Below are 57,671 nucleotides of genomic sequence, written 5' to 3' on the forward strand. Positions count from 1 at the left end.
CTGATCCCGGAGCTGACGGCCCTGGACAACGTGGCGCTGCCGCTGATGCTGGCGGGCACCGGCCGGGCCGAGGCGCGGGCGCGGGCCGGTGAGTGGCTGGAGCGGTTCGGGGCGCGTGGGCAGGAGGGGCTGCGGCCGGGCGAGATGAGCGGGGGCCAGGCACAGCGGGCGGCGCTGGCACGCGCGCTGGTCACCGGGCCGAGGGTGGTCTTCGCGGACGAACCGACCGGGGCGCTGGACTCCCTGGCGAGCGAGCAGCTGATGGCGGCGCTGGCGCACACCGCCCGGGAATCGGGCACGGCGGTGCTGCTCGTCACGCACGACGCGCAGGTGGCGGCGTACGCGGACCGCGAGGTCCAGGTGCGGGACGGTGCCGTCACGGCGCTGGAGGTGACGGCGTGAGCACGGTGGTCTCGGACGCCCGGCTGGCCCGGCAACTGGTGCGCGGCTCGGACCGGCGGGAGTGGTGGCGGATCGCGCTCACGGCGGCGGGCGCGGCACTGGCCACGGGCTTCGCCCTGGCGGCGGTCGCGCTCGCGTCGGTGCCGGGCGGTTACTCCGTCTCCGTCCTCCACGGTCTGCTGAGCGGGCCCGGCACCCGGTCCGGGGCGATCGCCGGCCTGTTGCTGCTGCTCGTGCCGGTGCTGGCCTTCCTCGGCCAGTGCACCCGCATCGGCGCGGTGCACCGGGACCGGCGCCTGGCCGGGCTGCGGCTGGCCGGGGCGACGCCCTGGCAGGTGCGGCGGATCGCGGCGCTGGAGACCGGGCTCGCCTGTCTGCTGGGCTCGGCGGTGGCGACCGTCTTCTCGGCGCTGCTCCTGCTGCGCCTGTGGAGCGGGCCGACCGCGCTGACCTGGGCCGGCTTCGCGCTGGTCGCCCTCGGGGTGCCGGTGGCGGGCGCGGCGGCGGGCGCGCTGGCGCTGCGCCGTGTGGTGGCGTCGCCGCTGGGACGGGTGCGCCGGACGGGGCCGGGGACGGGGCGCGGTCCGGGGGCGCTGTTCCTGGGTGCGCTGGTGCTGCTGGTCGCGGTGGCCCCGCTCGCCATGAGCCGTGGTCACGTCGCGGGCAACCGGGTCCACTGGCACGCCCCGCTGACCGTCTTCTGCCTCGTCGTCGCGCTCGGCGCGGGCGCGGTGTGGCTGGCCGGGGCCACCGCCCGGCTCACCGGCCGGGTCCTGGCCGCGCGGGCCCGGACGGCGGCCCCGCTGCTCGCGGCGGAACGGCTGCGCGACGACCCGTGGGCCCCGGCCCGTACGCACGCCGCCGTCCTGGTGGTGACGGTCGCCGGGACCGCGTTCCTGTGCGTCCGGCACGCGATGCTCACCGAGCTGCGCTCCGGGGAGTACCTGGCCGCCGACCGGGAGTACTACACCACCGGCCTCGACCTGGCCGGCGCCGCCGTCCTCGTCGCCCTCGCGATCACCCTGTCCGGCCTCGCCGTGGGCACCGCCGAGTCCCTGACCACCCGCCGCCGCGTCCTCGCCGCCCAGGTCGCCGCCGGCGTCCCGCGCCCGGTCCTCGGCCGCGCCCTGCTGCTGGAGACCGCCCTCCCCCTGGCCCCGGCCCTGCTGCTGGCCGGCGCCGGCGGTATGGGGACCGGCGTCTGGTACTCCTCCCTCACCAGTGACGGCTCACTGCCGTGGACGGCCCTGCTGGTCGCACCCGCGGTGTACGCCCTGTGCCTGCTCGCGTCGGCAACGGCCCTGCCTCTGCTGGGCCGTTCGGTACGGCCGGGGGAGCTGCGGTACGTGTGACGGCTGCCCGGCGAGCCGAGGCGACCTCAAGTCCGCTATTGGCCAGGGAAGTTGGGAGGGGCTCCAGCACGCCCCCTCGCTAGGGTGACCGGTATGACCGAACAGCAGCGCACGGGCCCGCAGTCGCAGCGGATCCGCCAGGCGGCGCGCCGGTCCCTGCCCAGGCGGCTGGCGATCCTGGCGGGGGTGTGGACGAGCCTGCCACTGCTCGCCGCGCTGCTCGTCCACGGCATCGGCGCCTCCGGTGGTCTCCTCTGAGTGGTGGACCGGCACGAGGACGCGGTCGCGGTGCGAGACGTACGGACCCTCGTCCTGTCCGCACCGGGCGACTCGACCGAGCTGACGCTCCCGCGCCGCCACCTGCCGGCCGGAACCCGTCTGATCACGCTCCTGCGCAAACCGCCACCTGCCCCGCAGCCACCTCCGCAGCTTCCCGGTCCGGGACGAACTGACAGAGGATCCGTATGACGTCACTGCCGCATCGACTCCTCCGGGCGCTCGACCGGTTCAACGCCGCTCATCCCTGGGACCACAACGCCCACTACCACCGCTGGATCCTGCGGCAGCTCCCCCGCCGGTTCGGCAGCGCGCTGGACGTCGGTTCCGGCAGCGGTGACCTGGCCCGGCTCCTCGCCTCCCGCGCCGACGAGGTCCACGGCGTCGACTCCGACCCCGTGATCACCTCGCGGGCGCGGGCGCTGACCTCCGAGTCGGCGGCGGTGTCCTTCACCGTGGCGGACGCCCTGACGGGACTCCCCGCCGGCCCCCACGACGTCATCACCTGCGTCGCCACCATCCACCATCTGCCGTTCACGGAGGCTCTCGACACCTTCCGCAGGCACCTGGCCCCTGGCGGCACACTGGTCGTCGTCGGCCTCTTCCGGCCGCGGACCGCCACGGACCACCTGCTCGGCGCGGCCGCCGTCCCCCTGAACGCCGCCACCGGGTGGATCAGGAACAGGGGGCGGAGTGCCGCCCCGCCCGTCTCGATGACCGCGCGGACCCGCCCGGCCGACATGTCCTTCTCCGACATCGCCGAAGCGGCCCGCACGGCCCTGCCCGGCGCCCGGCTGCGCCGTCGGCTTTTCTGGCGCTACACACTCACGTGGAGCCGCCCCTGAGCGGCAGCCGCCCCGACTCCCCCACGAACCGCTCCCGTGCCTGCGGCGCGAGGCGAAGCACCGGCCCGTCGGCAAGACCGTGCACGCCGAGTGGGACACCCCGCCCGGCAGGCCGGATCTCCTCTACGCTGAGCGTACGGACCCCCTCAGATCCGGAGGAGCCCTGTGACCGTGACCGCCGACAGGCCCCAGATGCGCGTCACCGAGTTCGAGGAACTCGCCCGCCATGCCGACCGGAACATAGAAGGCGCGCGGCTCGAGTTCATCAACGGACATCTCGGGGGGAAGGCCGTGCCGGACGGCGACCACGGAAACATCATCGAGTGGCTCACGCGTGTCTGCATGCAGCAGCGCCCCGATCTGTTCCTCAACTCCCACCAAGGTCTGATCATCGAGACTTACCGGGAGGGGCGCGCCCGCCCCGACGGCTCCCTGGTTCCCAGTTATGCCTTCGCCGGTGCGGGCGAATGGGCCGACCCCTCCCCCGTCCTCATGGTCGTCGAGGTCACCTCGTACGACTCCGACACCGACCGGCGCGACCGGGTCGAGAAGCCCCGGGCGTACGCCGAGACCGGTATTCCGGTGTACCTGCTGATCGACCGGGACACCCGCGAGATCAAGGTGCACAGCCGGCCGGACGGCGGGCGGTACGAGACCGTGCAGACCCTGCCCTTCGGCAAGGAGGTCGTGCTGCCCGAGCCGGTCGGGATCGCTCTGGACACCGGGCCCCTGAAGAACTGGGTGCGCTGAGCGGGCCCGGCCGGCCCGGTCCGTCAGGCCGAGATGCCGTCGATGCGGGCCAGGGCGTCGTCCGCGCCGTAGGGCTGCAGGTACGGCAGCCAGCGCGGGTCGCGGTGGCCCGTGCCGATGATGCGCCAGGCCAGGCCCGTGGGCGGGGCGGGCTTGTGGCGCAGGCGCCAGCCCAGCTCGACCAGGTGCCGGTCGGCCTTGACGTGGTTGCAGCGGCGGCAGGAGGCGACGACGTTGTCCCACGCGTGCCGGCCGCCGCGGCTGCGGGGGACGACGTGGTCGACGCTGGTGGCCACGCCGCCGCAGTACATGCACCGGCCTCCGTCGCGCGCGAAGAGCGCACGCCTGGTGAGAGGAACGGGCCCCCGGTAGGGGACCCGCACGAAACGCTTGAGCCGGACCACGCTGGGTGCGGGGACGGTGACGGTCGCGCTGTGCAGGAAGGCGCCGGACTCCTCGAGGCAGACGGCCTTGTTCTCGAGGACGAGGACGAGCGCGCGGCGGAGCGGTACGACGCCGAGTGGCTCGTACGACGCGTTGAGAACCAGGACATGCGGCACGGATGCCTCCTTGTACGCCGGCGGCGCGTGGCTCGCGCCGGGACGATCCGTAGTCAGTCTCCCCTCATGTCCGGCGCACGCGCCACCATGTCCCGGTAACGGGCCGGGAGTGTTTTCGACCACATCCGATGCATCCCCCGGAGCCTGACCAGTTCAAGCGCGGGTGAGCGCCGTCTCTTCCGTGAACTTCACGCCGATCCGCGCACGGTGCCCCGTTAGTGTGGTTGTTCTGCCCGTCCGGTGACCTTCCCGTGACCTTGGACCAGACCCTTGGACCGTTGTCGCCCGGCCGCCCCGCGCCGCGGACGGGCGCCGCACCTGGAGGTATCCGCCGTGTCCCTGTCCGCCGTCCTGTCGGCCGCCGTGCTGCCGGCCGCCGCCCTGCCGGACTCCGGTTCGTCGCCGTCGCCCTCGCCGTCCCCGGCGGTCCCGGGGGTGCCCACGCTCCAGGACGCCCAGGAGGGCGCGACGAACGCCGCGAGCTGGGTCGAGCAGAACTGGTCCACGTGGCTCGCGATCGGGCTGCGGGTGCTGCTGATCCTGGTGATCGCGACCGTGCTGCGGGCGGTGGTGCGGCGGGGCATCACCAAGCTGATAGACCGGATGAACCGCACCGCCGGTGCCGTGGACGGCACCGCGCTGGGCGGGCTGCTCGTGAACGCCGAGCGGCGCCGGCAGCGGTCGCAGGCCATCGGCTCGGTGCTGCGGTCCGTGGCCAGCTTCCTCATCCTCGGCACCGCGGCCCTGATGGTCCTCGGCACGTTCCAGATCAATCTGGCCCCGCTGCTGGCGTCCGCCGGTGTCGCGGGCGTCGCGATCGGCTTCGGCGCCCGCAACCTGGTCACCGACTTCCTCTCCGGCGTCTTCATGATCCTGGAGGACCAGTACGGCGTCGGTGACACCATCGACGCGGGCGTGGCCTCCGGCGAGGTCATCGAGGTCGGGCTGCGCGTGACCAAGCTGCGCGGTGCCGACGGCGAGATCTGGTACGTGCGCAACGGCGAGGTCAAGCGGATCGGCAACCTCTCCCAGGGCTGGTCGACGGCCGGCGTGGACGTCACCGTCCGCTCCGACGAGGACCTGGACAGGGTGAAGGAGACCATCGACGCGGTCGCCGAGCGGATGAGCAAGGAGGAGCCCTGGAACGAGATGCTCTGGGGCCCGATCGAGGTGCTCGGCCTGGACAGCGTCCTGCTGGACTCGATGGTCGTGCGGGTCTCGGCGAAGACCATGCCCGGCAAGTCCCTCACCGTGGAGCGCGAGCTGCGCTGGCGCATCAAGCGGGCCTTCGACGAGGCCGGCATCGCGATCGTCGGCGGCGCCACGTTCCCGGTGGACGGCGCCGTGGCCCCGGCGCCCGACCCGGCCGCGGGCGTCGCACCGCCGTCGGCCTACGCGAGCACCGCCTCGCCGCAGTCGATGGCCGCGTCCCCGATCACACCGCCGAGCACCACGAAGTAGCCCGCCCGGCGCGCCTCTCCTTCCCGTCCGGCCACCTCTCTCCCCGCCCCCGGAGCGACCAGCGCGTCGCCTCGGGGGCGGTGTTCTGCGCGGTCCCGCCGGACGGTCCCCGGAACGCCCCTGCCGGACAGCCTCCAAAGCGTCCCCGTCGACGGGTCCTGAGGGCTCTCCCTCTTGACGGGTCTGCCCGGGCGGACCTACGTTCCCCGGAGGACAGGAAACTTTCCTGACAGTCACCGCAGGCCCAGCCCCACGGGAGGCCGAGCGGCCGAGAGGCAGGTGCGCACCCACATGGCAGGAAGCTCCGGTACGCAGGACGCGCCGGGCACGCCGGGCACCCCGCGCGTCCTGCGCGCCATGAACGACCGGGCCGCCCTGGACCTCCTGCTGGAGCACGGGCCGCTGTCCCGCACCCGGATCGGCGGGCTCACCGGCCTGTCCAAGCCGACCGCCTCCCAGCTCCTGGCCCGCCTGGAGGCGGCGGGGCTGGTCCTGGCCGGCGGCACCACGCAGGGCCGGCCGGGCCCCGGCGCCCGGCTCTACGAGATCAACCCGGCCGCCGGACACGCCGCCGGCCTCGACGTCACCCCGGCCCGTGTCCTCGCCGCGGTCGCCGACCTCACCGGCCGCACGGTCGGCCGGTACGAGCTGCCCTCCCCGCGCCGGGACACCGGTGTCCCCGTCGTCCGGCAGGTCACCGACGCCCTCGACGGCGCGGTGAAGGCCGCCGGACTCGCCCGGGACGACGTCCGCCGCCTCGTCATCGGCACCCCGGGCGCCTTCGACCCGAACACCGGCCGGCTGCGCTACGCCGCCCACCTGCCCGGCTGGCACTCCCCCGGCCTCCTGGAGGAGATCGCCGCCGCCCTGCCGATGCCGGTCGGGTACGAGAACGACGTGAACCTCGCCGCCCTGGCCGAGCAGCGGCTGGGCGCGGCCCGCGGCCACCGGGACTTCGTGCTGCTGTGGAACCAGGAGGGGCTGGGCGCCGCACTGGTCCTCGGCGGCCGGCTGCACCGCGGCTGGACCGGCGGCGCGGGCGAGGTCGGCTTCCTGCCGGTGCCGGGCGCGCCGCTGGTGCGCCGGGTCACCCGGGCCAACAGCGGCGGCTTCCAGGAGCTGGCCGGGGCGCAGGCGGTGCCGGGGCTCGCCCGCGAGCTGGGCATCGGCCCCCTGCCGTCCGGACCGCCCGCCGAGTCGGCGGCCGCGCTGCTCGCCTCGGCCGCCCTGCGCCCCGACGACGCCCCCCACCGTCGCCTGCTGCGGACCTACGCCACCCGCCTCGCCACCGGGCTGGCCTCCCTCGTCTCCGTCCTCGACCCCGAGCTGGTGGTACTCGGCGGTACGGTCCTCGCCGCCGGCGGTGAGCCGCTGCGCGCCGCGGTCCAGGACGAGCTGGCGGAGCTGGCCGCGGCCGCGCCCCGGCTCGTCCTCGGCACCGTGACCGAGCGTCCCGTGCTGCGCGGTGCCCTGGAGACCGCGCTCGCCGCCACGCGCGACGAGGTCTTCGACACCACCCGCTGAACACCCCCCTTGAACATCTCCCGCCGGCGCGCGCACCCCACCGCGCCCCGTCCATCGCGCCCCACCGCGCCCCACCCCCGTCCCGGCCGCGACCGCGCCGGTCACGGCCTCCTGATCCGAGTGAAGGGCTGACGTACATGAAACTCACCGTGGTCGGCGGCGGTTCGACCTACACGCCCGAACTCGTCGACGGCTTCGCCCGGCTGCGGCGGACGCTGCCGGTCGACGAGCTGGTCCTCGTCGACCCGGCCGCGGACCGGCTGGAGCGGGTCGGGGGCCTCGCCCGCCGCATCTTCGCCCGGCAGGGGCACGGCGGCCGGATCGTCACCACCTCCGACCTGGACGCGGCCGTGGACGGCGCGGACGCGGTCCTGCTGCAGCTGCGCGTCGGCGGCCAGGCGGCCCGCGAGCAGGACGAGACGTGGCCGCTGGAGTGCGGCTGCGTCGGCCAGGAGACGACCGGCGCCGGCGGCCTCGCCAAGGCGCTGCGCACGGTCCCGGTGGTACTGGACATCGCCGAGCGCGTGCGCCGTACCAGCCCCGACGCCTGGATCATCGACTTCACCAACCCGGTCGGCATCGTCACCCGCGCCCTCCTGCGGGCCGGGCACAAGGCGGTCGGCCTGTGCAACGTCGCGATCGGGCTGCAGCGGAAGTTCGCCGCGCTGCTCGGCACGGCACCCGCCGACGTGCACCTGGACCACGTCGGCCTCAACCACCTCACCTGGGAGACCGGCGTCCGCGTCGGCGGCCCCGAGGGCGAGGACGTCCTGCCCCGGCTGCTGGCCGAGCACGGCGACGCCGTCGCCGCCGACCTCCGCCTGCCCCGGCCGCTCCTGGACCGCCTCGGCGTCGTCCCGTCCTACTACCTGCGCTACTACTACGCCCACGACGAGGTGGTGGACGAGCTGCGCACCAGGCCCTCGCGGGCCGCCGAGGTCGCGGCCATGGAGCGGCGGCTGCTGGAGATGTACGCCGACCCCGCCCTGGACGAGAAGCCGGCGCTGCTCGCCGGACGCGGCGGCGCCTACTACTCGGAGGCCGCCGTGGACCTCGCGGCGGCGCTGCTCGGCGGCACCGGCTCCCCCCACCAGGTGGTGAACACCCTCAACCGCGGCACGCTGCCCTTCCTGCCCGACGACGCGGTGATCGAGGTGCCGGCCGCGGTGGGCCGCGAGGGCGCCGTACCACTGGCCGTACCGGCCGTGGACCCGCTGTACGCGGGGCTGATGGCGAGTGTGACGGCGTACGAGGACCTGGCCCTGGACGCGGCCCTGCGCGGCGGGCGGGACCGGGTGTTCCGGGCGCTGCTCGCCCACCCCCTCGTCGGGCAGTACGCCCACGCGGAACGGCTCACCGACCTGCTGGTCGCGCACAACCGGGAGCACCTGGCGTGGGCCTGAACGCGAGCGTGCTCGCCCTCGACGCGGGCAACAGCAAGACGGACGTGGCCGTCGTGGCGGCGGACGGGGAGGTCCTCGCCACCGCCCGCGGCGACGGGTTCCGTCCGCACGCCGTGGGTGTCGGACCGGCGGTGGACGTCCTCGCCGAGGCGGTGACGCGGGCGTTCGCCGCGGCCGGCGTCACCGGCGCCGGCCACGTCTCGGCGTGCCTGGCCAACGCCGACCTGCCCGTGGAGGAGGAGGAACTGTCCGCCGCGCTGCGGGCGCGCGGGTGGGGTACGGGCGTCGAGGTGCGCAACGACACCTTCGCCGTCCTGCGGGCCGGCGTCACCGAGCCGCGCGGGGTCGCCGTCGTGTGCGGCGCCGGCGTCAACTGCGTGGGCATGCGCCCCGACGGCCGTACCGCCCGCTTCCCGGCCGTCGGCAGGATCTCCGGCGACTGGGGCGGCGGCTGGGCACTGGCCGAGGAGGCCCTGTGGCACGCGGCGCGCGCGGAGGACGGGCGAGGGGAGCCCACGGCGCTCGCCCGGACCCTGCCGGCGCACTTCGGGCTGGACTCCGTGTACGCCCTCGTCGAGGCCCTGCACCTGCGGCGCATCGAGCCGGTACGGCGGCACGAGCTGACCCCCGTCCTGTTCGCCACGGCGGCCGGCGGCGACGCCGTGGCCCGCGCGGTCGTCGACCGGCAGGCGGACGAGATCGTCGCCATGGCCACGGTCGCCCTGACCCGGCTCGGCCTGCTGGACGAGCCGGCACCGGTACTCCTCGGCGGCAGCGTCCTGGCCGCCCGGCACCCGCAACTCGACAATCGGGTACGGGAGTTGCTGGCGGCCCGCGCGCCCAGGGCGGTGCCGCGGGTGGTGACGGCACCGCCGGTGCTGGGGGCGGTGCTGCTGGGACTGGACCGCACGGGCGCGCCCGCCGCGGCGCAGGCGCGGGCACGGGCCCACTTCGGCGCCTGAGGGGGCCCGCGGGGGAGGCCGCAGGGGAACCGCGCCGGTTCCCCGGGCGTATTCATGGGCAGAGCTGAGGGGGACTCACCGATGGGGCGCGTGCCGGCCGGACGCGCCGGGAGCGGGGGTGCGGAACACCGCGGTCCGACCAAGATCGGGTAAGAGCGGTGCGAATCCCGGTGCGGGGCGCGATACTTGCGGCGACGGATGACCACGGGGGAGGTCAGAGTGACTCGACCGCCGAAGGGCAGCGCGGCGCCGGTGCCGGGCGCCGGCCCGGCCTTGCCCGGCACCGTGCCTCCGCGGACCGTTCCGCCGCAGCGGCCGGGCAAGGCCACCGCGGCCGCCGCCCCGCCGCTGCCGCCCCGCCGCACCGCGTTCGCCGAGGGCGTGGAGCGCCTGCGCGCGGCGGCCACCACCGAGCCCGGCCGGCTGCGCGCCGTCGGCGCCCTGCTCGCCGTACTCCTGCTCGCCTTCGGCGCCGTCACCGCCTGGGAGGCGAACGCGCGATCCGCCGCCGCCGCCGACATGCTCCACCGCGGCCGGTCGCTCAGCTCCGCCGCCGGCATCTACCGCTCCCTCGCCGACGCCGACACGGCGGCCTCCAGCGGCTTCCTCGCCGGCGGGCAGGAGACCACGGCCTCCCGCGACCGGTACGAGGACGGCGTGAGCGCGGCCGCCGAGGGACTGGTGAAGGCCGCCGCCGGCTCCGACGCCGGCTCCCCCGCCGCGGCGACCATCGCCAGGCTCAACCGCCTCCTGCCCGAGTACAAAGGCCTGATCGAACGCGCCCGCACCTACAACCGGCAGGGCTACCCCGTCGGCGGCGCCTATCTGCGCTACGCCAACGAGAAGATGCAGAAGGAGATGCTCCCGGCCGCGGAGGACCTCTACACCCGGGAGAACCGGCGGCTGAGCGGTGACTACGCCGACGCCAGGCCGTACCCCTGGGCGGCGATCGCCCTCGGCGCCCTCGCCCTCGCGGCCCTCGGCTGGGCGCAGCACCGCACCTACCGGCGCACCAACCGGGTCCTGAACCACGGCCTGGTCGCCGCCACGGCCGCCGCGGTGACCGCCCTGCTCTGGCTGGTCGCCGGCCACGGCGTCGCGCGGTCGGACCTGGGCGACTCCCACGACCACGGCGTACGCTCCCTGAACGCGCTGTACGAGGCCCGTATCGCCTCCCTCAAGGCCCGGGGGAACGAGAACCTCACGCTGGTGTCGCGCGGCGCGAAGACACGGAAGGTGGGCGGGGAGTCGCGCGACGCCTACGACCTCGACCACGACAAGAACATGACCGCCCTCGGCGAGAGGCTGACCGAGGCGCGGCGCCTCGCCGACGACCAGGCGGGCGAGAAGCCGGTCGCGGCGGCGGCCGCCGGCATGACGGAGTGGAAGAAGCGCCATGCGGCCGCCCGTGAGCAGGACGAGAACGGCAACTACCAGCAGGCGCTGGACCTGGTGATCGGCGAGCAGGGTGCCACGGCCGAGTGCTTCGACGAGGTCGACACCGCGCTGGCCGACGCCATCGGGCACGAGGAGGCGGAGTTCGGGCAGGCCGCGCGCGCCGGGCTGGCGGCGACGGACCACCTGCCCCAGGGTGCCGCCGCCCTCGCCGTCCTGGGCGCGGCCGGCGCGGTGCTGGGCATCGGCCGCAGACTGTCGGAGTACCGGTGAAGCGGGACGAGGACCCGGTGAGCGGGTGGGAAGGGGTACCCGTGAAAGGGGGCGTGAGGGTGCGTGCGCGAGGGCTGCGGGCCGGCCTGAGGGGCTGGGGCGGGGTGGGTGCGATGGCGCTCGCCTGCGCGCTGGCGGTGCTCTTCGCGCTGCTGCTGCCGATGGTGCGGTCGCACAGTGAGGGCGGCGGCGCGGACGCGGGCGGTCAGGGCACCGTCCACGGCCGGCAGGCCCGCGCGGCCGGGGAGTGCACGGAGCCGGAGAAGCAGACCCTGTCCCCGAGCAGTGCGGACGGCCCCACCATCAAGGCGATCCAGGACCGCAAGGGCGCCAAGCGCAAGCTGGTCGTCGGCGTCGACCAGAACAGCTACCGCTGGGGCTACCGCGACCCGAACAGCGGCGGTGACGCGGAGCTGGAGGGCTTCGACATCGACCTGGCCCGCCGCATCGCCCAGGACATCCTCGGCAGTCCGAAGGACGTGCAGTTCAAGGCGATACCCACCGACCAGCGCGAGAAGGCGATCGCGGACCAGCGGGTCGACATGGTGGTCCGCACCATGACCATCAGCTGCGAGCGCATGGAGAAAGTCGACTTCTCCGCCCCCTACTTCAGGACGGGCCAGCAACTGCTCGCCCCCAGGTCGTCCCCCATCACCGGATACAACAGCACGCTGGCCGGCAAGCGGATCTGCACGGCGGCGAGCTCGACGGCGCTGAGCACGCTGGAGCAGGACCGGCTGGACGGCGGATGGGGCGCCCGCGCCGATCTGCGCACCGTCGTGCCCAACCAGCTGGACTGCCTGGTACGCCTCCAGCTCGGCGAGGTCGACGCCGTGGTCACCGACGGCGCGCTGGCCGCCAGCCAGGCGGCGCAGGACCCCACGGTCGCGCTCAAGGGCGACACCTTCACCACCGAGTACTACGGGGTGGCGATGCGCAAGGGCGCCGACGACCTGGTGCGCCGCGTCAACCAGATCCTCGTGGAGTGGCGGGCGGACACGACCGGGGGCTGGCAGCACTCGTACGACGAGTGGCTGTCGAAGACCATGGGCGCCGACTGGAGGGGGTCGGCACCGCCGAAGCCGGAGTACCTGCGCGAGAGCTGACCGGCCGCCACGCCCCGAAAGCGCAGAAGGCGCAGAAGAAGAGCACGCACGAGTCCGTGACAGTGAAGCGGAAACAGTGAAGTGAAAGGTGACCGATGGGCGACACGGGTCCCTCCGGGCCGGTGATGGACCGGGACGAGGTCGACCGTGCGCTGGCGCGGCTCGGCGCGGAGCACGAGGCGGTCGAGACCTCGCTCCTCGCCCTGCAGGACCACGCGGGCCGCAGACTCCTGGAGGGCGCGGAGCTCACGGGCGTCACCCGGGAGCGCTGGGCCGCCGCGGAGGCGTCGATCACACTGCTGTGGACCTATTTCGACGCGTACACCCGGGCGTTGCGCACCGCCCGGGAGATCCGCGCCCGGCGCCGCTGGTCCAGCCACGAGGACCTGGTGGCGCTGACGGAGCTGCTGCGCGGCGAGGCGGTCACGGTGGCCGGGAGCGCCGCGGCCGGCGCGCCGGACCCGCAGGGCGGACCGGGCCGGCTCAGCGAGCGGTACTCGCTGGAGTCGCTGGTGGAGCGGATGAACCAGCTCTACGCGGCCTCCCTCGATCTGGTGGTCGCCGCCGACGCCGTCTGGTCGGCCCTGCCCGCCCGGATCGATCTGCTCGCCGCCGAGCTCCAGCGCACCCGCCGGCTCGCGCACTCCGTGGGCGTGCGCCCCGGCGAGCACCCGGCCGGCGACGACCTGGAGCGCATCACGCGCACGCTGACCCGGCTGCGCGAGCAGGTGGTGTCGGACCCGCTGGCGTTCTGGGTGCCCGCCGAGGGCAGTTCGGCACCGGGCGGCGGCCGGCCGGACACCACGGTGTACGACAGGGAGGCGCGCGCCCTGGAGGACGTGCGCCGCGAGATCGACGCGGTGCTGGCCGTACGCCAGGACGCCGAGCAGCGGATCGTACGGCTGCGGGACGTGCTCTCCAGGGCGGACCGCACGCTCGCCGAAGCCCGTACCGCGCGCGGCGAGGTGCTGGCGAAGATCGCGGCGACGGAGGTGCCGGTGGTCAGCGGCCCGCCGACCGCGCTGCAGGAGCAGCTGGCGGCGGCCGCCGAGTACCGCAGACACGCCCAGTGGCACCGCCTGTCGCCCCTCCTGGAGTCGCTGGAGGAGAAGGCGGAGGACGAACTGCTGCGTGCCCGTGAGTCGTTGACGGCGGTCACCGCGCCGCTCGCGGTCCGCGCCGAGCTGCGCGGCCGGCTGGACGCGTACCGGGCGAAGGTCGCCCGGCTGGGTTTCGCGGAGGACCCGGAGCTGACCGAGAAGTACGAGAAGGCGCGCCGCATGCTGTGGAGCGCGCCCTGCGACCTGCGCGTCGCCGAGCAGGCCGTGCTGCGCTATCAGCGGGCCGCGGCCGAACTGCTGGAATCCGCCCCGCGCGTGCCCGGCCAGGGCGGACCGGCGGACCGGGCGGAGCCGGGGACGTGAACGGCACGGGCGGCGTGGGCGGCACGGGCGACGGGGAGGCGGCGGCATGAGCCAGGAACAGCGGGCGTGCCAGCGCCCCGGCTGCGACGGGTCCTACGAGGACGTGGGCGGCGGCGAACTGTACTGCGACACCTGCGGTCTCGCGCCCGTCGTCGCGCCCGACGGCATGGTGGGCTCGGCGCCGACCGGGATCACCGGCGGCGGGCGCGGGTCGCGCTCCGCCGGGCGCGGGTCGCGTTCCAGCGGCCGCAGCGCGCGGTCGTCGTCGCAGCCCTCGCAGTCGTCGAGGTCCCGGCGTTCGGTGTCGGGCCGGCTGTCGCGGTCCATGCCGGGCCGGGCCACGGGCCGTTCGGTGTCGGTGCGCAGCTCGGGAACGCCCGCCGGTTCCTCCGCCCGGGGGCGGCTCGGTGCCGGCCTGGTCGAGGTCCCGGCGATCCCGCGGCCCGACCCGCGCGCGATGGTCCTGGCGAACCCCGAGGTGCCCGAGCGCAAGCGGTTCTGCTCGCGCTCGGACTGCGGGGCGCCGGTCGGCCGGGCGCGCGGGGACCGGCCCGGCCGCACGGAGGGCTTCTGCACCAAGTGCGGCCACCCGTACTCGTTCGTGCCCAAGCTGAGGGCCGGGGACGTGGTGCACGGCCAGTACGAGGTGGCCGGCTGTCTGGCGCACGGCGGGCTGGGCTGGATCTACCTCGCCGTGGACCGGGCGGTCGCCGACCGCTGGGTGGTCCTCAAGGGCCTGCTGGACACCGGCGACCAGGACGCGATGGCGGCGGCCATCTCCGAGCGGCGCTTCCTCGCGGAGATCGAGCACGCCAACATCGTGCGGATCTACAACTTCGTCGAGCACCTCGACCAGCGCACCGGTTCCCTCGACGGCTACATCGTCATGGAGTACGTCGGCGGCAAGTCCCTCAAGGAGATCGCCAACGCCCGCCGCACGCCGGAGGGCCGGCGCGACCCGCTGCCGGTGGAGCAGGCGTGCGCCTACGGCATCGGGGCGCTGGAGGCCCTCGGCCACCTGCACAGCCGCAACCTGCTCTACTGCGACTTCAAGGTCGACAACGCGATCCAGACCGAGGACCAGCTCAAGCTGATCGACATGGGCGCGGTGCGCCACGTGGACGACGACGAGTCGGCGATCTACGGCACGATCGGCTATCAGGCTCCCGAGGTCGTCGACGTCGGCCCGTCGGTGGCGTCCGACCTGTACACGGTCGGCCGGACCCTCGCGGTGCTGACGTTCGACTTCCAGGGCTACACCACCGTGTACGCCGACTCGCTGCCGGACCCGGACGGCATCGACGTGTTCCGGCGGTACGAGTCGTTCTACCGGCTCCTGGTGCGGGCCACCGACCCCGATCCGGCCCGCCGTTTCGCCTCGGCGGAGGAGATGGCGGAGCAGCTGACGGGCGTGCTGCGCGAGGTGGTCTCGCTGCAGACGGGCCGGGCCCGGCCCGCGCTGTCCACCCTTTTCGGACCCGAACTGCGGGTGGTCGACACGGAGTTGTTCCCCCAGCTGGACGGCGAGGTGTCGCGGCTGGGGGCGCGGGCGGTCCGTACGAGGAGACGCGGCTCCGGCGCGGCGGCCAAAGCGGTGTCCGGGGCACCGGGCGAAGCGGCCGGAGCACCCGGCGGCAACACCGGCGCGGGCGCCGTGCCCGCGGCCGGGCCGGCCCCGGCCGTGGGGGCGCCCGGCGGAGTCGTCCCGGCCGGCGCGGCCCACGGCGGCGCGGGGGCCGGCCCCGGTGCCGTGCTGCCCGCGGGGACGGGCGCGAGCGCCGGACCGCCGGGTGCCGTGAGCACGGCCGGCGCCCTCGGCGGTGCCGTGTCCGGGCTGGTGAAGGCCGTCGACGCCCCCACCGCCGCCCTCGCCCTGCCGGCTCCCCGGGTCGATCCCGGCGACCCCTACGCCGGTTTCCTGACCGGCCTGACGGCGTCCGCTCCCGGGGAGCTGCTGACCGCGCTGGCCTCCGTGCCGGCGCCGTCGACGGAGACCCGGCTGCGGCAGGTCCGGGCCCGGCTGGAGCAGGGCGACACGCGGGCCGCGCTGGAGGACCTGGAGAGGCTGGAGGACGAACGGCCCGACGACTGGCGGGTGGTCTGGTACCGGGGCACGGCCGCGCTGGTGACCGGCGGCCACGAGGACGCCGCGCTCGCCTTCGACGCCGTCTACGACGCCTTCCCGGGGGAGATCGCGCCCAAGCTGGCGCTCGCCCTGTGCGCCGAGGTGCTGGGCCAGCTCGACAACGCGGCCGAGTACTACCGCCTGGTCTGGTCGGCCGACCCGAGCCATGTCAGCGCCGCGTTCGGACTGGCCCGGGTCCAGCTGGCCGTCGGCGACCGGGCCGGCGCCGTACGGACGCTGGAGTCGGTGCCGGAGTCGTCCGTCCACTGCGCGGCCGCGCGGGTGGCGGCCGTGCGGGCACGCCTGCGACGGCGCAGCGCCGCGCCCGGCGACGTGGCGTTCCTGGACGATCTGACCGCCGCCGCGCGGCAGGTGGAGGCCCTGGACGTGTACGGTCTGGACCCGGCGCGCCGCGAGCAGTTGTCGGCCGAGGTCCTCGGCTGCGCCCTGGACTGGGTACTCTCCGGGGGCCGGGGTTCCGTCTCCCCCGCCGCCGGGGGACGGAAGCTGCTCGGCAGCGGTCTGGACGAACGCGGCCTGCGTTTCGGCCTGGAGCGTTCGTACCGCACGCTGGCACGGCTGGCGCGGGGCGGCGAGGAGAGGATCGACCTGGTGGAACGTGCCAATCGTTACCGCCCCCGGACGTGGGTGTAGTTGATGTCGCAGATGCCCCAGCAGGCCGCTGTGCCGAAGTGTCCGAGCTGCGAGGAACCCCTCGAGTCGGACGACCGTTTCTGCGGCGCGTGCGGATACGACCTGTCCGCCGTGCCCCCGCGGCCCGAGGACAGCCCGACGCTCGCCATGAACGGCACGGTGCCCGCCCCTTCGTCGCCTCCGGACGGCGTCGGCCGGCCCGCGCCCGCGCACCCGCCGGCCGGCCCCCCGCCGCCACCGGCCGCCGCACCACCGGCACCGCCCGCCGCGCTGCCCCCTCCGCCGCCTCCCGCCCCGCCGGCCCACCCGGCCGCGTACGCACCGCCCGGCACCGGTCCCGGAGCCGGTCCGGCGGCCTCCGGCGTACGGTCCGACCGTCCGGCCGAGCCCGACGAGTACCCGCTCCAGGCACCGGACCCGCGGTCGGCCCCGGTGTCCGCGCACTCACCGGCGCCCGGACCCGCACCGGCCCCGGGTGCCGTCCCCGCGCCGCCCGCCGCCGGCAAGGTGTGCGTGGCCTGCCGCGCGGGCCGCGTCGACGACGACGGCTACTGCGAGAACTGCGGGCACGCCCAGCCCCGCGAACGCGACCACATGGAGCAGGAGTCGGGCCCCGTCGCCGCGGTCAGCGACCGCGGGCTGCGCCACCACCGCAACGAGGACGCGTTCTCCGTCGGCTGCACCGCGCTGCCCGACGGCGCCCCCGCGGCCGTGGCCATCGTCTGCGACGGCGTGTCCTCCGCGACGCGCCCCGACGACGCCTCGCTCGCCGCCTCCCGCGCCGCCGGTGAGTCGCTGCTCGCCGCCCTGCCGCGCGGGACGCACCCGCAGCAGGCCATGCACGAGGCGATCGTCGCCGCCTCGCGCGCCGTCAACGCGCTGGCGGACGAGCCCGCCACGGCCCTCGAGCAGGCCCCGCACCAGAACGCCCCCGCCTGCACCCTGGTCGGCGCCGTGGTGGCCTCGGGTCTGCTGGTCGTCGGCTGGGTCGGCGACAGCCGCGTCTACTGGGTGCCGGCGGACCGCAGCGCCCCGCCCGCCCGGCTCACCGAGGACGACTCGTGGGCCGCGCAGATGGTCGCCGCCGGCCTGATGAGCGAGGCCGAGGCGTACGCCGACGAGCGCGCCCACGCGATCACCGGCTGGCTCGGCGCCGACGCCTACGAACTGGAGCCGCACACCGCCTCGTACAAGCCGGACCGCGCGGGCGTGGTCGTGGTCTGCACGGACGGCCTGTGGAACTACGCCGAGACGGCCGAGGAGATGGCCGCGGCCGTCCCCCTCGACGCCGCCGAACGCCCCCTGCACAGCGCCCGGGTGCTGGTCGGCCACGCCCTGGACGGCGGGGGCCACGACAACGTAACAGTGGCCGTCGTGCCGTTCCCGGCCCCGCTCGCGGGGGCAGGATCGGTCTGAGGCCCACGCCGCCGCGCCGCGCGCCCCGGGTGCGCGGCGCGGCGGTCTCGCGGGCCGCAGGGGGCGGCCCGCGCCAGCAGCCGTCACCCCGCCGCGGTGGGGACGTAGAGGGGGATGCGAACCGGCATGGCCAATTTCTCGAAGTCGAACGTGCCGCAGTTCTCGGTGGACGTCTACCAGAACGAGTACCTCCCCGAGGGCGGCCGCGTGGTCGACGCGATCGTCACGGTCACCGCGACCGGCGGCGGCACCGTCGGGAACGCGGTCTCGGCGTCCCGGCTGTACGCGCCGGGCCAGGGGCCGTCCGCGGCCGTGGCGCTGATGGTCGACTGCTCGGGCTCGATGGACTACCCGCCGGCCAAGATGCGCAACGCCCGGGACGCGACGGCCGCCGCGATCGACACCCTGCGCGACGGCGTGCACTTCACGGTGATCGCCGGTACGCACGTGGCCGCCGAGGTCTACCCGGGCGGCGGCCGGCTCGCGGTCGCCGACGCCACCACCCGCGAGCAGGCCAGGCAGGCGCTGCGCCGGCTGAGCGCGGGCGGCGGCACCGCCATCGGCACCTGGCTGCGGCTGGCCGGCCGGCTGCTGTCCACCGCGGACGTCACCATCCGGCACGGCATCCTCCTCACCGACGGGCGCAACGAGCACGAGTCGCCCGAGGACCTGAGGGCGACGCTCGGCGCCTGCGCCGGACAGTTCACCTGCGACGCCCGCGGCGTGGGCACCGACTGGGAAGTGAAAGAAGTCACAGCGATCGCCTCCGCCCTGCTCGGCACCGCCGACATCGTCGCCGACCCGGCGGGACTGGCCGCCGACTTCACGCGGATGATGGAGACGGCCATGGGCAAGGAGGTCGCCGACGTCTCCCTGCGCCTGTGGACCCCGGTCGGCACCACCGTGAAGTTCGTCAAACAGGTCGCGCCCACGGTCGAGGACCTGACCGGCCGCCGCACCGAGGCCGGACCGCGCGCCGGGGACTACCCCACCGGCTCCTGGGGCGACGAGTCCCGCGACTACCACGTCTGCGTGGAGGTACCGGCCGCGGACATCGGCCAGGAGATGCTGGCGGCCCGCGTCTCCCTGGCCGTCCCCGGGCCGGACGGCGGCGTCCGGAACCTCGGCGCCCAGGGCCTCGTACGCGCCGTGTGGACGGACGACCTGGTCGCCTCCACCTCGATCAACCCCCAGGTCGCCCACTACACCGGGCAGGCCGAACTGGCACAGGTCATCCGACAGGGACTGGAAATGCGCAAAGCGGGCGATATCGACGGAGCAACGGCCAAACTGGGCCGGGCGGTCCAGCTCGCGGGAGCCTCCGGAAACGCGGATACGGCGAAACTGCTTGCGAAGGTGGTGGACGTGGTCGACGCGGCGGCAGGTACTGTGCGACTGAAAGCGAAGGTCGAGGAGGCCGACGAGATGACTCTCGAGACCCGGTCGACGAAGACCGTTCGTGTGAAGAAATGACGCAGTAACACAGTGCCGTACGACAACACAGCGACAAGCTCCGCAAGAGGGGGAAGCTCCGACATGCCGACCTGCCCGAACGGACACCAGTCGGGTTCCGACGACTGGTGCGAGGTCTGTGGTCACCGCATGGCCGGTGCCGTGCCGCCTCCTCCCCCGCCTCCGCCACCCGGCGGCGGCTACGGCTTCCCCCCGCCCGGCGGGCAGGGCGGGCAGGGCGGACCCGGCGGCCCCGCCGCGGGACAGCAGCTGTGCCCGCAGTGCCGCACGCCGCGCGAGGGCGCCGCGCCGTTCTGCGAGGAGTGCCGGTGGAACTTCCTCACCAACACCGCCACCTCGTACACCCCGGCGGCCCCGCGCCCGCCGGCGCCCGGCCCGGGTCCCCGGTTCCCGCAGTCGCCGGGCGGAGCGTCCTCCGGCGGCAACGACACGTACGACTACCAGGGGTCGCGCCCGTCCCAGATGAACCGGCCCGCCGAGCCGATCCCGCCGGGCCCGTCCTTCGGCGGCGCCCCGTCGGGCCCCGGCGGCCAGGACGGCCCTTCCGGCTTCCCCGGCCGTGACAACCAGGGCGGCCCCTCCGGCTTCCCGAACTCCGGCCAGGGCGGGCCCTCGCCCTTCCCGGCCCCCGGCGGCCAGGACGGCCCCTCCGGCTTCCCCGGCCGTGACAACCAGGGCGGCCCCTCCGGCTTCCCGGGCCGCGAAGAACAGAGTGGTCCTTCCGGCTTCCCGGGCCGCGGCGGCCAGAGCGGTCCTTCCGGCTTCTCGGGTCCCGGCGGCCAGGACGGTCGCGGCGGCCCGTCGGGGCCGCCCGCCCCGCCCTCGTTCGGTGGCGACCCGTCGCGGCCGGCCCCGCCGCCCGGCCCCGCCCCGCACGGTCCCGGCGGGCCCGGCGGCCCCGGTGGTCCCGGTGGTCCTCCGCGGGCGTTCCAGCAGTCCGGGCCGCCGGCTCCTCCCGCCTTCCCGCAGGAGACCGGCCGGCCGCAGCCGGGCGGACCGTCCTTCGGCGGCGGTGACGACGACTGGACGCTCCCTCCTCCGTCGTCCGGCCCCGGCGCCCCGGGCGGCCCCGCGCAGGGCGGCGGCTACGGCTACCCCCAGCCCGGCACGCCCCAGTCCCCGCCCGGACACGGCTTCCAGCAGCCCCAGCAGCCCCAGCGGCCGGCGACCTGGACGGCGACCATCGCTCCGGACCGCGAGTACTTCATGGCGATGATGCAGCGCTCCGGCCCCGAGGCCGCCGGCCTGAACATGCCCGCGTACTCGCCCGAGCAGCAGCGCACGCTCACCGGCAACCAGGTCAGCATCGGCCGCCGCCGGCACTCCACCGGCGACACCCCGGACATCGACCTGGCGGTGCCGCCGGAGGACCCGGGCGTCTCGCACCAGCACGCGGTGCTGGTCCAGCAGCCGGACGGCAGCTGGGCGGTCGTCGACCAGAACTCGACGAACGGCACGACGGTCAACGGCGGCGAGGAGCCGATCCAGCCGTTCGTGCCGGTGCCGCTGCAGGACGGCGACCGGGTGCACGTCGGCGCCTGGACGACGATCACGATCCGCCGCGGCTGAGACAGGTCCGGGCCGTCAGGCGAAGGGCCAGGCGTGGGGACCCTCCGGGTCGTCCAGCCAGGCCCAGGCCCGCTCGCCGCGGACGGTGACGCCGTAGCGCTCGCGCCGGGGGGCGTTCTCGCGCTCCCACAGCGCGTACGCCTCCCGCGGGGCGAGGGCGCCCCGGGACAGGGCGAGCAGGAACCGGAACAGGTCGTCGTCGCGGGCGCCGCGCGGCACCCCGCCGAGGCCCTGCGGCTCCGGCTCGGCCCGCGCGGCGCCGCGCAGCGGGACGAAGTAGGCGGGCGTGTGCAGGAAGTGTCCTTCGGCGTGCCCGGCGTCGTGGACGGTGAGCGCGGCCAGGCCGGTGGCGAGCGGCGTCAGGATCCGGCCGCCGGGCCGGCACTGGGCGAGCCAGGCGCGGGGGACCGTCGGCAGCTCACAGGTCGCGATGATCCTGTCGTAGGGGGCGCGTTCGGGTACGCCGCGCGCCCCGTCGCCGGTGACGACGGCCGGGTGGTGGCCGGCGGCGGCGAGGTGCCGGCGGGCCGACTCGGTGATCTCCGGGTCCAGGTCGACGGTGGTGACCAGGTCGTCGTCGCCGAGCCGGTGGGCGAGCAGGGCCGCGTTGTAGCCGGTGCCGGCGCCGATCTCCAGGACCCGGCTGCCGTCGGTCACGCCGAGCTCCACCAGCATCGTTGCCATCAGCGAGGGCTGGCTGCTGGAGGAGAGCAGCTCGCCGTCGCGCAGCCGGGTCGCCAGCGGGACGTCGGCGTAGGCGCCGCGCACCCAGCGTTCGCGGGCCGCGGGGTCGGGGTGCTCGCCCCACCGGCGCTCGTAGCCGCCGCGGACGCCGACGTAGTAGTACGGCACGAAGAGATGGCGCGGGACCGCGGCGAACGCCTCCCGCCAGACGGGGTCGGCCGCCCAGGCGCCGCTGAGCTCGATCTCGCGCACCAGCTCCGCCCGCGCGGAGGCGGCGAGGCTCTCCAGGTCCGGCTGCCCGCCCATGTCTCCACAGTAGGTCCCCGCGGACGCCCGCGGACACCGGGGCACCGGCGGAGGAGCACGGGTACGGGAGGGTGTGGGGAAGGACGGGTCCTAGGCCCACGGACCTATGTCCCGCCGTCTGAGACCATGGACGACGTGAATGAGATTCGGCGCGGCACGCTTCAGGAGCAGACGTTCTACGAGCAGGTCGGCGGGGAGGAGACCTTCCGCCGGCTCGTCCACCGTTTCTACGAGGGGGTCGCGCAGGATCCGCTGCTGCGGCCGATGTACCCCGAGGAGGACCTGGGCCCGGCCGAGGAGCGCTTCGCGCTCTTCCTGATGCAGTACTGGGGCGGCCCGACGACCTACAGCGAGCGGCGCGGCCATCCCCGCCTGCGGATGCGGCACGCCCCCTTCGCCGTGGACCGGGCGGCGCACGACGCGTGGCTGAAGCACATGCGGGTGGCGCTGGACGAGCTCGGGCTGTCCGAGGAGCACGAGCACACGCTGTGGAAGTACCTGACGTACGCGGCGGCCTCGATGGTCAACACCGAGGGCTGACCTCCCGCACCGCACCGCCCGGGTCCCGCCCGCGCCCCGTCGGCCGGGGCGCGGCGCCGGGAAGGTGCGCGGGTGCGGGCCTCAGCGCACGCTGAGGCCCAGCGCGCCGGTGCCCGCCCGGCGCAGGGCGACGGACCCGTACGGCGTGCGCAGCCGCAGCCACGCGCCGGAGGAGACCAGTGCGGGACCGTCCCCGGACGCGCCGGCGCCGGCGCCGGCGCCGGCGGGGCGCAGGAAACCCAGCGACTGGGCGGCGTGCACGGCCCGCACCGGAAGGCCGGTGTCGCCGACCGTCCGGGACCAGATGTCCCGCCCGATCCGGTCCAGCTCGGACCGGGTACGCCGCTCGGGGGCCAGCTCCCCGGTCCGGGACCGGAACTCGGCGACGGCCGCGGAGACCAGGGCGCGCAGGGCGTCCGGCGCGGGCAGACCCGGTTCGGGCCGCCAGCCGCCGCGCGGCGGCAGCACACCGGCCCACGGCGGACCGGTGACCGCGCCGGGCACGGCCGCGGTGGCCGCCCGTTCGTCCACCGACTCGAGCAGCTCACCGGCGGACACGGTCACGTCCAGCGTGGCGTCGAGCCCCTTCTCGTACGGCTTCGCCAGCCGCACCGCCCGCACCGCCAGCACCTCGAAGGAGGGCGGGCGTCCGAAGACGGCGAGCGCCGTACCGTGCGCCTGGAGGCGTACGGCGGCGCCGCGGTCGTAGTGGAGCAGGCGGGAGAGGAAGGCCGCGAGGTCGGCGGCCTCCCCCTCGTCGGCGAGATGGAGGACCGTCATGCGGCGACGGCCTCCTCCTCGTTCTCCGGGGACTTCGTGCTGGCGTCGTCCGTGTACTCCTGGAGGAACTCACGCTCCTCCGCGGTGATCCGGCGGGGCCGCTGCGTCTCGAAGTCGAACGGCACGATCACCGTGGACGCCCGGACGTAGATCCGGTCGCCGTCCTTCACCTCGTAGGCGATGGTGAAGGACGCCGCCCGTATCTCGGTGACCCACAGCTCGATGTCCACGGGCGCGTGCCGGTGGACGAGCTGCCGCTTGTAGTCGATCTCGTGGCGCGCCACCACCGACCCCTGCTTGAAGTCCTTGTCCGGACGGAACAGGAAGTCGATACGGGCCTCCTCCAGGTAGCGGAGGAAGACCACGTTGTTGACGTGGCCGTACGCGTCCATGTCCGCCCAGCGCAGCGGGCAGCGGTAGATGTGCCGCAAGGTCGATCAGCCCCGGGTCAGCTTCTTGTAGGTGGCACGGTGCGGACGCGCGGCGTCCGGGCCGAGCCGCTCCACCTTGTTCTTCTCGTACGACTCGAAGTTGCCCTCGAACCAGAACCACTTGGAGTCGCCCTCGTAGGCGAGGATGTGCGTGGCCACGCGGTCCAGGAACCACCGGTCGTGGGAGACGACCACGGCGCAGCCCGGGAACTCCAGCAGCGCGTTCTCCAGGCTGGAGAGGGTCTCGACGTCGAGGTCGTTGGTCGGCTCGTCGAGGAGCAGCAGGTTGCCGCCCTGCTTGAGGGTGAGCGCGAGGTTCAGCCGGTTGCGCTCACCGCCGGAGAGCACCCCGGCCGGCTTCTGCTGGTCCGGGCCCTTGAAGCCGAAGGCGGAGACGTACGCGCGGCTCGGCATCTCGACCTGGCCGACGTTGATGTAGTCCAGCTCGTCGGAGACGACGGCCCACAGCGTCTTCTTCGGGTCGATGTTCTCGCGGCTCTGGTCGACGTAGGAGATCTTGACGGTCTCGCCGACCTTGATGGAACCGGAGTCCGGCTCCTCGATGCCCTGGATCATCTTGAAGAGCGTCGTCTTGCCGGCACCGTTCGGGCCGATGACGCCGACGATGCCGTTGCGCGGCAGCGTGAAGCTCAGGTCGTCGATGAGGACCTTGTCGCCGAAGGCCTTGCTGAGGTTGTTGACCTCGACGACGACGTTGCCCAGGCGCGGGCCCGGCGGGATCTGGATCTCCTCGAAGTCCAGCTTCCGCATCTTGTCGGCCTCGGCGGCCATCTCCTCGTAGCGCGCCAGACGCGCCTTGGACTTGGCCTGCCGCCCCTTGGCGTTCGACCGCACCCACTCCAGCTCGTCCTTCAGACGCTTCTGCCGCTTGGCGTCCTTCTGGCCCTCGACCTTGAGGCGGGTGGCCTTGGTCTCGAGGTACTTGGAGTAGTTGCCCTCGTAGCCGTGCAGGCGGCCGCGGTCGACCTCGCAGATCCAGCCGGCGACGTTGTCCAGGAAGTACCGGTCGTGGGTCACGGCCACGACGGTGCCCTCGTACTTGGCGAGGTGCTGCTCCAGCCAGTTCACCGACTCGGCGTCGAGGTGGTTGGTGGGCTCGTCGAGGAGCAGCAGGTCGGGCGCCTCCAGCAGCAGCTTGCACAGCGCGACGCGGCGCTTCTCACCACCGGAGAGGTTCACCACGGGCCAGTCGCCGGGCGGGCAGCCCAGCGCGTCCATGGCCTGCTCCAGCTGGGCGTCCAGGTCCCAGGCGTTGGCGTGGTCCAGCTCCTCCTGGAGCTTGCCCATCTCCTCCAGCAGCGCGTCGGAGTAGTCGGTCGCCATCTGCTCGGCGATCTCGTTGAACCGGTCGAGCTTGCCCTTGACCTCGGCGACACCCTCCTGGACGTTCTCCAGGACGGTCTTCTCCTCGTTGAGCGGGGGCTCCTGCAGCAGGATGCCGACCGTGTATCCCGGGGACAGGAACGCGTCGCCGTTCGACGGCTGCTCCAGCCCCGCCATGATCTTCAGAACGGTCGACTTACCGGCGCCGTTCGGACCGACCACACCGATCTTCGCCCCAGGCAGGAAGCTCAGGGTGACGTCGTCGAGGATCACCTTGTCGCCGTGCGCTTTGCGCGCCTTGCGCATGGTGTAAATGAACTCAGCCAAGAGAAACCGTCCGGCAGCTTGATCAGGCAGTGGGCAGATACACCCCATCTTGCCTGACCGCCACCCCTGGGGGGAAACGCGTCCGGCACGGGGGCACCGAGCTGGGCTTTCGCCGGTGGCGGTTGCGGCTCACCCGCCACTGCCGCCCGTCACCGTCGGCCGGCCTCGGACACCCTCGCAGTCCCAGAGACGGCCCAGGGACGAGGGCACTGCGTTCCCCGGAGGCGGCCGGGTCCGCCCGCGGGGCGTCGGTTCCGGGCGATCAGCGTTCGCCGTGTTCGTTCCTCCCGCGGAGGTACAGCAGGACGGCGCCGCCGAGGACGACCAGGCCGATGGCCGTGCCGCCGATCAGGGGAGTCGCGTCGGAGCTGCCCGTCGCGGCGAGGTCGGTGTCAGGGGTGGGAGTGGGGTCGGCCACCGTGGTGGGGGCCGCTCCGGTCAGGGTGTGGACGGTGTCGTCGGCCGGGGTGCTCCGGGTGCGGCAGTCGAGGACGCCGGTGAAGCGCTGTTCGAAGCCGTCGGCGGAACGGGCGGTGAAGCCGTAGGGACGGTCCTCCGGCAACGGGAGGGTGACCGTCCGGGTCTCGCCCGCCGCGATCGTGTACTCGGCGTCCAGCAGCTCGAAGGTGAACGCCTTGTCACCCTTGTTGACCGCGGTGATGTCCAGGCCGCCCTCGGCACAGTTCTCCGCCGCGTACAGCGCGGGTATCGGCCCCTCGTCCGCCCAGGCCGCGCTCGCCGTGGCCGCGACCGTCGACTCGCTGGAGCCGGCCAGGACCTGGGTCTGGCTGCGGCTCTCGGAGACGAGGGCGCGGCCGACCGGCACGGTGGTCGAGGCCTGCACGGTCAGCCGGGCCGTGTCCCCGAGAGTGTCCGCCGGCACGTCGAAGAAGATCTGGGTGCCGTCGGTCACGGACGTGACGGTCCTGCCGTCCTTGTCGACGAACCGCACGCCGTTCGCGGCGGCGTCCGCCGGCGGTGTCACCGTCGCGCTGCGCGCGTTGGTGTGCACCGTCACCGGCCCGATCCGCTCCCCCGGACGCCCCGACACCGCGGGCCGGTCCAGGGTGAGCGACGGCGCGGGCTCGGGCAGGACGCGGGCCCGCTTCTCCAGGTAGTCGGCGAGCCGTTCGGCCTGGGGGTCGGCGGCCTCGACGGACATGTCGTCCGAGTAGCGCCAGATGGCCACCTGGGTCCCGGCCGCCGCGTCCTGTTCGGTCAGCCCGCCGCGCACCCCCGCCCTCTTGGCGAGCGCCGCCAGGTTGTTGACCTGGGGGTAGGAGTTCTGCAGGATCCAGCGGATGCGTCCCGCGTCCTTGTTGGTGCCCAGCGAGGTCCCGCTCCAGGGCGTCTCGTGGTACTTGGCGTCCTTCTGCGTGGGGTTCTGGATGTCGACGCCATAGGTCTGCAGGGTGCCACCGCCCTCGACGGACATCTCGAACAGCCCGGCCGGCAACTCCTGCTCGCCGTCGGCGCCGTGCACGACCGCGGTGCCGTAGGTCTTGAGGCCGCCTATGGTGGCCACCGCGCCGCCCTCGCCCTGCGTCGCCCCCCGTGCCGCGGCCGGAGCCGCACCGGCCGCGATACCGGCCGCGGAGAGCGCGGTCACCAGCGCCGTGGCGGCGAGCCGGCCCGCCGCTCCCCGGCCGGGCAGGGACAGGACAGAGTGCGAAGAAAACACAAATTCCCCTTCGAGCAGGACCCGTTGGTGTGGGGGCACGGTTCCCACCAGCAGAATCAGCAGCCCCGCAGGGCATGTTCGGCATCCTAAGGATGTGGCGCACCGGGCTCCCCGGCGATGCTGGTCCGAGTGATGATCCGACTCGGAATCGTTATCGCCGACACGCCTGTGAGCAGGGCTTATCGACAAATCCACGCGAGGGCGTACCGCGCGTCTTCACCGATAAGCCGCACTTCGGCCGGTTCCGCCGGGGGACTGACCGCCGGCCGCCGGCCACCGGCGTCATGCCATCGCGGCGGGTTCCCGGAGTGCTCCGGTGGCCGCGGCCGCCGGCTCGGCCGCCGGTGTCTCCCAGTCGGGCTCGGGGCGCGGCGGTGAGGCGGCCGTCTCGGCCCTGCCGGTACGCCGGAACGCGGCCGTCCCCCGTGAGAGGTCGTGGCCGACGGCCACCGCGTCGATGTCCGCCGAGGTCCAGTTCTGCCCTTCTCGCACGTCCGTGCGCACCTTCAGCCGGCCCTGGACGATGACGGGTTCACCCACCGCCAGGGAGCCCACCACATTGGTGGCGAGCTGCCGGTTGGCCCACACGGTGAAGAAGTTGGTGTGGCCGTCCGTCCACGTGTTCTTCTCCCGGTCCCAGTAGCGGGCGGTGACCGCCAGCCGGAACCGCGCCGACGGCCCGCTCGCCAGCTCCCGGAACACCGGCCGCGTCGCCACGTTGCCCACGGCACAGATCATGGTCTCGTTCATCGCGGGTCCCTCCCTTCCACGCGTACGGGCCCGGCCCGTACGGCTGCTGTGTCTGCATGCCGGCGACCACGTGCCCGTGATCGCGGTGAGGCCAGACTGCCTCCGTCCGGTCCGGGCCCGCCCAGGGCTGTGGACCACTCCCCGCCTGTGGAAAACCTCGCCGCCCGCGCGGGTGAACGACGTTTCCCCCAGCTCCGCCGCCGGAACGCCTACCGTGCCGTTGTCCCGGCCCCCGCTCCGGCTCCCGCCCCCACTCCGGTCCCCGCTCCCGCACCCGTCCCCACGCCCGTCCCCGCGACGCGCCCGTACTGCTCCCGTACCTCCCGGTACCGCAGCAGTTCCGCCGCCAGCGGATCCAGCACCCTGGCCCGGCCGCACCCCGCGGCCGCCTCCCGCAACCGGCGTTCCGCCTCGTACCCGTAGCGTCGTGCCGGTCCGCGTGCCGCCATGCGACAGCTCCACTCGATGACGGGGCCGCCGACGATGCCGCAGAGCATCAGCAGCACCGGCACGCCCAGGTTGGGGGAGACGACCCCGGCGATCTGGGCGAGCAGCCACAGCCCGCCCGCCACCTGCAGCAGCGTCATGGACGCCTGGGCCAGCACGGCCGCCGGCCACCACCCGGGGCGTGGCGGGCGGCCCGGCGGCGGGCCCTGCGTCACCGCCAGCTCGTCGAGCGCCTCGGGCAGCCCCCGGGCACCGCGCAGGGCCGCCTCCCGCATCGCCTGCGCCCAGGGTGCGGGCAGTCCGGCCGAGGCGCGGTCGGCCACCGTGCGCACCGCCTGCTCGACACGCTGGCGGGCCGTCACCTCCTCGTCCGCCTGCACGGGCACCGCGTGCCGGCCCGTGACGGGATCCCGCCGGTCGTGGTACCAGTGCCACAGCCGCAGCCAGGGCGTGCCGCAGGCGCGGTTGGCGTTGCGCAGCCAGGCGCGTTCGGCCGCGTCGCCCGCCGCGGTGGCGCCCACCGCGTCCGCGAGCCGGTCCGCGAACTCCTCCCGCGCCTCCTCGCTGAGGCCGGTCCGCCGCCCGGTCACGTACACGGGCCGCAGGCGCCGGGCGGCTGCGTCCACGTCCGCCGAGATACGGCGGGCCGGTGCCTGCCGTTCCGCGACGAACCGGCCCAGTTCCTCCCTCAGTTCGCCGATCCCCTCCCCGGTGAGCGCGGACAGGGCGAGCACGGTGGCGCCGGGTTCGTCGTACTCCCCCAGCGCGATGCCGTCCTCGTCGAGCAGGCGGCGCAGGTCGTCGAGGACCTGCTCGGCGGCCTCGCCGGGCAGCCGGTCGATCTGGTTGAGGACGACGAAGGTGACCTCGGCGTGGCCGGCCATCGGCCGCAGATAGCGCTCGTGGAGGACGGCGTCGGCGTACTTCTCGGGGTCGACGACCCAGATCACGGCGTCGACGAGGGCCAGGATGCGGTCGACCTGCTCACGGTGCTGCACGGCCGCCGAGTCGTGGTCGGGCAGGTCGATCAGGACCAGGCCGCGCAGCTGCGACTCGGCGTCGGGGTGCTGGATCGGGCGGCGGCGCAGTCGGCCGGGGATGCCGAGCCGGTCCAGCAGGCTGGCGGCCCCGTCGCTCCAGCTGCAGGCGATGGGCGCGGCGGTCGTCGGGCGGCGGACGCCCGTCTCGGAGATCGTCACCCCGGCGAGGGTGTTGAAGAGCTGGGACTTGCCGCTGCCGGTCGCGCCCGCGATGGCGACGACGGTGTGCTGCCCGGAGAGCCTGCGCCGGGCGGCGGCCTCGTCGAGGACGCGCCCCGCCTCGGCGAGGGTGTCGCCGTCCAGCCGGGCGCGGGAGAGCCCCACCAGTTCGCGCAGCGCGTCCAGGCGCGACCTGAGCCGGCCGTCGTAGGCGAGGGGCATCAGGGCCGCGGAACTCGCCGGTCTGCCGGGCACGGCGGTGAACTGCTCCGGCCCGCCGGTCTCCTCCACCCGCCGCGCGATGAGCCCGTCCCCCCAGGCCTTTCCCTCGTCCCGGCGCGCGCCCTCGGGCGACGAGCCGCCGGGCACGCCGCCCGCGCCCTTGCGCCGGTCGGCGGGCTCGGTGCCGTGCTCCGTACGGCCACGGCGTTCCGTACGGGCGTCGCGGTCCGCGCGTCCCGGGCCGCCCGGGTCCGTTCCCCGCGCATGCGTGCCGCGTGCACGCGGCTCCCCGGCGCCTCTCCCGCCGGCCTCCGTCTCCCCGGTGCCCGCCCCCAGCGCACTGTCCCCGGCCCCCCGTTCCCCGCGACGGCCGCCCCGGGCACCGCCGGTTCCGGCTCCCGCCGGGCGGTCCCTGCGATCGCTGTGATCACTGTGTTCGGTGTGCTCGGTGGGGTCCTGGTCAGTGACGGCGGTCACCGGTCACCTCTCCTTCTGCAGTACGGACAGCGCGGCGATGAGTTCGGCCTGCGGCTCGGGGTGGACCTCCAGCGCGTCGAGCGGTGCGAGCCGGCGTTCGCGCTCGGCGTGCAGGACGCGGTCCATGTGTGTGGTGAGCAGCCGCCCGCCCCGGTCGCGCAGCCGCAGCGCTCCGTGGGCGCCGATGCGTTCGGCGAGCCCCTCCCCGGCGTTGCGCGCCCGTTTGCCGCCGAGCAGCACGGTGGCGACGAGCGCGGCGACCGTCTCCGGGTCCGGCGCGATGCTGCGGTCCAGCCGGCGCACCTCTTCCTCGGCGTACTCCTCCAGCTCCCGCCGCCACCGTCGTAGGGCCATCCCGATGCGGTGCTCGGCGCTGTCGGGCGCCTGGTCGTGGCCGGCGAGTTCCGGGGCGCCCGCGGCGGGTTCGCCGCGCCAGGCCTCGTCGACGCGTTCGTCGGCGGCGGTGACGGCGCACAGCAGCAGGGCGCTCAGGCTCTCCACCAGAGAGTCGAGGAGTTCGCCGGGGGCGCAGTCGAGAGGGAAGGCCCGCCAGCGTTTCAGGGCGTCCCCGGCGAGTACGGCCCCGGCCTGCAGCCGGCCCCGCAGGCGCGCGTGCTCCGCGTCGTACGCCCCCTCGACGGCGGCGGTGAGCCGCAGCGCGGCGGAGTACTGGGCGGCGGCGGCACCGGCGAGTTCCGGCATCCGGGCCCTGAGGGAGTCCAGGACGCCGTAGGCCGTACGGGCCATGGCGTCGTGCCGGGCCGCGAGGTCCTCCGCGCGGTGGACGAGCCAGGAGCGCAACGGCGCCACGGCGGTGGCCGGCAGCAGCCCGCCGCCCCAGGCCGACTCGGGCAGCTCGGGCACCGTGAAACGGGGGACGTCGCCGAGTCCGGCCTTGGTGAGCAGCGCCGCGTACTGCCGCGACACCTCGGACACCACCTGGTGGGGCACCCGGTCGAGCACGGTGACCAGCGTCGCGTCGTACTCCTTGGCGGTGCGCAGGAGGTGCCACGGCACGGCGTCCGCGTACCGGGCGGCCGTGGTGACCATCACCCAGATGTCGGCGGCGCAGAGCAGTTCGGCCGCCAGGACGCGGTTGTCGGCGACGAGGGAGTCGATGTCGGGCGCGTCCAGGAGGGCGATGCCGGGAGGGAGGGTGTCCGCGGTCTCGACGCGCAGCACGCGCGCGGGGTTCTCGCCCGGCAGGAGCAGATCGTCGTCCGGTTCCCGGTGGGGCGCCCACACGCGCGTGAGGTCGGGCAGGACGCGCATGCCGCTGAACCAGTGGTGGTCCTCCGGATGGCAGACCAGCACCGGTGTGCGGGTCGTGGGCCGCAGCACGCCCGCCTCGCTGACCCGCCGTCCCACGAGCGAGTTGACCAGCGTGGACTTCCCCGCGCCGGTGGATCCGCCCACGACGGCCAGCAGTGGCGCTTCGGGCTCCCTCAGCCGGGGCACCAGGTAGTCGTCGAGCTGCGCGAGCAGTTCGTCGCGGTTGGCACGGGCGCGTGGGGCTCCCGCGAGGGGCAGCGGGAAGCGTGCGGCCGCGACACGGTCACGCAGGGCGGAGAGTGCGTCGAGCAGCTGAGGCCGTACGTCCAAGGTCACCACATGGGAAGAATGCCCAATTTTAGGGGAATTCTGAAGCATATGCGCATGTCTGCGCGCCGACCGGACACTGCGGACGGAAGGGACTAGTGGGACGCGGGCACAGCCCAGGCATAACGAGTGCACAACACCCGGGGCGCGAGACGCCAAAAGCGATGCACGATTCGTACCCGCCTGCGATTATCGGGACCGCTTCACCGAACCTCCACATCGAGCCACGGAGGCGAGGCGCCAGGGACATGGAGCCGGGAGCCCTATCCTTGTCCCCGGCGACGTCAGGGATCGACCCGCACGCGGGCACCATGACCGACACCACCACATCAGGCCCCCGTAGCTCAGTGGATAGAGCAGGCGCCTTCTAAGCGCTTGGCCGCAGGTTCGAGTCCTGCCGGGGGCGCTCCGACGCTGTCCGCGTCGTCCGCGGGCCGGCTGGGCCGTCCGGCGTACCGCGGGAATCCGCATCAGGCCGGGTCAGGCCGGGCGGAGGCCGTCCCCTGCCTCACGGGCTCGCCGGTACGGCGCCCGCACCGGCCCCGCTTCCGGAGAGTCAGGCGATGCCCTCCCGCGGGGGCTGCGCCGGGCGCCGGTACGTTCCGTCGCTCCGCTGCAGGTGGCCCAGGTCCACCAGATGGCGCCGGAGCGTCACATGGTCGACGGCGCCGTCCCCGCACCAGGCCCGCAGCTTCTGGTCGACGGTGCGCTCCGGGTACTCCGCACCGGGTGCGAAGGTCTGCTCGGCGATGTGCCGCAGCACCACCTTCTTGCGGGTCCAGCGGGCGGGGAGGCGGACCAGCCGCCCGTTCCTGACGAAGGTCCGCACGATCACACCGGCCCGGTCGTCCTCCGTCCCCGGGGTGACGGACCCCGGGGTGACGGACGGCTCGGGCCGGGCGGGTTCGGACCGGGCGGGCGGTTCGGGGCGTTCGGCAGGCATGCCGGGAGGCTAGTGGGTTCCCCGGCGTCGAAGGGAACGATTTTCGCCCGTCGGCGTCCCGCGCGCTCCCCCAGGATTCACAACGGGTGATCCACGTGTTCCTCCCGTGACCACCGCTCGGCCTGCCGCGTTGGACCGGCAGTGCGGCGGCGCGTCCTGCCTCCGTGCTCCCCGAGTGAAGGAGAACGTGATGTCTCGCATCGCGAAGGCCGCCGGTGTCGCTCTCGGCGCCGGCGCCGTGGTGTTCAGCGGTACCGGCCTGGCCATGGCGGACGCGGACGCGGAGGCCGCGGCCGTCGGTTCGCCCGGCGTCGTGTCCGGCAACGTCGTCCAGGCCCCGATCAACGTGCCGGTCAACGTCTGCGGCAACACCGTCAACCTCGTCGGCCTGCTGAACCCGGCGTTCGGCAACACCTGCGTCAACGACGGCGGCGACAAGCACGAGGGCAAGGACAAGCACGGCGGTTACGGCGGCTGACAGCGGCCGTACGCGTGCGAGGGGCCCCGGCTTCCCCGGCCGGGGCCCTCTCCTGTCGTACGGCGGTCGCTGTCCGTGCCCCGTGCGGTTCCGGCGGGGTGCCCGTCAGGCGTACCGGTAGATCGCGCTGTGGTCCTCCAGCTGGTCCGGCGTCACGTCCCACGGCGGCAGCTTCTCGTGCCGGGCGACGACCCGGCCGTGCTGGGCGCTGCCCCGGCCGGGCGGCTCGGCGGGCAGGTAGCGGGCGCCGCGGTGCCGGGCCTGCCAGCGGGACCACTGCAGGTCGACGAAGGCGTGGTGCAGCCAGAACACCGGGTCGTTGACGGAGGCGCCGCCGACCATGATCCCGCCGACCCAGCGGTGCACCCGGTTGTGGTTGCGCCACGAGGTTCTGCCGCGGCCGGTCCCCCACCCCTCCAGTTTGTTCCGGAAGCCCTTGCGGACCGTCGAGTCCCAGGGCGAGGCGTCGTACACCGGGTCGTCCAGCGCCCACTGGAGGTCGCTCTTCGTCGGCAGGCCGATGGGGTCGGCGGGGCGTCCCAGGTCCCGGGTGAGGAACGGGGTGTCGGTGACGTTCACCTTGATGGGCCAGTTGCCCTCCGCGTGGGCGAACGGCCCGGTCGTCACCCGGTGGTCGGAGCGCCGCCCGGTGCCGCCGAGCAGGTCGGCGGTCCAGGGCGTGGACGAGGTGCCGCGGTCCTTCGTCCAGTCCCAGTACGGCACCGTCACCGACGAGTCGACCCGGCGCAGGGCCCGCTCCAGGTCGAGCAGGAACCTGCGGTGCCAGGGCAGGAAGGACGGGGCCATGTGGGCGGTGCGCAGTCCGTCCTCGCCGTCGGAGACGTAGAACTCGATGTGGGTGCGCACGAACTCGTCGTACTCACCGCGTCGTTTGATCTCCAGCAGCGCGTTCACGAAGCGCCGCTTCTCCGTGCGGGTCAGCTTGCTGACGTCCTTACGCGTGTACGCCACGGTGTCCCCCCGGGTGTTCGTGGCCGTCGGCGGCCGGTGCGTCGCTCAGGCGCTCACCGGGGCCGAGTTCGTCGACGGCGCCGCGGGCGGCTTCCAGCGGGGTGGGGTACGACCGGTAGTGGTCGATCATGCTCAGCCAGCTGCCGTCGGCGCGGCGCATCAGGTGCAGCGGCCGGCCGTCCACGGTGACGTGCCAGGTCCCGGCGCCGACGGCACGCCCGCCGGCGGACCGGACGCCGCGGATGCGATGGCCCCGGTAGATCTCGTCGAACGCGGTGCTCTCGGCCGCGAGGGCGGGGTCCGGGCCCGGCAGGGGGGAGGGTGTGGGCCGCCGCGTCGCACCGGCCGGCCCCGTCGCGGCCTCCAGGGGCCGGGAGGCCGCGACCAGCGGGGCCACGCCCACGGCGAGGGCCGGGGCGAGCAGCCCCCGCATCAGCTGCCGCCGGGTGGCGTGCGCGGGCCCGCCTCTCGCCGTGGGCGTGGCCTCCCGCTCCCTGCCGTTCGGTACCGCGTCCGTGCTGACGACCATGGCTCGCTCCTCGTCGGGTGGGTCCGGTGATCCGTACCGCTAACCGGGCGGCGGGCCCCGTGGTCACCACCACAGGGCCACTCGGAGCACGGCCGCCGTCCGTCCGCCGTGGCGCCGGGGCGGGTCAGCCGCCCAGCGGGAGGCCGCCGAGCAGTCCGCCGTCGGAGTTGAGCTTCGTGGTGACGTCCTTCACCGTGTGCAGCGCGGAGTCCTGGTTCTCGGTGTCGAGCGCCTGCGACTGGTGCTTCAGCGGCATCACGTCGAGGGGGCCCTTGGCGAGGGAGCTGACGGCGCCGTCGAGGCTGGTGGGCGTGGGTCCGGCGGTGTCGTGGGCGAACGCGGGCACGGCGGCGCCGGCGGCGATCAGGGACCCGGCGACGACGGCGGCGGCCTTCAGCGACTTCATCGTGTTCCTTTCTTCGGCGACTGGTGTCACCGGACAAGTACTGACGCCGTGCCCAACGACCTCCGTCACGGGCGGAAACCCCGCGTGCGGAAGACATATGAGATCTCCGGGGCGGGGCGGGAGGGTCGTGCGCACCGGAACGGGAAAAGCCGCCGCGCCGCCCCTGAGGGGCGGCGCGGCGGCCGAGGTGCCGAAGCGGGCGTCAGGCGGGGTCCGCGGGCAGGGCCGCCGGGTCCGCGGCGGGCGGTCCGCCGCCGGCCAGGGTGGCGGTGACGACGTCGACGATGCCGTTCATCACGTCCTTCACGGCCGGGTTCACCTGTTCCGCGGTGCCGGACGTGGTGGCCTCGATCAGGGCGTCGATCCGCTTCTGCAGCGCGGCGTAGGCGTCGGCAGGCAGGCCGGCGGAGGCCGTGGTGCCGTCACCGGCCTGCGCCGCGGCGGGCGCGGGCAGCGTGACGGGCGCGGGCAGCGTGACGGGGGTGTCCGCGCCCGGCGCGGTCACGGCGGGCGGCTGTGCCGGGGTGCTCGTGCCGGGGGCGGTGGCGTCGGGTGCCGTCGTGCCCGGGGCGGCCGTACCCGGGGCTGCCGGGGTGTCCGTCGCCTCGGCCTCGGCGAGAGCGTCCTCGACGGCGGCGGCGAGCTTGTCCGCGTCCTCGGCGGGGAGCCGGCCGCCGTCCGCACCGAGCACGGCGGCGAGCAGATCGGTGACCGGCGTGAGCACTCCGCCCAGGCCCGCCAGGCCGCCCACCTGGTTCTGCAGTTCCTCCGCGCCGGGCAGGGGCGCCCGGGACGCGGCGGGGGTACGGTCCCGGGCCGCCCCGCCGTCGGCCGCCACGACCGCCGGCCCGGAGACGCCTATCAGGAGGCCGGCGCAGAGAACGGTGGTGGTGATTCGTCGTGCGGGCAGACGCATGGGGTTCCTTCCGGTGGTGCGTCGGATCTTGTGCCCACCGTGGAATCGCCCCTGGCGCTCTGCAACCGTTCGGCCACCCTCCGCACCCGCCCGCCCGTCGCGGCACTCGGCGTGTCCAGCCTGGTGGGGCGCCGTATCCAGGTCCGCCCGCCGCGTCGGCGCGGTCACCCCCATTCGGGGCAGCACGACCCCCGTCCGCGCGGCGACGCGAACCGGCCGCCCGCTCGCGGAGAAACCGCGGGGCGGACGGCCGGTACCGGGTCCGGGGCGACGTCAGTCGTTCACGCACTGGTTGCCGAACGCCGGGTTCAGCAGGCCGACGAGGTCGACGGTGTTGCCGCAGACGTTGACCGGGACGTGGACCGGCACCTGCAGCGCGTTGCCGGACAGGACGCCCGGGGAGTGGGCGGCGACGGCCTGTGCGCCGCTGTCGGCGGCGGCGACACCGGCGGTGCCCGCCACCGCGGCGGCGGCGACGGAGGTCAGGGCCAGGCCCTTCGCGATACGCGACATGGAGAGGTGCTCCTCGGAGTTGGCACGAAGCATCCGGACGACTGCCCGGCACGGTGTCAACAGGCGGCCGGACGCGGGAGTTGTTCCCCCGATGGGGTGATTGCGTACAAGGCGCCCCTTCACCAATCCAACACACTTACCCGGTTTCGACCCATTAGTGCGTATTGCGGCTAGAGTCCCACACCGTCCGCCCAGCCCCCCGCCCACCCCTGCGGGGTGACGGCCGGGGTGCCCCATGGGCCCCGTAAGCACCGAAGACACGAAAGCTCCCAGGACTTCCGTACGCTCCGCACGCTCCGAAAGGGCTCGCCGGTCATGCGCACTTCACCGGTTCCGCCGCCGCCGCGGGCCAAGGGTTCACCACCGGGCACCGGCCGGCCGGCCTTCCGGCCCCGGGTCCTGCACATCACCCAGCCGGTGGACGGCGGAGTCGCCCGCGTGGTGCGCGACCTGACCGCGGATCAGCTCGCCAGGGGGCTGCGTGTCGCGGTCGCCTGTCCCGCCGGCGCCCTCGCCGGGGAACTGCGGTCGCTCGGTGCCGACGTGCACGACTGGCCGGCGACCCGTTCCCCGGGACCGTCGCTCGCCCACGAGGTACGGCGGCTCGCGCGTGTGGTGGAGGCCGTACGGCCCGATCTGGTGCACGCGCACAGCGCGAAGGCCGGGCTCGCCGGGCGGCTCGTCGTACGGGGCCGGATCCCGACCGTGTTCCAGCCGCACGCCTGGTCGTTCGAGGCCGTCGGCGGCGCCGCCGCGGCGCTCGCGCTCGGCTGGGAGCGCCGGGGGGCGCGGTGGGCGGCGCGGACCGTGTGCGTGAGCGAGGCGGAGCGGCGGCGCGGCGTGCGGGCCGGGGTCCGCGGACGGTGGTCGGTGATCCCCAACGGCGTCGACACCGGCCGCTTCCGCCCCGGTGACACGGACGGCGCACGGCGCGGGCTCCTGTCCGGCGTCGAGCCCGGCGCCCCGCTGGTGGTGTGCGTGGGGCGGCTGTGCCGGCAGAAGGGGCAGGACGTGCTCCTGGCGGCGTGGGAAGCGGTGCGGGCGCGTCTGCCGCGGGCCCGGCTGGTGCTGGTCGGCGACGGCCCGGACCGGGACCGGCTCGCCGCCGGGGCCCACGGCTCCGTGCTGTTCGCGGGCGCCGTCGCCGACGCCGCGCCCTGGTACCGGGCCGCCGACCTGGCCGTACTGCCGTCGCGCTGGGAGGGCATGGCGCTGGCCCCGCTGGAGGCGCTGGCCTGCGGGCGTCCCGTGGTGGTGGCCGACGTGGACGGCGCCCGTGAGGCCCTGCCGCCCGCGCTCGTGCCGTACTGCCTGGTGCCGCCCGGGGATCCGGCCGCCCTGGCCGGCGCCCTCACCGGTCTGCTGGGCGACGCCCCTCTGCGCGCCGCGCTGGGCAGCCGGGGCCGCGCCCACGTCCTGGCCCGCCACGACGTACGGCACACGGCCGCCGCCGTCGTCGCCGTGTACCGCGACCTCCTCGTCACCGGGCCGCACCCGGCCGCCGGGGCCGCCGCGCCCCGTGGCGGTCCGGTGGCCGCGGGGCGACCGTCCGCCGAGCCCTCCGAGTACAGGGAGTCCGTCAACCCGTGACCGCGGAAAGCATCGTCCCCACCCCCGCCGGGCAGCCGCGGGGGGCCGGTTCCCCGTCCGTGTCGGTGCTGTCGCCGCGCCCCGGCGGCACCGGTTCCCGGCTTCCCGCCGGGTGCCCCGCGCCACGGCCCGCCTCCCCGCTGCCGCTGCTCGCCGCGGACGGCGTGGCCGCCCTGACGGGCGCCCTGGTGCTCACCGGCACGGCACACCGCCCGCTGTCCGCGGCCCTGCTGGTCGCCGGGGCGCTGCTGCTGCGCCCGCCCACGCCCCGGCGGCCGCCGGGGGTGCTGGACGAACTGCCCGCCGTGTGCGGCCGGGTGGCCGTGGTCTGGCTGACGCTGGCGGCCTTCGTGGCGGCGTACGCCCCGCCGCACCCGCTGTCCGCCCGCACCCTGCTGCTCGGCTTCCTGCTGCACGCGGCGGCGGGCTGTGCGGCCCGGGGCGCCGTGCACCACACGCGGCGCGCCGCCCTGCTGAACCGCCCCCGCACGGCCCTGGTGGCCGGCCCCGCCGCGACCGCGCAGCGCGTGGCCGCGGCGGTGCTGCGCCACCCGCGCTGCGGGGTGCGCCCGGTCGGGATCGTCACCGACGACCCGGGCGGCACCACGGGCCTGCCCGTGCTGACCACGGGCGAGGAGGTGCGGCGCGCGGTCGTGCAGAACGGGGTGCGGATCGTCCTGGACGTGCGTCCTGCGGGGCAGCACCGGCAGGGTCCGCTGCTGCGGACGCTGGCCGAGTCGGGGTGCGAGGTGTGGGAGATCGACGCGGACACCCCCTCGTACCCGGCCCCGGTCCCGGTCCGGGAACGGGACCGGGACCGGCTCGCCGGGTTCGCGTGCCGTCGTGCGCGGCCGAAGGAGCGCCGGCCAGGCGGTGCGGGCAAGCGGCTGCTGGACGTGACGGTGTCCGGCGCGCTGTTGCTGCTGCTGAGCCCGCTGCTGCTGGCCTGCGCGGCGGTGCTGCGGCTGAGCGGCGGGCCGGGTGTGGTGTTCCGGCAGGAGCGCATCGGCAAGGACGGCAGGCCGTTCACGCTGCTGAAGTTCCGCACGCACCGCCCGGTGGACGAGCACGAGTCGGCGACCCGCTGGAGCGTGGCGGACGAGCGCCGGATGCCGTGGTTCTGCCGTTTCCTGCGGCGCACCTCGCTCGACGAGCTGCTCCAGCTGTGGAACGTCTTCCGCGGTGACATGAGCCTGGTCGGCCCGCGACCCGAACGCCCGTACTTCGTCGCCCAGTTCAGCCGTACCTACCCGGGTTACGCGGCCCGCCACCGGATGCCGGCCGGCATCACGGGCCTGGCCCAGATCAACGGGCTGCGCGGTGACACCTCCATCGAGGACCGGGCCCGCTTCGACAACGCCTACATCGACGACTGGTCGCTGTGGCAGGACGTCTGCATCCTGCTGCGCACGGCCGCCGCGCTCGTGCGTCCCACGGGGAGCTGACCGCCGTGAGCCAGGCCCTGCCCCGGTGGTCCGCGGCGCGCGTGCGGGAGGTGCCGCCGGTGCTGGCGCCGGTCGCGGTCGTCGCCCTGCTCGCCCTGCCGGCGGCGGGCGGCGGGGGCGGCGCGCATCCGGCCGACGTGGTCTCCGCACTGGCGGTGCTGTACTGCGCGATCCGGCTGGTGCGGGGCCGCCGGCGCCCGCTGTCCCGTACGGCGGCCGTGGTGCTGGGGCTGCCGGTGCTGGGGCTGGCCGTCGCCGCCGTGGGCGCCGCCTCGCCGGGGGCCGGGCTCGGCGGTCTCGGCCGCTACCTCCAGGTCTTCGTCCTCGTCCCGGCCGCCGTGATGCTCCTGGTCCGGGGCCGGCAGGACGTACGGCTGCTCGCCTGGTCGGTGGTGGGGCTGGCGGTGTGGCAGGGGGCGGTCGGCGTGCACCAGTACGTCACCGGGACCGGCGCCTCCTACCAGGGCGAACGGATCCGGGCCGTGGGCACCTTCGGGCCGCAGGACGTGATGGGGATGGCGACCGTGGTCTCCCTGGGCCTGGTCTGCACGGTCGGACTGGCGCTGGGCGCACCGGGCCGCGCACCGGCCCGTCACCGTCTCCTCGCCGCCGGCTGCGCGCTCGTCCTGCTGCTGCCGCTGGCGCTGTCCTTCAGCCGCGGGGCGTGGATCGCCACGGCGGTGACGTGCGCGGTGCAGCTGCTGCTGGCCGGTGTCCGGCGGGCACTGGCGGTGGGGGCGGCCGCGGTGGCGGCGGGCGTGGTGCTGGTGGGCGGCTTCGGTGTCGGTACGGCGATGCTGCAGGAGCGGGTCGACAGCATCACGCGGGTCGCCGACGCCCCCGACCGGTCGGTGACCGACCGCTACACGATGTGGGCGGCGGCGACCGGCATGTGGCGCGAGCGGCCGCTGACCGGCGTGGGCCTCAAGGGGTTCCCGGAACACCGGGACTCCCACTCCTCGCTGGCCCTGTCCTCGGGCAGCGAGACCGACGGCGCGGGCGCCGGTTACCGCAGGCAGCCGCTGCTGTCCCCGCACAACATGTATCTGCTGGTCCTGGCCGAGCAGGGGCTGACCGGGCTGCTCGCGCTGGCCGGGAGCTGGCTGGCCCTCCTCGTCCTCGGGCTGCGCCGGTTCCGCGCGGAGCGGCGCGCGAAGGACGGCACCGGGCCGGACTGCGCGCTGGTCGCCCTGGGGCTGCTGGTGTGGCAGCTGACGGACTTCGCGTACGCGGACATCGGCGGGCCCTCGACCGTGCTGACGGCCGTGTGCTTCGGGCTGACGGCCTGGTGGGCGCTCCACGTCCCGGACGGGCGGGAGGTGGAGCGGCGATGAGGACGACGACACCCCCTGCGTCCGCACCCGCGGCCGGGGTCGCGGCGCCGGACGCGGAAGGCGCGGCGGCCGGCGCCGGCCCGTCCCCCCGGGGTTTCCTCGCCCGGGCCGCGCTGCTCACGGCCGTGCTGTCGGTGGCCGGGTCGGTGCTCGGGCTGGCCCGGGACCAGGCGCTGGCGCGGCTGTTCGGGGCGGGCGGCGAGACGGACGCCTTCCTGGTGGCGTGGACGGTCCCGGAGTTCGCGGCGACGCTGCTCATCGAGGACGGGCTGGCCTTCGCGCTGGTCCCGATGTTCAGCCTGGCCCTGGCCCGCCGCGCGCGGGGCGACGGCGGCGATCCGGTCCGCGCGCTGGTCGCCTCGACCCTGCCCCGGCTGGCCCTGGCCTTCGCGGCGGCCGGTGCGCTGGCCGCCGCCGTCGCTCCGTGGCTGGTCCGGGTCCTGGCACCGGGGCTGCCCGGCCAGGCCCTCGCCGTGGACTGCACGCGGCTCACCGCGACCTGCGTCCTCTCCTTCGGCCTGGCCGGGTACTGCAGCGCGGCCCTGCGGGCGCACCGGCGGTTCCTGGCGCCGGCGGCGATCTACGTGGCCTACAACACCGGCATCATCACGGCGATGTTCGTGCTCGGCGGGCGCTGGGGGGTGCGCTCGGCCGCGGCCGGGGTGGCGGTGGGCGGCTGCCTGATGGTGGCGGCCCAGCTGCCGTCGCTGCTGCGCGAGGTACGGCGCCGGGGCGACGCCGCGACGGTGCGGGCGTCCGGGGGCGACGAGGCGCGTCCCCTGGCCCTCGCCCTGTTCGCCACCGTCCTGCTCTTCGCCCTGTGCCGCCAGTCCCAGGTCCTCGTCGAACGCTTCCTCGCCTCCTCCCTCCCCTCCGGCGCCATCTCGCACCTGAACTACGCGCAGAAGGTGGCGCAGATCCCGATGACGCTGTCGCTGATGCTGTGCACGGTCACCTTCCCGGTGGTGGCCCGCGCCCTGGCCGACGGCGACACCGCACGGGCCCGCGACCGCGTGGAACGGGACGTGGCGCTGGCGGCCTGCCTGGTGCTGCTGGGCGCGGCCACGGTCGTCGCCCTGGCCCCGCAGATCATCGGACTCCTCTTCCAGCGCGGCGCGTTCACCGCGGCCGACACCACGGCGACGGCGGACGTGATGCGCGTGTACGCGCTGGGGCTGCTCGGCCAGACGGTGGTGGGCGCGCTGGCCCGGTCCTACTTCGCGGCGGGCCGCGCCGGCTGGTACCCGCTCGGCTCCATGGCCGTCGGCATCGCCGTCACCGCCGGTGCCGGAGCCTGGGCCGTCGGTCCGTGGGGGGTGACGGGCATCGCCGCCGCGAACGCGGCCGGCATCACCGTGACGGCCGCCCTGCTGCTCGCCGGCATGGGGCCGCGCAGCGTCCCGGTCCGCTTCCGGCGTGTCCTGGCCGACCTGGGCCGGCCGGCTGTGGCGGCGGCCGCGGCGGCCGGCGCGGGGGCGCTGGCCGCGGCCCGGTTCACCTCCCCCGCCGTGTCCCTCACCGTCGGCGCCGCGACCGTCGGCGGCGTCTTCGCCGTCCTCGGCGCGGCCCTGGGCGTCCAGGGCGTGGCCCCGTTCCTCACGTCCGTCACCGCCCGCCCCCTGCGCCGGGTCCGTTCCCTCCGTTCCGTCACACGAAGGCTCCCGCATGACCGTCTCCGCTTCCGCAGTCCCCGCTGACACCCACGCACGCCCCGGCGCACGCACCCGCGCCGGCACCGTGCCCTGGGTGGCGATGTACCACTCCGTCGGCGACCGCTCGGAGGACCCGTACCGCATCACGGTCACGCCCGGCCGGCTGGACGCGCAGCTCGGCTGGCTGCGCCGGCGCGGGCTGCGCGGCGTGTCCGTGGCCGACCTGCTGGCCGCCCGGGCCCGGGGCGCGGGCGCGGGCCTGGTCGGGCTGACCTTCGACGACGGGTACGCCGACTTCGTCGAGCACGCGCTGCCGTGCCTGCGGCGCTGGGGCTGCGGGGCCACCCTCTTCGTGCTGCCGGGCCGCTTCGGCGGGGTCAACGCGTGGGACCCGCTGGGCCCGCGCAAGCCGCTGCTGACCGCCGACGGCGTCCGCCGCGCCGCCGCCGAGGGGGTGGAGATCGGCTCGCACGGGCTCACCCACGTCGACCTGACCCGGGCGGACGACGCCACGCTGCAGGCCGAGACCGCCCGCAGCAGGGCGCTGCTCGCGGAGCTGACCGGCACCCCGGTCACCGGCTTCTGCTACCCGTACGGCACCGTCGACCGGCGTGCCGTGGACGCCGTGCGCGCGGCCGGCTACTCCTACGCCTGCGCCATCGCCCCCGGCCCGCTGACCGGCCCGTACGCCCTGCCCCGCGTCCACGTCGGGCAGCGGGACACCGCCGTACGGCTGCTGCTGAAGACGCGGCTGCACCGGCTGCGCCGCCGGCCGGCCGAGGGGGTCTGAGGTGAGGGTCCTGCACGTCATCACCGGCCTCGGCGTCGGCGGCGCGGAACAGCAACTGCGGCTGCTGCTGCGCCATCTGCCCGTCGACTGCGACGTCGTCACGCTCACCGCTCCGGGGCCCGTCGCCGAGGGGCTGCGGGCCGACGGGGTGAAGGTCGTCCACCTCGGCATGAACGGCAACCGCGACCTGTCCGCGCTGCCCCGTCTGACGCGCGTCGTCCGCGCCGGCGGCTACGACCTGGTGCACACCCACCTCTACCGGGCCTGCGTCTACGGCCGTCCGGCCGCGCGTCTGGCGGGCGTCCGCGCGGTCGTCGCCACCGAGCACTCCCTGGGCGAGACCCAGATGGAGGGCCGCGCGCTCACCCCGGGCGTCCGCGCCCTGTACCTGGCCGGGGAGCGGCTGGGCAGCGCGACGGTCGCCGTCTCCCCCACCGTCGCCGGCCGGCTGCGGCGCTGGGGCGTGCCGGCACCGCGCATCGCGGTCGTCCCCAACGGCATCGACCTGGTCCGCTTCCGCTTCGACCCGGCGGCCCGGCTGCGCACCCGCCGCCGTCTGGGACTGCCCGAGGGCGCGTACGTCGTCGGCGGCATCGGGCGGCTGGCCGCGGGCAAGCGGTTCGACGTCCTGGTGCGGGCCCTGGCCCGGCTGCCCGGCGACTGCTGGCTGCTGCTGGTCGGCGGCGGACCGGAGGAGCACCGGCTGCGCCGCGTCGCCCGCGAGGCGGGCGTCGCCGACCGGGTCCTGCTCACCGGCGAGCGCCCCGGCCTCCCCGACGGCTCCCCGGGCCCCGATCTGCCGTCCCTGGCCTCGGCAATGGACGTGCTCGCCTCCCCGTCCGCGGAGGAGGCGTTCGGCCTGGCGGTCGTGGAGGGCCTGGCCTCGGGGCTGCCGGTGCTGTACGCGTCCTGTCCGGCCGTCGAGGACCTGCCGCCGGAGGCGGCGCCGAAAGCCCGCCGGGTGGCCGGCGGCGCGGAGGAGTTCGCCCGCGCCCTGGCCGAGGTCCGCGCCTGCGGCCCGGGGGCGCGCACCGTGCCCGAGGCCGCCCGCCACTACTGCATCACCCGCAGCGCCGCCCGGCTGATGGATGTCTACGCGGCCGCCCTGGCGCACCCGTCGTCCCCCGTACCCCAGGAGGTCAGCCCCGCATGACCGAGTCCCTCACCGAGACCCCCGCGAAGTCCGCGCCCCACGGCGGTGCCGCACCGCCCGCCCCAACACGCCGCCCGCTCGCCGTCCTGCGCCGGGCCCGGACCCTGCCGCTCTGGTCCCTGCTCGCCGCCGGAGTCCTGGCCGGCGGGCTGGCCGGCGGCGCCTACGGCCTGCTCAGGACCCCCGAGTACACCGCCACGAGCTATGTCGTCGCCGTTCCCACCGACAAGTCGGACCCGGCCGCCGCGCTGGGCTTCGCGCAGGCCTACGGCCGGGTCGCCACGCAGCTCGCCGTGCTGGGGGACGCCCAGATGTGGGCGGGCGTGCCGCTGGCGACGCTGCGGGAGAGCGTGCGGACGGCCACCTCGCCGGACGCGCCGATGGTGTCCGTGTCGGCCGTCTCCGACCGCCCCCGGGAGGCCGCCGACATGGCCAACGCCGTCTCCGGCGCCCTGACCCGGCACGCGAGCGCCTCGGCCGGCGACACCCACGTGAAGCTGCGCCAGTTCGCCCGCGCCACCGAGCCCGCCGAGCCGTCCTCGTCGCCGGCCGCCGTGACGGGGCTGGTGGGCGCGAGCGCGGGCGGCCTGCTGGGCGGACTGGCGCTGCTGGTCCGGCCCCGCCGCCCGGCCGGGGAACGGTCCGCGCCCGCCTCCGTACCGGGGCCCGCCGGCGCCGCCGACGCGCGTGGACAGCTGTGACGTCCGGGGCGCGCCCCGCGTACACGACCGAACTGGTCACCGACGAGCGGGCCTTCGCGGAGCTGGCCCCGGCCTGGCGGCGGCTGTACCGGCGGTGCGGCTTCGCGACGCCGTTCCAGAGCCACGCCTGGCTGCACTCGTGGTGGCGTTCGTACGGCAGGCCCGGCCGGCTGCGGCTGGTGCTGGCGTGGGACGGCCGCGACCTGGTCGGCGCCGCGCCGCTGGCACGCGTACGGCGTCCGGTGCCGGCGCTGGTGTCGCTGGGCGGGGCGATCTCCGACTACGGGGACGTGCTGCTGGACGACGAGCGCGGCGAGGCGGCGGTGGCCGCGCTCACCGCGGGCCTGTCCTCGGCCGCCCGCACCGCGCTGATCGACCTGCGCGAGGTACGGCCCGGCGCCGCCGCCGAACGGGTCTACGCCCGCTGGCACGGACCCCGCCGCCGGCTGGACGACTCCCTGTGCCTGGAGCTGCCCGCCGTCCCGATGGACGAGCTGGTGGCCCGGCTGCCCTCGGCCAAGTCCCAGCAGCGGGTGCGCGCCAAGCTGCGCAAACTGGACGCCCTCGGCGTCAAGAGCCGGACCGTGCTTCCCGAGGAGACCGGTGCGGCGCTGCACCGGCTGCTGGAGCTGCACCGGCTGCAGTGGCAGGGACGGAAGGTGACCGGCGAGCACCTGCGCGCCCGGTTCCGCGACCACCTCGTGCGGGCGGTGGAGCCGATGGTGCGCGACGGGGACGCGGTGGTCACCGAGTTCCGCCTGGACGACGAGGTGGTGGCCGTGGACGTCACCCTGCTGTCGCGGCGGCTGACGGGCGGCTACCTGTACGGCGCGCACCCCCTGTTGCGCGAGCGCAGGGCGGACGTGGCGGTGATGCTGCTGGACGCGTGCGCCGGGCACCTGCCGGACGCGGACGGCGGCACCCTCAGCCTGCTGCGGGGCGACGAGCCGTACAAGCACCACTGGCGTCCCGAGCCGGTGCGCAACCGGCGGCTCCTGCTCGCCCGCCGGCGCACGGCCCCGCTGCTGGCGGCGGCCGTGCGCGACGACGCCGCGCGCCGGCGGGGCAAGGAGCTGCTGCGGTCCCTGCGCGAGCGGAGGGAGGGCGGCGGTGGCGGCAGGACCTGACCGGCCCGGCCGCCACCGCCGGCCGCCGCCGCTACCCGATGCGCGAGAACCGGTCGAGGCGCATGCAGAGCTTCCCGCCGAGCCAGTGGTCGATCCAGTCGCCGAGCTCCAGGGGCGAACAGTCGTCCGCCGGCCGGGGAGTTGCGGGCGGCACCGGAGGCACGGTGGGTGCGGTGGGTGCCGTGCCCGGCTCCGGGACGGTGGCCGGGTCGTCGGTGCGGCCGAAGAGCACGGACCGGTAGACGGCGGTGGAGCGAGGGTTGTCGCCGCACTGCCACACGCCGTGCGGGCAGTAGTCGGTCACCGTGTTGTAGAGGGGCTTGTGCTCGTCCATCCACGCGAGCATCCGCCGCATGTACTCGGCGTTGTCGCCGTTGCGGAACAGTCCCCACTCCGGGTAGGAGATGGGCTTGCCGTGCGCCTTCGCGAAGTCGACGTGCGCCTGGAGTCCGTAGGGCTCGCTGACCTGTTCGTCGAACGGCATGCCGCGCGGCTGGTCGTACGAGTCCATGCCGATGATGTCGACGGTGTCGTCCCCGGGGTAGCACCGCGTCCAGGGCACGGCGTCCCGGCCGCGGCTCGGCGTGAAGTCGAACCGGAACTCCTGCCCCGGCACCGAACGCATCGTGGTGACGATCCTGTTCCAGTACGTCTTCCAGGCCTCGGGGTCCGGGCCGCAGCGGTGCGTGTAGGTGGTGCCGTTCATCTCCCAGCCGAGCACCAGGACGGTGTCCGGCACCTTCAGGGCGACCAGCCGCTCGGCGAGGGCCCGGAAGTGGTGGTCGAAGCGGCCTGCCGCGCCCTGGCGCAGCAGCTCGCGCACCTCGTCGTCGCCGACGCGCTCCTCGTTGCGTTCCAGCATGGGCACGTTGAGGACGAGCATCCGGTCGGCCTCGCGGGTGCGCCAGTCGGCCCACACGTCGAGGAATCCGGGGGCGCCCTCGATGTTGCTCCAGCGGTCGCCGGGCAGGTAGGTGTGGCCCACGCGCAGGTCGGCGCCGCCCAGCCAGTGGCTGAGCGCGGCCATCCGGGCCACGCCGCGGGCGCCGTAGTCCAGGTAGGCGCCGAAGGCCGGCGCGGTTCCCGCCCCGGTACCGGCCTCCGGGGCGGGAACCGCCGGACCGGGAGTCGCGGGCGCCGGCGCGGGTTCAGTGGGTGCCGGTGCGGGGGTGGCGGGCGCCGGCGCGGGTTCCGTGGGTACGGGGGTGGCGGGTGCCGGTGCGGGGGCGGGCGGGTCGCCGACGGCCGTTCCGGGCCCCGCCGCCAGGACCGCCGACGCGGCGGCCACCGCCGCGACGCATGCCAGTCGCCCCGGCCCGGTCCGTCGCTGCTGTCCGCCCATACCGGCTCCTTCGTCTTCGTCGCCACGAATGTCGTCTTCTGTCACTCATCCCCTGACACCCAGTCACATGAAATGCCCTCACGCCACCACCGTTACGGCTTTCGAGTGTGCGGCTCGCCCGCACCGGTGACTCCGATCGCATGTGAAGGAAGTAAGCCGTGTCGCTGTTCGACACCCGCGTCCCCGCCGTTCTGCTGCGGACCGACCGGAATCCCTTTCACCACGGCACCCTGGGTGCCGTGCGTTCGCTCGGCCGCGCGGGGGTGGACGTGCACGTCGTCGCCGACTGCGCGAAGAGTCCCGTGCGCGCCTCCCGTTACGTGACCGGGCTGCACACCCCTCCGCCGCCCGGCGCGTCCCCGGCCGCCATCGCGGCGGTCCTGCGTCGCGTCGCCGCGCGGATCGCGCGTCCCGCCGTACTGATCCCGATGGACGACGCGTGTGCCGTCGCGGTGGGGCGGATGCGGGCGGAGCTGGCACCCGCGTTCCTGCTGCCGGACCAGCCCGATTCGCTGTCCGAGCGGGTGGCCGACAAGGCGGAGCTGGCCGGCGTGTGCGCGTCCCTGGACGTGCCGCACCCGCGGACCCTGGTCCCGGACGGACCGGACGAGGCCGCGGCGGCCGCCTGGCGGCTGGGGCTGCCGGTGGTGGCGAAGTGGAGCCGGCCCTGGCTGGTGCCCGCGGGCAGCGGGCTGCGCAGCACCGTGCTGGTGCGCTCGGCGCAGCAGGCACGGGAGCTGTACCGGCGGGCCGAGGAGGCGGGCAGCCGGCTGCTGCTGCAGGAGTTCCTGCCGCCGGGGCCGGACCGCGACTGGTTCTTCCACGGGTACGCCGACCGCGCGGGCGCCGTACGGGCGGGCGGTCCCGGCCGCAAGACGCGGGCCCGGCCGCGGGGCGCCGGTCTGACGGCGGTCGGCCGCTGGACACCGAACCCGCAGGTGCAGGCGCTCGCCGAGCGGATCGCCGGGGAGCTCGGCTACCGGGGCATCTTCGACCTGGACTTCCGCCGCTGCGGCACGACGGGCCGTTATCACCTGCTCGACTTCAACCCGCGTCCCGGCGCGCAGTTCCGGCTGTTCACCGACACCGCCGGCCTGGACGTCGTACGCGCCCTGCATCTGGATCTGACGCACCGGCCGCTGCCGGCCGGTGCGGCGCGGCCCGGGCGGGCGTTCGTGGTGGAGAGCTACGCGCCGCTCAGCGCTCTGCGCCCGGTGCGCGCCGGGCGGGAACTGGCCTGGCACTCCCGGGACGACCGGGCGCCCGGCCGCGCCCTGTGGGCGCTGTGGGGCCGCCATGTGGCCGCCCGGCTGCTGCGGCGCCCGCCCGGAGCCGGCGTTCCGCACCGTTCGGGGGAGCCGGCCCGGGCCCGGGTGGTGCGCCAGGCCTCGCCGCCGGCCCGCTCCGACCGGACGGACGACGAGCGGGCGGGGAGCCGCTGAGGGGGGCGCGGACACACCGCCGCCCCCGGCGGGCAGGACGTGCCGGGGGCGGCGGAAGTGGTGCGCGGGAGCCTCGGGCCGGTGGTCCGGGGCTCCCGCGCGGGGGCAGGGTCAGCGGCGGGAGACGGCCCTGCCACGGCGGTAGAGGATCGCTCCGCCCGCGAGGAGCGCGACGGCCGCGGCACCGGCGCCCAGGGTGCCGGTGGCACCGGTCTCGGCGAGCGGCGGGGGCTTCTCCTCGCTCGGCGGCGGGGGGATCTCCTCGGCGGGCGGCGGGGGCTTCTCCTCGCTCGGCGGCGGGGGCTTCTCCTCACTCGGCGGCGGGGGCTTCTCCTCGCTCGGCGGGGTCGTCGGGGGTGTCGTCGCAGGCGGCTCCTCCTCGCCGTAGCCACCCGACTCGCAGAAGTTGCCGAAGACGGGGTTGAGCGCGGCGATCACGTCGGCCGTGTTGCCGCACAGGTTCAGCGGCACGTGGATCGACGCCTGGGCGTTGTTGCCCGAGCCGACGCCGGGCGAGCCGATGGCCGCGCCCTCGGCGGTGGCGCCGGAGGACGACTGCGCGTCGTCGCCGTACCCGCCGCCGTAGCCGTCCTCGTCGTGCCCGCCGCCGTGGCGGGGGTCGTGGCCCATGGTGTCGTCACCGTGGGAGTCCTCGTAGGAGTCCTCGTAGGAGTCCGGCTCGCTCTCGTGCTCGTCCGAGGTGTTCTCGCACTCGTTGCCGAAGGCCGGGTTCAGCGCGCCGGCGGCGTTGACGCTGTTGCCGCACACGTTCACCGGCACGTCGACCGGCGCCTGCGCGTTGTTGCCCGAGCCGACGCCGGGCGAGCCGATGGCGGCCCCCTCCGCCTGCGAATCGGCGAAGGCGGGGCTGCCGCACAGGGACAGGACGCTCGTCGCGGCGGCGGCCGCGACCATTCCCCTGCTCAGGGTCTGTCGCACTCTAGTTGTCTTCCTGCTCGGAGAGATGTCGAAGGAAGGGGAAAGCCGGCCCCGGACCAGACGAGTGGGACGGGGCCGGCCGTGGCACAGCCGGACGGCTGGTGCGGAGCGACGTCAGTCGTTCACGCACACGTTGCCTGCCGCCGGGTTCAGCAGACCGACGATGTTGACCGTGTTGCCGCACACGTTGACGGGAACGTGCACGGGAACCTGCACGGCGTTGCCGGACAGGACGCCCGGGGAGCCGATGGCGGCCGCCTCGGCACCGGCGTCGGCGAAGGCCGGGGTGGCCATGCCGAGGGTCATGACCGCACCCGCGACGACAGCAGCGCTCTTCTTCATGGACTTTCCCTTCTCTGCGGTCATGCCTGAAGGACGGCCGGAACCGCGCGAGCACAGAATTGACGGCCCGCACCATGACCTGCAGCCTGCAAACGAGGAAGTGACGGCCGAGGAAACGACGGAACGCACGACACCGGGAAATTCACCCGAATGCCCCACGGATCGGTACAGCCCTGCCCCAGGAGAGCGATGACGTGGTTCCGCTCCCCGGGAGGCAGGAGCGGGCGGGGCCTGCGGGCCTGTGACGGCGGGGACCGAGCACCGCGAAAGGGGTGGGACCGCCGATGTCCTCGGCGGTCCCGCCCCTTTCGCATGCCGCCCGGGACCCGGTGGGCTCAGGAGACGATGTCCTTGCGGGCGAACCCGCGGAAGGCCAGGGCGAACAGCACCAGCGCGTACGTCACGGAGACGGCGGCGCCCTGGATCATGCCGGACCACTCGGGGCGCGGCTGGAGGGCGTCCGCCCAGGCGAACTGCCAGTGCGCGGGCAGGAAGTCCCGCCAGTGGCCGAGGGCGGTCACGGCGTCCAGGACGTTGCCGACGATGGTGAGGCCGACCGCGCCGCCGACCGCGCCGAGCGGGGCGTCGGTCCTGGTCGACAGCCAGAAGGCGAGGCCCGCGGTGACCAGTTGGGACACGAAGACGTACGCCACGGCCACCAGGAGGCGCTGGGCCGCCGTCCCCGGGGCGAGCGAGCCGCCCGTCGGGACCGCCAGCGGGCCCCAGCCGTAGGCGACCGTGCCGACGGCGAGGGCGACCAGCGGCAGCAGGAGCATCGCGGCCAGGCTGAGCCCCAGTCCGACGGCGAGCTTGGACGCCAGCAGCCGGGCGCGCGGCACCGGCGCGGCGAGCAGGTAGCGCAGGGAGGACCAGCTCGCCTCGGAGGCCACGGTGTCCCCGCAGAACAGGGCGACGGGGACGACCAGCAGGAAGCCCGCCGAGACGAAGAGGCCGACCGCGGCGAAGTTGGCGCCGGAGGCGGTGGCGGTGTCCATCAGGGTGATGCGGTCGCCGGGGTCGTCCTGGTCGCCGCCGATCGCGAAGGCGACGACCAGGACGAACGGCAGCACGGCGAGGATCGCGCCCATGACCAGGGTGCGGCGCCGCTTCAGCTGGCGCGCGAGCTCCACCCGCAGCGGCAGGGTGCGGCCCGGCCGGTAGCCGTGCGCCGATGCGGACGGCCCGGCCGGGCCGGACGGCTCGGCGGGGTGCCGGGTCCGTTCGGTGAGCGCGCTCATGCGGAACCTCCGATCAGGGTGAGGAAGGCGTCCTCCAGGCGGCGGTGCGGGCCGACCGAGGCGACCGGCACCTCCAGCCGGACCAGTTCGGCGACGAGGCGGGGTGCCGTGCCGTCGGGGCCGAGCCGGATCAGCAGCCCGTCGTCGGTGTGCACGACCGAGGCCACGCCCGGCAGGGCGGCGACCTTCTCCACGACCGGTTCCTCCACGGGGAGGTCGGTGCCGACGAGGAGGGTGTCGCCGGAGCCGGTGATCTCGGCGACGGGGCCCGCCCGGACCAGGCATCCGCGGTCCATGACCACCAGGTGGGTGCAGGACTGCTCGACCTCGGCGAGCAGGTGGCTGGAGACGATGACGGTGCGTCCGGCGGCCGCGTACCGGATCATCACCTCGCGCATCTCGCGGATCTGGGGCGGGTCGAGGCCGTTGGTCGGCTCGTCCAGGATCAGCAGGTCGGGCAGGCCCAGCATGGCCTGGGCGAGGGCGAGGCGCTGGCGCATGCCCTGCGAGTAGGTGCGCACGGCGCGGGCCAGGGCGTCGCCGAGGCCGGCGATCTCCAGGGCCTCGTCGAGGTGGGCGTCCTCGGGCGGGCGGCCGGTGGCCCGCCAGTACAGCTCCAGGTTCTCCCGGCCGGACAGGTGCGGCAGGAAGCCCGCGCCCTCGACGAAGGCGCCGACCCGGGAGAGCACGGGCGCGCCGGGCCGGACGGCGTGCCCGAAGACGCGGATCTCGCCCTCGTCGGGCTTGATCAGGCCCATCAGCATGCGCAGGGTGGTCGTCTTGCCGGCGCCGTTGGGGCCGAGGAGACCGAGGACCTGGCCCTTGTCGACGCGGAAGGAAAGGTCGCGTACGGCGTACCGGTCGGGGGAGCCGGCGTAGCGCTTGGCGAGGCCGGTGATGCGCAGGGGGACCTCGGCGAGCGTGGGGTCGGGGGCGGGCGCGGCGGTGCGGCGGCGGCCGGTCAGCAGCAGGGCCAGGGCGATGAGGGCACCGGCGGGCGGCAGCCACCACACCCACGCGGGCAGCGGGGCGGCGGCCGTGGTGACGCCGGGGGCGGTGGGCACCTTCAGGCCGCCCTCGAGGGAGACCGTGTACGTCGCCGGGGCGGCCGGGGAGGCGTAGCCGAGGTCGGTGGAGGCGAGGACGAGGCGGAGCCGGTGGCCCTTCTCGACCTCGTGGTCGATCGCCGGGAGGGTGAGGGTGACGTCCTTGCCGGCCCTGGCGCCTTCGACGCGGACGGGGGTGACCAGCTGGGCGGGGAGCACGGGCGCGGTGCCGCCGGGGCCGACGTCGTACACCTTGGCGAACAGGACGGCGTCGTCGGCGGTGGAGCGGACGTGGACGGTGGCGGTCGGGGAGCCGGTGATCCGCAGGTCCTCGGTCAGCGGGGCCGACTGGAAGGCGGCGTGCTGGCCGGGGAAGTCCAGGGAGACGCCGACGCCGAGGGAGGACAACTGGGCGAGGCCGCCCGCGGCGCCGCCGATGCCGGGGAGGGCGGAGACGGCGGGCGGGCCGGCGCCGGCCGGGTTGGCGAAGCTCTGCTCGCGCCCGTTCAGCGGGACGGGTACGGGTGTGCCGTCCAGGCCCGGGTAGCGGTCGGCGCTCGCGCCCCGCAGTCGGGCCCGGCCGTCGGTCGAGTCCACTCCCCCGGTGCGGGTGACCCGGAAGGCGGGGCCGGTGCCGGCGGTCTCGTCGTCCTTCAGGTGGCGGTCGAACCAGGAGCGCACGCGGGTGGTGACGCGGTCGGTCTCCAGGTCGCCGCCGTCGTGCCCGCCGGCGATCCAGTCGACGGAGACCGGCGCGCCGTTCGCGCGGATCGCGCGGGCGGCGGCATCGGCCTGGCCGAGCGGGAAGAGCGAGTCGGCCTGGCCCTGCACGAGCAGCGTGGGCACCCGGATGCGGGCGCCGACGGCCTGCGGACTGCGTTCCGTCAGGAGCTTCGCGGCCTGCGCGTCGGGCACCCCGGACTCGGCGACCCGTTGGTACATGCGGCAGATGTCCGCCTCGAAACGGTCGCAGCCGCCCGCGGCGTTGACGAAGAGGCCGGCCCACAGCTTCTTGAGGACGCCGTTCGGGAAGAGGGCGTCCGTGAGGTTCCAGTAGGTGACGGCGGGGGCGATCGCGTCCACGCGCCGGTCGTGCCCGGCGGCCAGCAGTGCGACGGCGCCGCCGTAGGAGGCACCGGCCACGCCGACCCGCGGGTCCCCCTCGCCGTCCAGCCGGACCTGCGGCTGCCGGGCCAGCCAGTCGATGAGGCGGGAGACGTCGGCGACCTCGCCGTCGGGGGCGTTGAGCCCGATCCTCCCCGTGGAGCGGCCGAAGCCGCGGGCCGACCAGGTCAGCACCGCGTACCCGTCCCGGGCGAGGGACTCGGCCTGCTTCCGGGTGTCGGCCTTGCTGCCGCCGAAGCCGTGTCCGAGCAGGACGGCGGGGCGGCGGCCGCCGGGGCCCGCCGTGAAGTACGAGGTGTCCAGGCGCACTCCGTCGCCCACGGACATGATCCGGTCGGTGCGGTGCACCGGGGGCGGGTCGTCGGAGGCGACGGCCGTCCACGTCCCCGCACCGGCGAGCACGACGACGGCGGCCGCGGCGCAGAGCGTCCGCCCCGGCCGCCGCAACAGCCCCCGCACGCGGGGCAGTCGAAGATCCATGCGTCAACGGTACGGGCCGCCGCCGGCGCCGGACGCCCTCCAAGGACTGAACTTCCGCCCCTCCCACGGACGTAGGGAGCCCCGCCGCGTACCGCGGGCGCGGTACGGGCGGGGCGGGGTGAGGGGCCGCCGGGGCCGGTTCAGGGGCGGGCGGGCTCCCGGGTGTCCTCCGGGAGGGTCACCAGCCAGCGGGTGTCGCGGCGCGGGCGCAGGTACAGCAGCCAGTACAGGGTGGCGACGGCGGTGATGCCGCCGGCCCACAGCAGATAGACCGTCTCCTGCTGGGTCAGGATGTAGGCGAGGACCACGATCAGCAGGACGGGCACGGCCGGCCACAGCGGCATGCGCCAGGCCTGCGTGTTGCGGTGGTCGCCGCGCCGGCACAGCAGGGCGGCGATCGCGACCAGCAGGTACATGCCGGTGACGGAGACGCCGGTGACGCCGTACAGGGTGTCGAGGTTGACGAAGCAGAGGACGGCGCCGGGGACGCCGACGGCGAGGGTGGAGACCCAGGGGGAGCCGAAGCGGCCGAGCTTGGAGAAGAGGTCGTTCACCGGTCCGGGCCACGCCTTGTCGCGGGCAGAGGCGAACAGGACGCGCGAGTTCTGGATGACCATCACGATGCCGGCGTTGACGATGGCGAGGGCCACGCAGAGGCTGACGAAGGTGCCGACGGCGGAGTTGGACCAGGCGGTGACCATGGAGCCGATGTCGCCGCCGGTCAGCTCGGCGAGGTCCGAGGCGCCGAGCGTGATGGCGACGACCGGGACCAGGATGATCACCGTGGAGATGCCGAGGGTGGCGAGCACCGTGCGGGCGACGTTGCGGCGCGGGTTCTCCAGCTCCTCGGAGAGGTAGACGGCGGTGGAGAAGCCCTGGGTGATGAAGAGGGCGATGGCGAGTCCGGAGACGACCAGCATGGCCGTCACGGTGTCCGCGTGGCCGTCGGTGCCGGCGACCTCCATGGAGGCGAGGCTGCCGAGGCCGCGCTCGCCGTGGGCGAAGCCCAACACCGCGACGACGGCCGCGGCGATGACCTCGAGGACCAGGAAGACGCCGGTGATCCAGGCGTTGGCGCGCAGGTCGAGCAGGCCTGCCAGGGTGGCGAGCAGCATGACGGCGGCGCCGGTCATCGACGGGTCGAGGTGCACGATCGGTTCGAGGTAGTCGGCCGTGCCCATCGCAATGACCGGCGGGACGATCACGACGACCAGCAGGGAGAGCACGAAGACCAGCCAGCCCGCCAGCCGCCCGGCCATCGTCGACACCATCGCGTACTCGCCGCCCGCGCTGGGGACGAGGGTGCCCAGCTCCGAGTAGCAGAACGCCACGGCGATGCAGAGGAGGGAGCCGATGGCGATCGTCAGGGCGGTGGCGGTGCCGAGCGAGCCGAACAGGTCGGGCACGACCACGAACAGGGTGGAGGCGGGGGTCACGCACGAGAGCGTCAGGAGGGTGCCTCCGACGACTCCGATGGAACGCTTGAGCGTCCGGGACTCCGGGTGGCCCGGATGGTCCGGCCGGACCGGATGGTCCGGCTGGTCCGGGGGCGCTGCGGTGGCGGCCTGGGCGGGGCGGAGCGTGTCGGTCATGCAGCGGTTCCGATCGACTCGTGCTGTGTGGTTCGGGCGGGAGCGCTATCGCCTCCGGCGGCTTGGTCGTACGTGGTTCTCGTCCGCTCCCGGCGGAAGATAGAACCCCGACGAAAACCTGCACGTCAATGGCTGTTTACCTACGGAATCCGTTGATCTTGCGCGAGGAGACGACGGGAAAACGCAACACTGGCCGTGACGCAAGGGCTGTTGAGGTGTACGGGAACCGTAGCCGTGGCGAAAAAAACATTCGCGTGTCCGCTATCCGGACGGGAGTGGCGGGGGCCGGCACGGACGGGGACACAGGGGACACAGGAGAACGAAGGCGCAGGAAGGCGGACCATCGGGCCGCGTCCCCCGCGCGCGGGCATGCCGGTGCCCCGTCCCGCACGGGCGGGACGGGGCACGTCGTGCTCCCGGGCGTCAGCGGCTGCGCGGGAGGTTCCCGGCGTCAGCGGCTGCGCGGGAGGTTCCCGGTGTCAGTGGTTGCGCGGGAAGCCCAGGTCTACGCCGGCCGGGGCGTCGGCGGGGTCGGGCCAGCGGGTGGTGACGACCTTGCCGCGGGTGTAGAAGTGCGTGCCGTCGTTGCCGTAGACGTGGTGGTCGCCGAAGAGGGAGTCCTTCCAGCCGCCGAAGGAGTGGTAGCCGACGGGGACCGGGATCGGGACGTTCACGCCGACCATGCCGGCCTCGACCTCCAGCTGGAAGCGGCGGGCGGCGCCACCGTCCCGGGTGAAGATCGCGGTGCCGTTGCCGAAGGGGGAGGCGTTGATGAGGGCCAGGCCCTCCTCGTACGTCTCGGCGCGCAGCACGCACAGCACCGGGCCGAAGATCTCGTCCCGGTACGCCTTCGCCGTGGTCGGCACCCGGTCGAGCAGCGAGATGCCGATCCAGTGGCCGTTCTCGTGGCCGTCGACCGTGTACCCGGTGCCGTCGAGGACGACCTCGCAGCCCTCGGCCGCCGCGTTCTCGACGTAGGAGGCGACCTTGTCGCGGTGCTCCTTGGTGATCAGCGGGCCCATCTCGGACGCCGGGTCGGTGCCCGGGCCGATCTTGATCTTCTCGGCGCGCTCGCGGATCCTCTCCACCAGTTCGTCGCCGATCGCGCCGACGGCGACGACCGCGGAGATCGCCATGCAGCGCTCGCCGGCCGAGCCGTAGGCGGCGGAGACGGCCGCGTCCGCCGCCGCGTCCAGGTCGGCGTCGGGCAGGACCAGCATGTGGTTCTTGGCGCCGCCGAGGGCCTGCACGCGCTTGCCGTGGGCGGAGGCGGTGGTGTGGATGTACCGGGCGATCGGGGTGGAGCCGACGAAGGAGACCGCCTTGACGTCCGGGTGCTCCAGGAGGCGGTCCACGGCCGTCTTGTCGCCGTGGACGACGTTGAAGACGCCGTCGGGCAGACCGGCCTCGGAGAGCAGCTCGGCGAGCCTCACGGCGGCCGACGGGTCCTTCTCGCTCGGCTTGAGCACGAAGGTGTTGCCGCACGCGAGGGCGATCGGGAACATCCACAGCGGCACCATCGCCGGGAAGTTGAACGGCGTGATGCCCGCGACGACGCCGAGCGGCTGCCGGATCGAGGCCACGTCGACGCGGGTGGCGACCTGCGTCGACAGCTCGCCCTTGAGCTGCACGGTGATGCCGCAGGCCAGGTCGACGATCTCCAGGCCGCGGGCGACCTCGCCGAGCGCGTCGGAGTGCACCTTGCCGTGCTCGGCGGTGATCAGCGCGGCGATCTCGTCGCGGTGCGCGTCCAGCAGGGCGCGGAACCTGAACAGGACCGCGGTGCGCTGCGCCAGCGAGGACTGACCCCAGGTCAGGA

Annotated in this window: 48 protein-coding genes, 1 tRNA gene and 1 pseudogene (2 of these 50 only partly in view); 28 read left to right on the forward strand and 22 right to left on the reverse strand. The window is 75.0% G+C overall.

From position 1 onward, the window contains the following. The 5 genes from ACFYOJ_RS12865 to ACFYOJ_RS12885 all read left to right on the forward strand — a co-directional run. Nucleotides 1–402: the 3' portion of an ABC transporter ATP-binding protein gene (locus ACFYOJ_RS12865; protein ID WP_356554769.1), read on the forward strand. Its footprint begins 294 nt before the window's first position; 402 of the gene's 696 nt are visible here — the last part of the coding sequence; its start codon lies off the left edge, out of view; the stop codon is at nt 400–402. Beyond that, on the forward strand, nt 399–1,754 hold the full coding sequence (locus ACFYOJ_RS12870) for an FtsX-like permease family protein (RefSeq protein WP_356554771.1): 1,356 nt from the start codon (nt 399–401) through the stop codon (nt 1,752–1,754). The genes ACFYOJ_RS12865 and ACFYOJ_RS12870 overlap by 4 nt, the downstream gene beginning before the upstream one ends. 93 nt (nt 1,755–1,847) lie before the next feature. Continuing rightward, entirely contained in the window at nt 1,848–2,012 is a 165-nt protein-coding gene (locus ACFYOJ_RS12875) for a hypothetical protein (protein WP_356554772.1), read from the forward strand. Nucleotides 2,013–2,218: 206 nt separating this feature from the next. Beyond that, nucleotides 2,219–2,875, forward strand: coding sequence for a class I SAM-dependent methyltransferase (locus tag ACFYOJ_RS12880; RefSeq protein WP_356554774.1), 657 nt, complete (start codon nt 2,219–2,221; stop codon nt 2,873–2,875). A gap of 165 nt (nt 2,876–3,040) precedes the next feature. Further along, nucleotides 3,041–3,625: a Uma2 family endonuclease gene (locus ACFYOJ_RS12885; RefSeq protein ID WP_356554776.1), complete on the forward strand. Its 585-nt coding sequence runs from the start codon at nt 3,041–3,043 to the stop codon at nt 3,623–3,625. Between the two features lie 23 nt (nt 3,626–3,648). On the opposite strand, the gene ACFYOJ_RS12890 is transcribed toward ACFYOJ_RS12885, so the two are convergent. Then, nucleotides 3,649–4,185, reverse strand: coding sequence for an HNH endonuclease (locus ACFYOJ_RS12890; protein ID WP_356554778.1), 537 nt, complete (start codon nt 4,183–4,185; stop codon nt 3,649–3,651). A gap of 333 nt (nt 4,186–4,518) precedes the next feature. Here ACFYOJ_RS12890 and ACFYOJ_RS12895 point away from each other — a divergent pair, with 333 nt between their 5' ends. The 11 genes from ACFYOJ_RS12895 (at nt 4,519) to ACFYOJ_RS12945 (ending at nt 20,970) form a co-directional block, all read left to right on the forward strand. Next, on the forward strand, nt 4,519–5,646 hold the full coding sequence (locus tag ACFYOJ_RS12895) for a mechanosensitive ion channel family protein (protein WP_356554780.1): 1,128 nt from the start codon (nt 4,519–4,521) through the stop codon (nt 5,644–5,646). Nucleotides 5,647–5,937: 291 nt separating this feature from the next. Continuing rightward, the gene (locus ACFYOJ_RS12900; RefSeq protein ID WP_356554782.1) at nt 5,938–7,170 is read left to right on the forward strand and encodes an ROK family transcriptional regulator; all 1,233 of its coding nucleotides are present in this window, start codon (nt 5,938–5,940) and stop codon (nt 7,168–7,170) included. Between the two features lie 137 nt (nt 7,171–7,307). Then, nucleotides 7,308–8,573, forward strand: coding sequence for a 6-phospho-beta-glucosidase (locus ACFYOJ_RS12905; protein WP_356554783.1), 1,266 nt, complete (start codon nt 7,308–7,310; stop codon nt 8,571–8,573). Beyond that, nucleotides 8,564–9,535 carry a BadF/BadG/BcrA/BcrD ATPase family protein gene (locus ACFYOJ_RS12910; RefSeq protein WP_356554784.1) on the forward strand — a complete coding sequence of 324 codons (972 nt, stop codon included), beginning with the start codon at nt 8,564–8,566 and terminating at the stop codon, nt 9,533–9,535. The genes ACFYOJ_RS12905 and ACFYOJ_RS12910 overlap by 10 nt, the downstream gene beginning before the upstream one ends. 219 nt (nt 9,536–9,754) lie before the next feature. Further along, a complete protein-coding gene (locus tag ACFYOJ_RS12915; protein WP_356554786.1) occupies nt 9,755–11,203 on the forward strand; it encodes a hypothetical protein in 1,449 nt (482 codons plus the stop codon). 59 nt (nt 11,204–11,262) lie between these two features. Continuing rightward, nucleotides 11,263–12,309: a glutamate ABC transporter substrate-binding protein gene (locus ACFYOJ_RS12920; protein ID WP_356554788.1), complete on the forward strand. Its 1,047-nt coding sequence runs from the start codon at nt 11,263–11,265 to the stop codon at nt 12,307–12,309. A gap of 95 nt (nt 12,310–12,404) precedes the next feature. After that, complete coding sequence (locus ACFYOJ_RS12925) at nt 12,405–13,733, forward strand: hypothetical protein (RefSeq protein ID WP_356554789.1); 1,329 nt, start codon at nt 12,405–12,407, stop codon at nt 13,731–13,733. A 46-nt stretch (nt 13,734–13,779) separates the two neighbouring features. Further along, entirely contained in the window at nt 13,780–16,512 is a 2,733-nt protein-coding gene (locus ACFYOJ_RS12930) for a tetratricopeptide repeat protein (protein WP_356554791.1), read from the forward strand. Between the two features lie 3 nt (nt 16,513–16,515). Further along, entirely contained in the window at nt 16,516–17,928 is a 1,413-nt protein-coding gene (locus ACFYOJ_RS12935) for a PP2C family serine/threonine-protein phosphatase (protein ID WP_356554793.1), read from the forward strand. Nucleotides 17,929–18,054: 126 nt separating this feature from the next. After that, the gene (locus tag ACFYOJ_RS12940) at nt 18,055–19,401 is read left to right on the forward strand and encodes a VWA domain-containing protein (protein ID WP_356554794.1); all 1,347 of its coding nucleotides are present in this window, start codon (nt 18,055–18,057) and stop codon (nt 19,399–19,401) included. Between the two features lie 63 nt (nt 19,402–19,464). Further along, complete coding sequence (locus ACFYOJ_RS12945; protein ID WP_356554796.1) at nt 19,465–20,970, forward strand: FHA domain-containing protein; 1,506 nt, start codon at nt 19,465–19,467, stop codon at nt 20,968–20,970. A 15-nt stretch (nt 20,971–20,985) separates the two neighbouring features. Here ACFYOJ_RS12945 and ACFYOJ_RS12950 read toward each other — a convergent pair whose 3' ends face one another. Next, a complete protein-coding gene (locus ACFYOJ_RS12950) occupies nt 20,986–21,960 on the reverse strand; it encodes a methyltransferase domain-containing protein (RefSeq protein ID WP_356554798.1) in 975 nt (324 codons plus the stop codon). 126 nt (nt 21,961–22,086) lie between these two features. Between ACFYOJ_RS12950 and ACFYOJ_RS12955 the strand changes: the two genes are divergently transcribed. Continuing rightward, nucleotides 22,087–22,500 (forward strand): globin, encoded by a 414-nt coding sequence (locus ACFYOJ_RS12955; RefSeq protein ID WP_356554799.1) that lies wholly within the window; start codon nt 22,087–22,089, stop codon nt 22,498–22,500. Nucleotides 22,501–22,581: 81 nt separating this feature from the next. Here the strand turns inward: ACFYOJ_RS12955 and ACFYOJ_RS12960 are convergent, their stop codons facing one another. The 7 genes from ACFYOJ_RS12960 to ACFYOJ_RS12990 form a co-directional block, all read right to left on the reverse strand. After that, entirely contained in the window at nt 22,582–23,280 is a 699-nt protein-coding gene (locus ACFYOJ_RS12960; RefSeq protein WP_356554801.1) for a hypothetical protein, read from the reverse strand. Further along, a complete protein-coding gene (locus tag ACFYOJ_RS12965; RefSeq protein WP_356554802.1) occupies nt 23,277–23,711 on the reverse strand; it encodes a thioesterase family protein in 435 nt (144 codons plus the stop codon). Before ACFYOJ_RS12965 ends, ACFYOJ_RS12960 begins: the two co-directional genes overlap by 4 nt. Nucleotides 23,712–23,717: 6 nt before the next feature. Beyond that, nucleotides 23,718–25,382, reverse strand: coding sequence for an energy-dependent translational throttle protein EttA (gene ettA, locus ACFYOJ_RS12970; protein WP_356554804.1), 1,665 nt, complete (start codon nt 25,380–25,382; stop codon nt 23,718–23,720). Nucleotides 25,383–25,644: 262 nt separating this feature from the next. Continuing rightward, nucleotides 25,645–27,063, reverse strand: a complete 1,419-nt coding sequence (locus ACFYOJ_RS12975; protein ID WP_356554805.1) for a TQXA domain-containing protein — start codon at nt 27,061–27,063, stop codon at nt 25,645–25,647. A 282-nt stretch (nt 27,064–27,345) separates the two neighbouring features. Continuing rightward, a complete protein-coding gene (locus ACFYOJ_RS12980) occupies nt 27,346–27,813 on the reverse strand; it encodes a single-stranded DNA-binding protein (RefSeq protein WP_356554807.1) in 468 nt (155 codons plus the stop codon). Between the two features lie 209 nt (nt 27,814–28,022). Next, complete coding sequence (locus ACFYOJ_RS12985) at nt 28,023–30,158, reverse strand: YfjP family GTPase (protein ID WP_356554809.1); 2,136 nt, start codon at nt 30,156–30,158, stop codon at nt 28,023–28,025. Nucleotides 30,159–30,161: 3 nt separating this feature from the next. Next, a complete protein-coding gene (locus ACFYOJ_RS12990) occupies nt 30,162–31,769 on the reverse strand; it encodes a dynamin family protein (protein WP_356554811.1) in 1,608 nt (535 codons plus the stop codon). Between the two features lie 321 nt (nt 31,770–32,090). Here ACFYOJ_RS12990 and ACFYOJ_RS12995 point away from each other — a divergent pair. Next, a tRNA-Arg gene (locus tag ACFYOJ_RS12995) sits at nt 32,091–32,163 on the forward strand. Between the two features lie 150 nt (nt 32,164–32,313). On the opposite strand, the pseudogene ACFYOJ_RS13000 reads toward ACFYOJ_RS12995, so the two are convergent. After that, nucleotides 32,314–32,658: pseudogene (locus ACFYOJ_RS13000) on the reverse strand (DUF2087 domain-containing protein); the annotation flags it as partial. A gap of 232 nt (nt 32,659–32,890) precedes the next feature. On the opposite strand from ACFYOJ_RS13000, the gene ACFYOJ_RS13005 reads away from it, so the two are divergent. Continuing rightward, entirely contained in the window at nt 32,891–33,178 is a 288-nt protein-coding gene (locus ACFYOJ_RS13005; RefSeq protein WP_356554813.1) for a chaplin, read from the forward strand. Nucleotides 33,179–33,283: 105 nt separating this feature from the next. Here the strand turns inward: ACFYOJ_RS13005 and ACFYOJ_RS13010 are convergent, their stop codons facing one another. The 5 genes from ACFYOJ_RS13010 to chpG form a co-directional block, all read right to left on the reverse strand. Then, on the reverse strand, nt 33,284–34,150 hold the full coding sequence (locus tag ACFYOJ_RS13010) for a tyrosinase family protein (RefSeq protein ID WP_356554815.1): 867 nt from the start codon (nt 34,148–34,150) through the stop codon (nt 33,284–33,286). After that, the gene (locus tag ACFYOJ_RS13015) at nt 34,134–34,679 is read right to left on the reverse strand and encodes a tyrosinase cofactor (protein ID WP_356554817.1); all 546 of its coding nucleotides are present in this window, start codon (nt 34,677–34,679) and stop codon (nt 34,134–34,136) included. Before ACFYOJ_RS13015 ends, ACFYOJ_RS13010 begins: the two co-directional genes overlap by 17 nt. Before the next feature lie 124 nt (nt 34,680–34,803). Further along, nucleotides 34,804–35,085 (reverse strand): hypothetical protein, encoded by a 282-nt coding sequence (locus tag ACFYOJ_RS13020; RefSeq protein ID WP_356554819.1) that lies wholly within the window; start codon nt 35,083–35,085, stop codon nt 34,804–34,806. A gap of 202 nt (nt 35,086–35,287) precedes the next feature. After that, complete coding sequence (locus tag ACFYOJ_RS13025; protein ID WP_356554820.1) at nt 35,288–36,001, reverse strand: hypothetical protein; 714 nt, start codon at nt 35,999–36,001, stop codon at nt 35,288–35,290. A gap of 273 nt (nt 36,002–36,274) precedes the next feature. Further along, on the reverse strand, nt 36,275–36,514 hold the full coding sequence (gene chpG, locus ACFYOJ_RS13030; protein ID WP_356554822.1) for a chaplin ChpG: 240 nt from the start codon (nt 36,512–36,514) through the stop codon (nt 36,275–36,277). A 315-nt stretch (nt 36,515–36,829) separates the two neighbouring features. Here chpG and ACFYOJ_RS13035 point away from each other — a divergent pair, with 315 nt between their 5' ends. The 8 genes from ACFYOJ_RS13035 to ACFYOJ_RS13070 are packed head-to-tail and all read left to right on the forward strand — an operon-like array spanning nt 36,830 to nt 46,306. Then, nucleotides 36,830–38,104, forward strand: coding sequence for a glycosyltransferase (locus ACFYOJ_RS13035; protein ID WP_356554824.1), 1,275 nt, complete (start codon nt 36,830–36,832; stop codon nt 38,102–38,104). After that, a complete protein-coding gene (locus tag ACFYOJ_RS13040) occupies nt 38,101–39,549 on the forward strand; it encodes an exopolysaccharide biosynthesis polyprenyl glycosylphosphotransferase (RefSeq protein ID WP_356554826.1) in 1,449 nt (482 codons plus the stop codon). Before ACFYOJ_RS13035 ends, ACFYOJ_RS13040 begins: the two co-directional genes overlap by 4 nt. A gap of 5 nt (nt 39,550–39,554) precedes the next feature. Continuing rightward, on the forward strand, nt 39,555–40,883 hold the full coding sequence (locus ACFYOJ_RS13045; RefSeq protein WP_356554828.1) for an O-antigen ligase family protein: 1,329 nt from the start codon (nt 39,555–39,557) through the stop codon (nt 40,881–40,883). Continuing rightward, the gene (gene murJ / locus ACFYOJ_RS13050) at nt 40,880–42,580 is read left to right on the forward strand and encodes a lipid II flippase MurJ (protein WP_356554830.1); all 1,701 of its coding nucleotides are present in this window, start codon (nt 40,880–40,882) and stop codon (nt 42,578–42,580) included. The genes ACFYOJ_RS13045 and murJ overlap by 4 nt, the downstream gene beginning before the upstream one ends. Nucleotides 42,581–42,635: 55 nt before the next feature. Beyond that, entirely contained in the window at nt 42,636–43,325 is a 690-nt protein-coding gene (locus ACFYOJ_RS13055; RefSeq protein ID WP_356554980.1) for a polysaccharide deacetylase family protein, read from the forward strand. Nucleotide 43,326: 1 nt separating this feature from the next. Continuing rightward, nucleotides 43,327–44,478 (forward strand): glycosyltransferase, encoded by a 1,152-nt coding sequence (locus ACFYOJ_RS13060; protein ID WP_356554832.1) that lies wholly within the window; start codon nt 43,327–43,329, stop codon nt 44,476–44,478. Next, the gene (locus ACFYOJ_RS13065; protein ID WP_356554833.1) at nt 44,475–45,179 is read left to right on the forward strand and encodes a lipopolysaccharide biosynthesis protein; all 705 of its coding nucleotides are present in this window, start codon (nt 44,475–44,477) and stop codon (nt 45,177–45,179) included. Before ACFYOJ_RS13060 ends, ACFYOJ_RS13065 begins: the two co-directional genes overlap by 4 nt. Then, entirely contained in the window at nt 45,176–46,306 is a 1,131-nt protein-coding gene (locus tag ACFYOJ_RS13070; protein WP_356554835.1) for a GNAT family N-acetyltransferase, read from the forward strand. The genes ACFYOJ_RS13065 and ACFYOJ_RS13070 overlap by 4 nt, the downstream gene beginning before the upstream one ends. 31 nt (nt 46,307–46,337) lie before the next feature. On the opposite strand, the gene ACFYOJ_RS13075 is transcribed toward ACFYOJ_RS13070, so the two are convergent. Continuing rightward, nucleotides 46,338–47,648: a glycosyl hydrolase gene (locus ACFYOJ_RS13075; protein ID WP_356554837.1), complete on the reverse strand. Its 1,311-nt coding sequence runs from the start codon at nt 47,646–47,648 to the stop codon at nt 46,338–46,340. A gap of 158 nt (nt 47,649–47,806) precedes the next feature. Here ACFYOJ_RS13075 and ACFYOJ_RS13080 point away from each other — a divergent pair, with 158 nt between their 5' ends. Continuing rightward, on the forward strand, nt 47,807–49,090 hold the full coding sequence (locus ACFYOJ_RS13080) for an ATP-grasp domain-containing protein (protein ID WP_356554839.1): 1,284 nt from the start codon (nt 47,807–47,809) through the stop codon (nt 49,088–49,090). Between the two features lie 111 nt (nt 49,091–49,201). Here ACFYOJ_RS13080 and ACFYOJ_RS13085 read toward each other — a convergent pair whose 3' ends face one another. The 6 genes from ACFYOJ_RS13085 to mmsA form a co-directional block, all read right to left on the reverse strand. Continuing rightward, a complete protein-coding gene (locus tag ACFYOJ_RS13085) occupies nt 49,202–50,029 on the reverse strand; it encodes a chaplin (protein WP_356554840.1) in 828 nt (275 codons plus the stop codon). A 114-nt stretch (nt 50,030–50,143) separates the two neighbouring features. Next, on the reverse strand, nt 50,144–50,395 hold the full coding sequence (locus ACFYOJ_RS13090) for a chaplin (protein ID WP_356554841.1): 252 nt from the start codon (nt 50,393–50,395) through the stop codon (nt 50,144–50,146). Nucleotides 50,396–50,706: 311 nt separating this feature from the next. Continuing rightward, entirely contained in the window at nt 50,707–51,609 is a 903-nt protein-coding gene (locus ACFYOJ_RS13095) for an ABC transporter permease (protein WP_356554843.1), read from the reverse strand. Continuing rightward, a complete protein-coding gene (locus tag ACFYOJ_RS13100) occupies nt 51,606–54,260 on the reverse strand; it encodes a CocE/NonD family hydrolase (protein ID WP_356554844.1) in 2,655 nt (884 codons plus the stop codon). Before ACFYOJ_RS13100 ends, ACFYOJ_RS13095 begins: the two co-directional genes overlap by 4 nt. Nucleotides 54,261–54,400: 140 nt before the next feature. After that, on the reverse strand, nt 54,401–55,852 hold the full coding sequence (locus tag ACFYOJ_RS13105) for an APC family permease (protein ID WP_356554846.1): 1,452 nt from the start codon (nt 55,850–55,852) through the stop codon (nt 54,401–54,403). Between the two features lie 479 nt (nt 55,853–56,331). Beyond that, nucleotides 56,332–57,671 carry the 3' portion of a CoA-acylating methylmalonate-semialdehyde dehydrogenase gene (mmsA, locus tag ACFYOJ_RS13110; protein ID WP_356554847.1) on the reverse strand. Its footprint extends 163 nt past the window's final position, so the window shows 1,340 of its 1,503 coding nt (coding positions 164–1,503); the start codon falls outside the window, past its right edge; the stop codon is at nt 56,332–56,334.

The organism is Streptomyces sp. NPDC006384 (genome assembly GCF_042870695.1).
In the GTDB taxonomy this organism is placed as follows: domain Bacteria; phylum Actinomycetota; class Actinomycetes; order Streptomycetales; family Streptomycetaceae; genus Streptomyces.

Excerpts from the sequence above, each read along its gene's own strand:
- ACFYOJ_RS12875 (WP_356554772.1), top strand. The coding sequence starts at position 1,848 with ATGACCGAACAGCAGCGCACGGGCCCGCAGTCGCAGCGGATCCGCCAG.
- ACFYOJ_RS12880 (WP_356554774.1), top strand. The coding sequence starts at position 2,219 with ATGACGTCACTGCCGCATCGACTCCTCCGGGCGCTCGACCGGTTCAAC.
- ACFYOJ_RS12900 (WP_356554782.1), top strand. The coding sequence starts at position 5,938 with ATGGCAGGAAGCTCCGGTACGCAGGACGCGCCGGGCACGCCGGGCACC.
- ACFYOJ_RS12905 (WP_356554783.1), top strand. The coding sequence starts at position 7,308 with ATGAAACTCACCGTGGTCGGCGGCGGTTCGACCTACACGCCCGAACTC.
- ACFYOJ_RS12925 (WP_356554789.1), top strand. The coding sequence starts at position 12,405 with ATGGGCGACACGGGTCCCTCCGGGCCGGTGATGGACCGGGACGAGGTC.
- ACFYOJ_RS12930 (WP_356554791.1), top strand. The coding sequence starts at position 13,780 with ATGAGCCAGGAACAGCGGGCGTGCCAGCGCCCCGGCTGCGACGGGTCC.
- ACFYOJ_RS12935 (WP_356554793.1), top strand. The coding sequence starts at position 16,516 with ATGTCGCAGATGCCCCAGCAGGCCGCTGTGCCGAAGTGTCCGAGCTGC.
- ACFYOJ_RS12940 (WP_356554794.1), top strand. The coding sequence starts at position 18,055 with ATGGCCAATTTCTCGAAGTCGAACGTGCCGCAGTTCTCGGTGGACGTC.
- ACFYOJ_RS12945 (WP_356554796.1), top strand. The coding sequence starts at position 19,465 with ATGCCGACCTGCCCGAACGGACACCAGTCGGGTTCCGACGACTGGTGC.
- ACFYOJ_RS12950 (WP_356554798.1), bottom strand. The coding sequence starts at position 21,960 with ATGGGCGGGCAGCCGGACCTGGAGAGCCTCGCCGCCTCCGCGCGGGCG.
- ACFYOJ_RS12955 (WP_356554799.1), top strand. The coding sequence starts at position 22,087 with ATGGACGACGTGAATGAGATTCGGCGCGGCACGCTTCAGGAGCAGACG.
- ACFYOJ_RS12960 (WP_356554801.1), bottom strand. The coding sequence starts at position 23,280 with ATGACGGTCCTCCATCTCGCCGACGAGGGGGAGGCCGCCGACCTCGCG.
- ACFYOJ_RS12980 (WP_356554807.1), bottom strand. The coding sequence starts at position 27,813 with ATGAACGAGACCATGATCTGTGCCGTGGGCAACGTGGCGACGCGGCCG.
- ACFYOJ_RS13005 (WP_356554813.1), top strand. The coding sequence starts at position 32,891 with ATGTCTCGCATCGCGAAGGCCGCCGGTGTCGCTCTCGGCGCCGGCGCC.
- ACFYOJ_RS13015 (WP_356554817.1), bottom strand. The coding sequence starts at position 34,679 with ATGGTCGTCAGCACGGACGCGGTACCGAACGGCAGGGAGCGGGAGGCC.
- ACFYOJ_RS13020 (WP_356554819.1), bottom strand. The coding sequence starts at position 35,085 with ATGAAGTCGCTGAAGGCCGCCGCCGTCGTCGCCGGGTCCCTGATCGCC.
- ACFYOJ_RS13025 (WP_356554820.1), bottom strand. The coding sequence starts at position 36,001 with ATGCGTCTGCCCGCACGACGAATCACCACCACCGTTCTCTGCGCCGGC.
- chpG (WP_356554822.1), bottom strand. The coding sequence starts at position 36,514 with ATGTCGCGTATCGCGAAGGGCCTGGCCCTGACCTCCGTCGCCGCCGCC.
- ACFYOJ_RS13035 (WP_356554824.1), top strand. The coding sequence starts at position 36,830 with ATGCGCACTTCACCGGTTCCGCCGCCGCCGCGGGCCAAGGGTTCACCA.
- murJ (WP_356554830.1), top strand. The coding sequence starts at position 40,880 with ATGAGGACGACGACACCCCCTGCGTCCGCACCCGCGGCCGGGGTCGCG.
- ACFYOJ_RS13055 (WP_356554980.1), top strand. The coding sequence starts at position 42,636 with ATGTACCACTCCGTCGGCGACCGCTCGGAGGACCCGTACCGCATCACG.
- ACFYOJ_RS13065 (WP_356554833.1), top strand. The coding sequence starts at position 44,475 with ATGACCGAGTCCCTCACCGAGACCCCCGCGAAGTCCGCGCCCCACGGC.
- ACFYOJ_RS13075 (WP_356554837.1), bottom strand. The coding sequence starts at position 47,648 with ATGGGCGGACAGCAGCGACGGACCGGGCCGGGGCGACTGGCATGCGTC.
- ACFYOJ_RS13090 (WP_356554841.1), bottom strand. The coding sequence starts at position 50,395 with ATGACCGCAGAGAAGGGAAAGTCCATGAAGAAGAGCGCTGCTGTCGTC.
- ACFYOJ_RS13095 (WP_356554843.1), bottom strand. The coding sequence starts at position 51,609 with ATGAGCGCGCTCACCGAACGGACCCGGCACCCCGCCGAGCCGTCCGGC.
- ACFYOJ_RS13100 (WP_356554844.1), bottom strand. The coding sequence starts at position 54,260 with ATGGATCTTCGACTGCCCCGCGTGCGGGGGCTGTTGCGGCGGCCGGGG.
- ACFYOJ_RS13105 (WP_356554846.1), bottom strand. The coding sequence starts at position 55,852 with ATGACCGACACGCTCCGCCCCGCCCAGGCCGCCACCGCAGCGCCCCCG.